This is a genomic window from Plantibacter sp. VKM Ac-2876, from assembly GCF_015350715.1.
Taxonomy (GTDB): domain Bacteria; phylum Actinomycetota; class Actinomycetes; order Actinomycetales; family Microbacteriaceae; genus Plantibacter; species Plantibacter auratus.
The window spans coordinates 456742-513053 of sequence record NZ_JADKSI010000002.1; the positions used below are offsets into that span (position 1 = coordinate 456742).

General features: G+C 69.2%; 51 protein-coding genes, 3 tRNA genes and 2 pseudogenes (1 of these 56 running past the window's edge). 28 read left to right on the top strand and 28 right to left on the bottom strand.

Features of this window, described 5'->3' with window-relative positions; all coding sequences use genetic code 11:
* The 4 genes from ITJ62_RS08500 to ITJ62_RS08515 form a co-directional block, all read right to left on the bottom strand.
* On the bottom strand, positions 1-1171 hold the 5' portion of the coding sequence (locus tag ITJ62_RS08500; protein ID WP_194600960.1) for an alpha/beta fold hydrolase. It extends 230 nt beyond the left edge of the window; 1171 of the gene's 1401 nt are visible here — the first part of the coding sequence; its start codon is at positions 1169-1171; its stop codon lies beyond the left edge, outside the window.
* A complete protein-coding gene (locus ITJ62_RS08505; RefSeq protein WP_194600963.1) occupies positions 1168-2067 on the bottom strand; it encodes an SDR family oxidoreductase in 900 nt (299 codons plus the stop codon). The genes ITJ62_RS08500 and ITJ62_RS08505 overlap by 4 nt, the downstream gene beginning before the upstream one ends.
* 135 nt (positions 2068-2202) lie before the next feature.
* Complete coding sequence (locus ITJ62_RS08510; protein ID WP_194600966.1) at positions 2203-3513, bottom strand: glycosyltransferase; 1311 nt, start codon at positions 3511-3513, stop codon at positions 2203-2205.
* The gene (locus ITJ62_RS08515) at positions 3510-4439 is read right to left on the bottom strand and encodes a WcbI family polysaccharide biosynthesis putative acetyltransferase (RefSeq protein ID WP_194600969.1); all 930 of its coding nucleotides are present in this window, start codon (positions 4437-4439) and stop codon (positions 3510-3512) included. The genes ITJ62_RS08510 and ITJ62_RS08515 overlap by 4 nt, the downstream gene beginning before the upstream one ends.
* Positions 4440-4623: 184 nt before the next feature.
* Here ITJ62_RS08515 and ITJ62_RS08520 point away from each other — a divergent pair, with 184 nt between their 5' ends.
* The 3 genes from ITJ62_RS08520 to ITJ62_RS08530 all read left to right on the top strand — a co-directional run bounded on the left by ITJ62_RS08520 (position 4624) and on the right by ITJ62_RS08530 (position 9003).
* Positions 4624-5241, top strand: coding sequence for a hypothetical protein (locus ITJ62_RS08520; protein WP_194600972.1), 618 nt, complete (start codon positions 4624-4626; stop codon positions 5239-5241).
* Between the two features lie 244 nt (positions 5242-5485).
* A complete protein-coding gene (locus ITJ62_RS08525) occupies positions 5486-7561 on the top strand; it encodes a cytochrome c oxidase assembly protein (RefSeq protein ID WP_370581871.1) in 2076 nt (691 codons plus the stop codon).
* Complete coding sequence (locus ITJ62_RS08530; RefSeq protein WP_194600974.1) at positions 7558-9003, top strand: PepSY-associated TM helix domain-containing protein; 1446 nt, start codon at positions 7558-7560, stop codon at positions 9001-9003. Before ITJ62_RS08525 ends, ITJ62_RS08530 begins: the two co-directional genes overlap by 4 nt.
* A gap of 39 nt (positions 9004-9042) precedes the next feature.
* Here the strand turns inward: ITJ62_RS08530 and ITJ62_RS08535 are convergent, their stop codons facing one another.
* Positions 9043-9369, bottom strand: coding sequence for a hypothetical protein (locus tag ITJ62_RS08535; protein ID WP_194600977.1), 327 nt, complete (start codon positions 9367-9369; stop codon positions 9043-9045).
* Positions 9370-9461: 92 nt separating this feature from the next.
* Positions 9462-10280: an AraC family transcriptional regulator gene (locus ITJ62_RS08540; RefSeq protein WP_194600980.1), complete on the bottom strand. Its 819-nt coding sequence runs from the start codon at positions 10278-10280 to the stop codon at positions 9462-9464.
* 111 nt (positions 10281-10391) lie between these two features.
* Here ITJ62_RS08540 and ITJ62_RS08545 point away from each other — a divergent pair, with 111 nt between their 5' ends.
* The 5 genes from ITJ62_RS08545 (at position 10392) to ITJ62_RS08565 (ending at position 15888) form a co-directional block, all read left to right on the top strand.
* Entirely contained in the window at positions 10392-11459 is a 1068-nt protein-coding gene (locus ITJ62_RS08545; RefSeq protein ID WP_194600984.1) for an ABC transporter substrate-binding protein, read from the top strand.
* A 7-nt stretch (positions 11460-11466) separates the two neighbouring features.
* On the top strand, positions 11467-12474 hold the full coding sequence (locus ITJ62_RS08550; RefSeq protein ID WP_194600987.1) for an iron chelate uptake ABC transporter family permease subunit: 1008 nt from the start codon (positions 11467-11469) through the stop codon (positions 12472-12474).
* Complete coding sequence (locus ITJ62_RS08555; RefSeq protein WP_370581872.1) at positions 12471-13523, top strand: FecCD family ABC transporter permease; 1053 nt, start codon at positions 12471-12473, stop codon at positions 13521-13523. Before ITJ62_RS08550 ends, ITJ62_RS08555 begins: the two co-directional genes overlap by 4 nt.
* Before the next feature lie 109 nt (positions 13524-13632).
* Positions 13633-13857 (top strand): hypothetical protein, encoded by a 225-nt coding sequence (locus ITJ62_RS08560; RefSeq protein WP_079705792.1) that lies wholly within the window; start codon positions 13633-13635, stop codon positions 13855-13857.
* A 129-nt stretch (positions 13858-13986) separates the two neighbouring features.
* On the top strand, positions 13987-15888 hold the full coding sequence (locus tag ITJ62_RS08565) for an ABC transporter ATP-binding protein (RefSeq protein WP_194600990.1): 1902 nt from the start codon (positions 13987-13989) through the stop codon (positions 15886-15888).
* Positions 15889-15923: 35 nt separating this feature from the next.
* On the opposite strand, the gene ITJ62_RS08570 is transcribed toward ITJ62_RS08565, so the two are convergent.
* Positions 15924-16655 carry a hypothetical protein gene (locus ITJ62_RS08570; protein WP_194600993.1) on the bottom strand — a complete coding sequence of 244 codons (732 nt, stop codon included), beginning with the start codon at positions 16653-16655 and terminating at the stop codon, positions 15924-15926.
* A gap of 178 nt (positions 16656-16833) precedes the next feature.
* Between ITJ62_RS08570 and ITJ62_RS08575 the strand changes: the two genes are divergently transcribed.
* Entirely contained in the window at positions 16834-18573 is a 1740-nt protein-coding gene (locus tag ITJ62_RS08575) for a PHP domain-containing protein (RefSeq protein WP_194600996.1), read from the top strand.
* Between the two features lie 80 nt (positions 18574-18653).
* Here the strand turns inward: ITJ62_RS08575 and ITJ62_RS08580 are convergent, their stop codons facing one another.
* Complete coding sequence (locus ITJ62_RS08580; protein ID WP_228498127.1) at positions 18654-19484, bottom strand: SDR family NAD(P)-dependent oxidoreductase; 831 nt, start codon at positions 19482-19484, stop codon at positions 18654-18656.
* 59 nt (positions 19485-19543) lie between these two features.
* Here ITJ62_RS08580 and ITJ62_RS08585 point away from each other — a divergent pair, with 59 nt between their 5' ends.
* The 4 genes and pseudogenes from ITJ62_RS08585 to ITJ62_RS08600 all read left to right on the top strand — a co-directional run bounded on the left by ITJ62_RS08585 (position 19544) and on the right by ITJ62_RS08600 (position 24310).
* Positions 19544-20092 carry a TetR/AcrR family transcriptional regulator gene (locus ITJ62_RS08585; RefSeq protein WP_194600999.1) on the top strand — a complete coding sequence of 183 codons (549 nt, stop codon included), beginning with the start codon at positions 19544-19546 and terminating at the stop codon, positions 20090-20092.
* A 216-nt stretch (positions 20093-20308) separates the two neighbouring features.
* Positions 20309-21964 (top strand): ABC-F family ATP-binding cassette domain-containing protein, encoded by a 1656-nt coding sequence (locus ITJ62_RS08590; protein WP_194601002.1) that lies wholly within the window; start codon positions 20309-20311, stop codon positions 21962-21964.
* Positions 21961-23215, top strand: a pseudogene (locus ITJ62_RS19305) (MFS transporter). The gene ITJ62_RS08590 and the pseudogene ITJ62_RS19305 overlap by 4 nt, the downstream one beginning before the upstream one ends.
* Before the next feature lie 849 nt (positions 23216-24064).
* A complete protein-coding gene (locus tag ITJ62_RS08600) occupies positions 24065-24310 on the top strand; it encodes a hypothetical protein (RefSeq protein ID WP_194601005.1) in 246 nt (81 codons plus the stop codon).
* A gap of 368 nt (positions 24311-24678) precedes the next feature.
* Here ITJ62_RS08600 and ITJ62_RS08605 read toward each other — a convergent pair whose 3' ends face one another.
* On the bottom strand, positions 24679-25092 hold the full coding sequence (locus ITJ62_RS08605) for a MerR family transcriptional regulator (RefSeq protein WP_194601008.1): 414 nt from the start codon (positions 25090-25092) through the stop codon (positions 24679-24681).
* A gap of 88 nt (positions 25093-25180) precedes the next feature.
* On the opposite strand from ITJ62_RS08605, the gene ITJ62_RS08610 reads away from it, so the two are divergent.
* The 3 genes and pseudogenes from ITJ62_RS08610 to ITJ62_RS08620 all read left to right on the top strand — a co-directional run bounded on the left by ITJ62_RS08610 (position 25181) and on the right by ITJ62_RS08620 (position 27519).
* Entirely contained in the window at positions 25181-26164 is a 984-nt protein-coding gene (locus tag ITJ62_RS08610; RefSeq protein WP_194601011.1) for an aldo/keto reductase, read from the top strand.
* A gap of 237 nt (positions 26165-26401) precedes the next feature.
* A complete protein-coding gene (locus tag ITJ62_RS08615; protein WP_194601014.1) occupies positions 26402-26548 on the top strand; it encodes a hypothetical protein in 147 nt (48 codons plus the stop codon).
* 4 nt (positions 26549-26552) lie between these two features.
* A pseudogene (locus ITJ62_RS08620) lies at positions 26553-27519 on the top strand (formylglycine-generating enzyme family protein).
* 64 nt (positions 27520-27583) lie between these two features.
* On the opposite strand, the gene ITJ62_RS08625 reads toward ITJ62_RS08620, so the two are convergent.
* Positions 27584-27656, bottom strand: a tRNA-Val gene (locus ITJ62_RS08625).
* 154 nt (positions 27657-27810) lie between these two features.
* Between ITJ62_RS08625 and ITJ62_RS08630 the strand changes: the two genes are divergently transcribed.
* Both ITJ62_RS08630 and ITJ62_RS08635 read left to right on the top strand, forming a co-directional pair.
* A complete protein-coding gene (locus tag ITJ62_RS08630) occupies positions 27811-28620 on the top strand; it encodes a thymidylate synthase (protein ID WP_194601017.1) in 810 nt (269 codons plus the stop codon).
* The gene (locus tag ITJ62_RS08635) at positions 28617-29141 is read left to right on the top strand and encodes a dihydrofolate reductase (protein WP_194601020.1); all 525 of its coding nucleotides are present in this window, start codon (positions 28617-28619) and stop codon (positions 29139-29141) included. The genes ITJ62_RS08630 and ITJ62_RS08635 overlap by 4 nt, the downstream gene beginning before the upstream one ends.
* Before the next feature lie 41 nt (positions 29142-29182).
* Here the strand turns inward: ITJ62_RS08635 and ITJ62_RS08640 are convergent, their stop codons facing one another.
* Positions 29183-29653 carry a peroxiredoxin gene (locus ITJ62_RS08640; RefSeq protein ID WP_194601023.1) on the bottom strand — a complete coding sequence of 157 codons (471 nt, stop codon included), beginning with the start codon at positions 29651-29653 and terminating at the stop codon, positions 29183-29185.
* 241 nt (positions 29654-29894) lie between these two features.
* Here ITJ62_RS08640 and aceE point away from each other — a divergent pair, with 241 nt between their 5' ends.
* The 6 genes from aceE to ITJ62_RS08670 all read left to right on the top strand — a co-directional run bounded on the left by aceE (position 29895) and on the right by ITJ62_RS08670 (position 37629).
* Positions 29895-32621: a pyruvate dehydrogenase (acetyl-transferring), homodimeric type gene (aceE, locus tag ITJ62_RS08645; protein ID WP_085510736.1), complete on the top strand. Its 2727-nt coding sequence runs from the start codon at positions 29895-29897 to the stop codon at positions 32619-32621.
* Positions 32622-32637: 16 nt separating this feature from the next.
* Positions 32638-33882 (top strand): CdaR family transcriptional regulator, encoded by a 1245-nt coding sequence (locus tag ITJ62_RS08650; protein WP_175484370.1) that lies wholly within the window; start codon positions 32638-32640, stop codon positions 33880-33882.
* Between the two features lie 112 nt (positions 33883-33994).
* The gene (locus tag ITJ62_RS08655) at positions 33995-34918 is read left to right on the top strand and encodes an ACP S-malonyltransferase (RefSeq protein ID WP_194601026.1); all 924 of its coding nucleotides are present in this window, start codon (positions 33995-33997) and stop codon (positions 34916-34918) included.
* 20 nt (positions 34919-34938) lie between these two features.
* Complete coding sequence (locus ITJ62_RS08660; protein WP_079705772.1) at positions 34939-35943, top strand: beta-ketoacyl-ACP synthase III; 1005 nt, start codon at positions 34939-34941, stop codon at positions 35941-35943.
* A 59-nt stretch (positions 35944-36002) separates the two neighbouring features.
* Positions 36003-36251, top strand: coding sequence for an acyl carrier protein (locus ITJ62_RS08665; RefSeq protein ID WP_056006457.1), 249 nt, complete (start codon positions 36003-36005; stop codon positions 36249-36251).
* 139 nt (positions 36252-36390) lie between these two features.
* Positions 36391-37629, top strand: a complete 1239-nt coding sequence (locus ITJ62_RS08670) for a beta-ketoacyl synthase (RefSeq protein ID WP_071260783.1) — start codon at positions 36391-36393, stop codon at positions 37627-37629.
* A gap of 199 nt (positions 37630-37828) precedes the next feature.
* On the opposite strand, the gene ITJ62_RS08675 is transcribed toward ITJ62_RS08670, so the two are convergent.
* Complete coding sequence (locus ITJ62_RS08675; RefSeq protein WP_194601029.1) at positions 37829-38332, bottom strand: DUF3145 domain-containing protein; 504 nt, start codon at positions 38330-38332, stop codon at positions 37829-37831.
* 216 nt (positions 38333-38548) lie between these two features.
* On the opposite strand from ITJ62_RS08675, the gene ITJ62_RS08680 reads away from it, so the two are divergent.
* Positions 38549-39451, top strand: a complete 903-nt coding sequence (locus ITJ62_RS08680; protein WP_194602443.1) for an ROK family protein — start codon at positions 38549-38551, stop codon at positions 39449-39451.
* Positions 39452-39519: 68 nt separating this feature from the next.
* Here ITJ62_RS08680 and ITJ62_RS08685 read toward each other — a convergent pair.
* From ITJ62_RS08685 to ITJ62_RS08695, 3 genes are all read right to left on the bottom strand, one after another.
* A tRNA-Ile gene (locus tag ITJ62_RS08685) sits at positions 39520-39594 on the bottom strand.
* A gap of 40 nt (positions 39595-39634) precedes the next feature.
* The gene (locus ITJ62_RS08690; protein WP_370581873.1) at positions 39635-40915 is read right to left on the bottom strand and encodes a glycosyltransferase; all 1281 of its coding nucleotides are present in this window, start codon (positions 40913-40915) and stop codon (positions 39635-39637) included.
* Between the two features lie 123 nt (positions 40916-41038).
* A complete protein-coding gene (locus tag ITJ62_RS08695) occupies positions 41039-42019 on the bottom strand; it encodes a DMT family transporter (RefSeq protein WP_370581874.1) in 981 nt (326 codons plus the stop codon).
* 70 nt (positions 42020-42089) lie between these two features.
* On the opposite strand from ITJ62_RS08695, the gene def reads away from it, so the two are divergent.
* Positions 42090-42656, top strand: coding sequence for a peptide deformylase (gene def / locus ITJ62_RS08700; RefSeq protein ID WP_194601040.1), 567 nt, complete (start codon positions 42090-42092; stop codon positions 42654-42656).
* A 159-nt stretch (positions 42657-42815) separates the two neighbouring features.
* Here the strand turns inward: def and ITJ62_RS08705 are convergent.
* The 5 genes from ITJ62_RS08705 to dusB form a co-directional block, all read right to left on the bottom strand.
* A tRNA-Asn gene (locus ITJ62_RS08705) sits at positions 42816-42888 on the bottom strand.
* Positions 42889-42982: 94 nt separating this feature from the next.
* Positions 42983-43831 (bottom strand): ATP-binding cassette domain-containing protein, encoded by an 849-nt coding sequence (locus ITJ62_RS08710; protein WP_194601043.1) that lies wholly within the window; start codon positions 43829-43831, stop codon positions 42983-42985.
* Positions 43832-43933: 102 nt separating this feature from the next.
* Complete coding sequence (gene dnaG / locus ITJ62_RS08715) at positions 43934-45808, bottom strand: DNA primase (RefSeq protein WP_194601046.1); 1875 nt, start codon at positions 45806-45808, stop codon at positions 43934-43936.
* A gap of 88 nt (positions 45809-45896) precedes the next feature.
* A complete protein-coding gene (locus ITJ62_RS08720; protein WP_194602446.1) occupies positions 45897-47144 on the bottom strand; it encodes a deoxyguanosinetriphosphate triphosphohydrolase in 1248 nt (415 codons plus the stop codon).
* 25 nt (positions 47145-47169) lie between these two features.
* On the bottom strand, positions 47170-48330 hold the full coding sequence (gene dusB, locus ITJ62_RS08725) for a tRNA dihydrouridine synthase DusB (protein ID WP_194601049.1): 1161 nt from the start codon (positions 48328-48330) through the stop codon (positions 47170-47172).
* A 51-nt stretch (positions 48331-48381) separates the two neighbouring features.
* On the opposite strand from dusB, the gene ITJ62_RS08730 reads away from it, so the two are divergent.
* Positions 48382-48900, top strand: a complete 519-nt coding sequence (locus ITJ62_RS08730; protein ID WP_121291132.1) for an aminoacyl-tRNA deacylase — start codon at positions 48382-48384, stop codon at positions 48898-48900.
* Here ITJ62_RS08730 and ITJ62_RS08735 read toward each other — a convergent pair.
* The 4 genes from ITJ62_RS08735 to recO are packed head-to-tail and all read right to left on the bottom strand — an operon-like array spanning position 48891 to position 51301.
* Complete coding sequence (locus ITJ62_RS08735; RefSeq protein ID WP_194601051.1) at positions 48891-49040, bottom strand: hypothetical protein; 150 nt, start codon at positions 49038-49040, stop codon at positions 48891-48893. The two genes, ITJ62_RS08730 and ITJ62_RS08735, sit on opposite strands and share 10 nt — an antisense overlap.
* Positions 49037-49717 carry a DsbA family protein gene (locus ITJ62_RS08740; RefSeq protein ID WP_194601053.1) on the bottom strand — a complete coding sequence of 227 codons (681 nt, stop codon included), beginning with the start codon at positions 49715-49717 and terminating at the stop codon, positions 49037-49039. The genes ITJ62_RS08735 and ITJ62_RS08740 overlap by 4 nt, the downstream gene beginning before the upstream one ends.
* Positions 49718-49745: 28 nt before the next feature.
* Positions 49746-50567, bottom strand: a complete 822-nt coding sequence (locus ITJ62_RS08745; protein WP_124769218.1) for an isoprenyl transferase — start codon at positions 50565-50567, stop codon at positions 49746-49748.
* On the bottom strand, positions 50564-51301 hold the full coding sequence (gene recO / locus ITJ62_RS08750) for a DNA repair protein RecO (RefSeq protein WP_064293640.1): 738 nt from the start codon (positions 51299-51301) through the stop codon (positions 50564-50566). The genes ITJ62_RS08745 and recO overlap by 4 nt, the downstream gene beginning before the upstream one ends.
* 83 nt (positions 51302-51384) lie before the next feature.
* On the opposite strand from recO, the gene ITJ62_RS08755 reads away from it, so the two are divergent.
* Entirely contained in the window at positions 51385-52053 is a 669-nt protein-coding gene (locus tag ITJ62_RS08755; RefSeq protein ID WP_079705760.1) for a trimeric intracellular cation channel family protein, read from the top strand.
* 6 nt (positions 52054-52059) lie between these two features.
* On the opposite strand, the gene ITJ62_RS08760 is transcribed toward ITJ62_RS08755, so the two are convergent.
* The 4 genes from ITJ62_RS08760 to ITJ62_RS08775 form a co-directional block, all read right to left on the bottom strand.
* On the bottom strand, positions 52060-53472 hold the full coding sequence (locus ITJ62_RS08760; protein ID WP_194601055.1) for an FtsX-like permease family protein: 1413 nt from the start codon (positions 53470-53472) through the stop codon (positions 52060-52062).
* Positions 53469-54227, bottom strand: coding sequence for an ABC transporter ATP-binding protein (locus ITJ62_RS08765; protein WP_079705758.1), 759 nt, complete (start codon positions 54225-54227; stop codon positions 53469-53471). The genes ITJ62_RS08760 and ITJ62_RS08765 overlap by 4 nt, the downstream gene beginning before the upstream one ends.
* Before the next feature lie 109 nt (positions 54228-54336).
* The gene (locus ITJ62_RS08770; protein WP_194601057.1) at positions 54337-55026 is read right to left on the bottom strand and encodes a response regulator transcription factor; all 690 of its coding nucleotides are present in this window, start codon (positions 55024-55026) and stop codon (positions 54337-54339) included.
* On the bottom strand, positions 55023-56207 hold the full coding sequence (locus ITJ62_RS08775) for a sensor histidine kinase (RefSeq protein ID WP_194601059.1): 1185 nt from the start codon (positions 56205-56207) through the stop codon (positions 55023-55025). The genes ITJ62_RS08770 and ITJ62_RS08775 overlap by 4 nt, the downstream gene beginning before the upstream one ends.
* Positions 56208-56312: the final 105 nt, after the last annotated feature.

Consider the following 56312-nt stretch of genomic DNA (forward strand, 5'->3'; position numbering starts at 1 on the left):
CGTCTCCGTCGATGGTGCCCCCTGGAACGCCCTGGCCGTCGATCACGGCGCGGATCAACGCCTCCTGACCGTCGGTCGAATCCGGCCAGGCGACTCGGAGGTCGTCCAGCCCACCGCGGTACGCCTCGTCGTCCGTGAGTCCTCCGACCGGCCGCCATCCGTCGCCACCGCCGGCTGCGAGGTCGGCGTCGACCCGCGCGGCGAGATCGATCCGTCCGCCCGGCGGCTGCGGAACCAGGCGAGCGGCGACGGCGCGGAGCAGGTCAAGCTGTTCCAAGCTCAGCGCGCGGGGCCGATACCGGGGGTCGTCCGGCAAGGCGCGTCGTGCCAGCGCACTCCGCACCCGCGGCGTGGTCCGCGGGGACGCGATGACGAGCCCCCACTCCGCGGGGACGATCGCACTGTGGGCGACGATCTCGTCCCACAGCTCGGTGATCGCGCGCGCCACCTCGACCGGACGTTCGGAGGAGAGCAGATGTCCGGCTCCGGCGAGCGACACGAATCGTGCGCGGGGGTAGACGTCCGAGAGCAGCTCTGGCTGCACTGCAGCACCGAGAGCGTCGTCCTGGTCCCCGGCGAGCACGGTGCACGGGAGGTCGAGGGTGCCGACGGAGGACGTGATGTCCTCCAGGCTGCCCTGCTCGAGCCAGCGGCGCCACGCGACGGGCGACATGGCCTGCACGGACGCCACGGCCGCGGTCTGCAGCTGGGCCGGCAGGGGTGCACCCACGTTGTCGTCGACGAAGGTCTGTGCGTCCGCCTCGGCGATGGGCCCGTCCTCGACCCAGGTGAGCATCTGGTGGCGCTTGGCGTCCGGCATCGGCTCGGGCGTGGGCGGTGACGGTGCCAGGAGCACGACGCCGAGGAGCCCGAACACGGGGACGTCGCCGTCGCGGACCCGGGCGGCGATCCCGGCGGCGACCTTGCCGCCCATGCTGTGGGCGCACAGCAGCCAGGGTCCGCCGTCGGCCTGCTCCGCGATCACGGCGAGGGCAGCATCGACCTGCGAGTCGACCGAGCCGTCCGGCGCGTCGGCCGTGTCGCCCTGGCCGGGCAGCTCGACGGCGATCACCCGGAACCGAGCGTCGAGCTCGCGAGCCACCGGTGCGACCGCGGCGGCGTCGAGCCCGAGCCCGGGGAGGAAGAAGACCGTGCACACAGCCGCGGTCACGGGGTGACCATGCCGCCGTTGACGTTCAACGTGGCCCCGGAGACGTAGCCGGACTCCGCCGAGGCGAGGTAGACGTACGCCGGCGCGAGCTCAGCCGGCTGTCCGGCACGTTGGTACGTGTTCTCGTCGTCGAAGGACTGCATCTGCTCGTCGGAGACGCCGTCGGAGACCTGCAATGCGGTCCACACGGGGCCGGGAGCGACCACGTTCACACGGATCCCGCGCGAGGCGAGCTGCAGTGCGAGCCCCTTCGAGAGGTTGTTGATCGCGGCCTTCGTCGCCGCGTAGTCGAGCCGGTCGGGTGACGGCTTGTACGCCTCGAGCGACGCCGTGTTCACGATGCTCGCGCCCTCGCCCAGGTGCTCGAGCGCAGCCTTGGTGATCCAGAAGTTCGCGAACACGTTCGTCCGGAAGGTCTCTTCGAACTGCTCGTCGCTGAGATCTTCCACCCGGTCGACCGCGATCTGCTTGCCCGCGTTGTTGACGAGGACGTCCAGGCCTCCGAGGAAGTCCGCGGCCTCCGCGACGAGCCGGCGGCACTGGTCGGCGTGCGAGATGTCGGCGACGATCGCCTTGCCTCGGCGCCCTGCGTCGGCGATGAGCGACAGCACGTGCTCGGCGTCCTCCTCCTCACCAGGCAGGTGGGCGATGACGACGTCCGCACCTTCACGGGCGAACGCGATCGCCGTGGCGGCACCGATCCCGGAGTCGCCGCCCGTGATGAGCGCCTTCCGACCGGTGAGGCGTCCGCTGCCCCGGTAGCTCGCTTCACCGAGGTCGGGAACGGGGGTCATCCTGGCCTGCACGCCGGGCTCCGGCTGGTGCTGCAGCGGGGGCTCGACCCGGTCGTACTGGGTCACGGGGTTGGTCAGGTCGTACTGGTCGCGCGGAGACATGACGACCACGCTAAACGAGACGCAGGCCGGAACCGGTGGGGTTGCACTCAGCGCGTCCGGTGGTGCAGACGTCCGACGGAGGGCCGGCGTTCGTGCCGCATGATCCATGCGTGGAGCGCGTCGTCGCCGATCGGGTCAGCAGAACGACGAGGGTCCGCCCCAGCCGCCGACCCAGGCCGCCACCCGGGGATCAGGCCGAAGCTGGTGGACGCCGTCGGCGACGAGCTGCTGCGTCTCGAAGGCATCGGGACAGCCCCAGCGTTCCTCACGCCGCCTGGCCCGCCGGGATCGCAGGCGGCCGAGCGACGCGCCGTCCGGGTCGACGAGCTCGACGGTGCCCACGTCTCCGGTGCCGAGGCGCGCGACGAGATCGACGATCCACGTCGGGTCGAGGATCACGACCGGACGGTCCAGCTCCCACGTCACTCGGGCGTCGACTCCGGCTGCTTCACCCAGGACGCGCGGGTCTGCCCCGAGCTCCTCAGCTCCGCCGTCCTCGAGGACGAACCGAGCCTGCGGGAAGGCGGCGAACAGCGAGTCCGCCGCGACGAACCGAGCGGCAGCCGTGTGGGCGCCCCGCAACCGCACCATGAGATCGGCCGCGTCCGACCACAACGCCCGCGGCGCGGACCCCGCCACCGGGATCGACGAGAGGAGCCGCATGGTCTGGGCGTTTGCGCGTTCGATACCTGAACCGTCGCGCTCGGCCCACTCGGGGCCGTCGTGCCAGGCCACCGCGGTCGGGACATGGGAGAAGACCGCTCCCGCCTGCCACATGCGGTGCGCCCACTCCCAGTCCTCACCGCCGTACGAGGTGAAGGACTCGTCGAATCCGCCGACCTCGTCGAACAGGCTCCGCGAGCATGCGATGACCGCGCCGATCATGAATCGATAGGAACGGTCGTCCGCGTCGCGCAGGTCCCGACTGCGCGCGTACTCCTCGGCGAGCCACGCCGGTTCGGCGAGCTCACGGCCGGTGGCCGCCTCGACGACCGGTGTATCCGGGGCGATCCCGCTGAAGTCGGCGTGACGCCGCCGCCCCACCGTGACCGCCTCGGGCAGCAGGGCGGGGAGCCGCGTGAGCGCGCGCACGTACCCCGGCTCGGGGACGGTGTCGGCATCGAGGAAGCACAACACCTCGCCGCTGCTCGCCCGCACGCCCAGGTTGCGGACGGCGGCAAGCCGGAACCCCTGGTCCTCCTGCCGGACGAGGATCACGTCGTCCGGCACCATCACGTCACCCGGGGAACCGTCGTCGGCGACGATGACCTCCAGGAGGTGACGCGGATAGTCCTGCGCGGCGAGGGCGTGCAGGGTCCGGAGCAGCTCACCGGGCTGGTCGTAGTGCGCGACGATCACCGAGACGCGTGGCAGCGGATCAGGACGGACGTCGTCGAGCGTGTCCCACCGGTTGCCGACGACCCACGGCTGGGCACCCGCGGTCACGCGTTACGCCACACGGAGAGCTGGGCCGCGAGCCGGTCGACGGCAGCGACGACGAACTCGGGGTGGGACGCATACCAATCGATGTGGGCGGCGCGCACCTCTGCATCATCGACCTCGACGCCATCGATGATCCAGTGGTCGCGGGGCTCGTCCGTCAGGGACCAGGCGTCGACGACCTCGGGTGCGATGGGCGCGCGCACCGCGTTGAGCAAAGGGCGCCCGGGGTCGGTGACGCCGCCAGGGGCCCCCAGGACGTCGAGGACGCGGGCGCCGAGCGGCAACCAGATCGCATTCCCCGGGTGGTTGACGGTGCGCGCGTGGTCGGCGGTGACCGAGTCGAAGAGGTCGGACACCGGCACGTCGGTCGCGGCCTCGCGTCTCCGCAGTTCCTCGACGGAGGCTCGGCCGATCGCGCGCACGGCGTCCGGCTCGAGCGCAGACACGACGGGGATGCCTGCGGCGGCCGCGAGCGTCCGGACGTCGTGGTACGCCACGATCGGCGGGTTCTCCTCGACGCCGGGGACCCGGACGGCGGCCTGGAACGGATGCAAGCCCCCGAACCGCACCGGAGTCACCGTCAGCACACGGCCGCTCGTGGAGGCTGCCACCTGACGCGTGCCGAGCGGCAGATCGTGGTAGTCGTTCCGAATGGGTTGCGACACCACGGTGTGCGCAGCGCCGACCACCTCGTGCAGCCGCTCCGCATCCTCGGGGGTCATCTCGTGCACGGCCGGCACGCGCACGAACCGGCGGTCCGGTGCATCCATGACGGTGCGCAGGGATTCCGCCTGGCAGTTGCCGAGCACCACCCCGAAGTCCGTCGGCAACGGAGCGAGGCCGTAGAACTCCGCGTAGTGCCTGCGGCGTGCCTCGATCGGCGACCCGGCGGGTGCAGCGGTCGTACCCGGTTCCAGGGTGTGGCTCATGCCTCGACGGTATACCGTCGCCGAGCGTAGCGCGGTCCTGCCACATCGGGGTTGCGCCGGGACGCCGAGGTCTGCGATCAGCGCCGGACACGCGCGTCAGCATCGCACTCGATCGGGCTGGCGCGGCACGCTGGCGGCACGGCGCGGCCTCATGACGGTGATGACGGTCTGCAAGAATGGGCACATGTCGTCCGCCCGCTCGACCCGCACCCTTCGTGGTGTGGTCGCCGCGGCGTTCTCGACCTTCGTCGCACTCCTCTCGCACGTCGCCGGCGGCGGCACCATGCCCGGAGCACTCGGCCTCGTCGTGCCACTCGTGTTCTCGACCGTCGTCTGCGTCCTGCTCGCGGGCAGACGGCTGTCGATCGTCCGTCTGTCCGTCTCCGTCGCGGTGAGTCAGGTCCTGTTCCACACGCTCTTCGTCCTCGGCACCGCGCAGGGAACCACCTCGACGGCGACGCCGAGCGGACATCTCTCCCACGGATCACCGGTGATCCTCGACACGTCGTCGATGCCGATGATGCACGACGTGCACGGCGGTGCCGGCATGTGGTTCGCACACCTCGTCGCCGGCCTCGTGACCATCGCCGCGCTCCATCGAGCCGAGACACTGCTGTCGACGGCCGGAGCCATCAGGGAGTTCGTCCTCGCACGGCTGGTGCCCGCGGTCCTCGCGGCCCTGGCGTCGCCGGTGCTGCCCGCGCGGGTGTTGCCGCAGCATTGCGTGCCGATCCGGCGCCCGCTCGGTGTGTATCCGGAGACGACCGCCTTGCGCGGGCCTCCGGCGCTGTCCTTCCTCTGAGATCACGGCACGACCTCACTGAGCTGCGCGCTCGGTCGATGGTCACCGCTGCGTGCGCGTAGGACGCTTCCTCGACGACGACGCTCCAACCTTGGTCGTCCCGATGCGCCGCGCACCGGCGGAGTGCCACCATTTCCGCCGCTCGGTCCTGCCCGGCGCCCCTTCGGGCGCGATCGCGGGCTCGCCGGGTGAGCTGTGCCGCAGGGTTCGTCCACTCGAGCCCGCGGGGAAGGAGCCACCTCCCGTGGCAGAAACAACCATTCCGTCGAACGCGCCCGAAGCCGATCCGAGTAGTCAGCGAGGCCCGTCGCCCGTCCTCGTGCCGATCCGTGCACCTGAAGCCGTCATGCTGGCCGCGTTGCCGGTGGCGGTCGGCGTGGCGCTCTCCGCGCTGCAGTTCACCGGTGCGTTCACGACCGGCACGCTGCTGTCGGATCCGGGGGTGATCGTCACTCGCGGTCTGCCGGTCGCGAGGGTCGTCCACGATGCGGCCGCGTCGGTCACGATCGGCCTGCTCATCGCTGCGACCTTCCTGCTGCCAGGGCAGCGGATCCTCCCGGGTGTCGTCTCGTTCTCGCAGTCGAAGGCGATCCGCTGGGCGGCCTGGGCGGCCTCCGTCTGGCTCGCGGCGGGAATCGCGGTGCTGGTGTTCACCGCGGCGAACTCCATCGGCGTGCCGGTGTCCTCACCGACGTTCGCGAAGACCTTCCTGTTCTACGCGACGGAGCTGGAGCTGGGGCAGACCCTGGTGCTCTCGCTCGCGTGCGTGCTGGTGGTGTTCTGCATCGTGCTCCTCGCCAGACGTCTGGCGTGGATCGCGGCCGCGAACGCGATCGCCGTCTTCGCGCTGCTTCCGCTGTCCCTGTCGGGTCACGCGGCAGGCTCCGACGAGCACGGCAACGCGGTCAATTCGCTCGCGATCCACCTCATCGGCGTCACCGCCTGGGTCGGCGGTCTCGTGGCCGTGATCCTGCTCCGTCGGAAGGTCGGCGATCAGATCGGCGCGGTCGTCGCACGCTACTCGGTGCTCGCCGGTTGGGCGTTCGGTGCGGTGGCCTTCTCGGGCGTCGTGAACGCCTCACTGCGACTCGCGGGCCTGATGGACCTCCTCACCCCCTACGGGCTGCTCCTGGTCGCGAAGACCGTCGCCCTCGTGCTGCTCGGACTCGCCGGCGTGTGGCACCGGCTCCGGCTCATCCCCCGCCTGCAGGCCGAACCAGGGAAGCGGTCGACGTTCATCCGGCTCGCGGTCGTCGAGGTCGTCGTCATGGCGGTCACGATGGGCGTCTCGGTCGCGTTGTCGCGCAGCCAACCGCCGGTGTCGCAGGAACCGGTCGCCGACGACGTCCGCCGCCGGCTCCTCGGGTTCGCCTACCCGCCGGAGGTGACGCCACTGCGGATGTTCACCGAGTGGCACGTCGACTGGATGTGGGCCGGCCTCGCCGTGGTCGGTGCGGCCTGGTACCTGTGGGCGTTCCGTACGCTCCGGCGCCGCGGCGACGCCTGGCCCGTGGTCCGCCTGATCGCTTGGCTGGCCGGCTGCGCGGCGCTGTTGTACGCGACCAACGGTGGCCTCGCCGTCTACGGGCAGATCCACTTCAGCACGCACATGCTGCAGCACATGGCGCTCATGATGATCGTGCCGCCGCTGCTCGTCCTGGGCGGCCCGATCCTCCTCGTACTGAGAACCCTGCCCAGTCGCACCGACGGAGGCCGAGGCCTCCGGGAGTGGATCCTCGCCGTCGTGCACTCGCGGTACCTGCGGCTGCTGTCGAAGCCGGCCGTCGCAGGAGTGCTCTTCGCCGGGAGTCTGGTGGTGTTCTACTACACCGGTTGGTTCGAATGGGCGATGCTCGCCCACCAGGGTCACATCCTGATGACGGTGCACTTCCTCGCCACCGGATACCTGTTCTTCTGGGTCCTCATCGGCATCGACCCGGGTCCGAACCGCCCGGCCTACCCGTTCCGGATCATCCTGCTGCTCGCGACCCTCGCCTTCCACGCCTTCTTCGGACTCGCGATCATGTCCAGCGCCACCGTGCTCGCGGAGGGGTGGTGGACCGCGCTCGGCTACACGAACACCGCATCGCTCCTCGCCGATCAAGCGGTCGGCGGCGGTATCGCTTGGAGCGTCGGCGAGATCCCGGCCGTCCTCGTCGCCCTGATCGTCGTCTCGCAGTGGGTACGGAGCGACGAACGTGCCGCGAAACGCTACGACCGCCGAGCAGAGCGCGACGGGGACGCGGAACTCACCGACTACAACGCCCGCCTCGCACGCATCAACGACCACGACCAGGCCCCTCGAAAGGACCACCCGTGACCACACACGCACCGGCCCATCTCCACGCCGATGGACCTCCCCAGAAACCGGACCGCAGCCGCGGCTGGTTCCCGCAGTTGCTGCTCCGCCTCCACTTCATCACCGCGATCTTCGTCGGACCGTTCATCCTCGTCGCGGCGACCAGCGGCGCGCTCTACGCCCTGACCCCGCAACTCGAGCAGCTCGTGTACGCCGAGCAGCTCCACGCGCCGGTAGCCGACGAGTATCTGCCGCTCGCAGACCAGATCGAAGCTGCGAACGCGTACACGAAGGACCAGGACACCGTCGTCGCCGTGCGCCCCGCACCGAACCCCGGCGACACCACGCGCGTCATGTACACCGGTGACGGGCTCGGCGAGAGCGAGACCCGCGCCGTGTTCGTCGACCCCGCCACGGCGCAGATCCGCGGCGACCTCACCGCCTACGGCACCAGCGGAGCCCTACCGCTGCGCACCTGGATCGACCAGCTGCACCGCAACCTGCACCTCGGCGAGGTCGGACGCCTCTACAGCGAACTCGCCGCCTCCTGGCTCGGTGTCGTCGCCCTCGTCGGCCTCGGCCTCTGGATCGCCCGCATCCGCACGGCCCACACCAAGCGGGACTTCGTTCGCCCGAACAACCGAACCAAGGGGTACCGGCGCATCCTCTCCTGGCACACCTCCACCGGCATCTGGCTCCTCGTCGGCGCACTGTTCCTCTCCGCCACCGGCATCACCTGGTCCCAATACGGGGGCGGCAACGTCGGAACCATCCGCGCCGCCTTCGACTGGTCCACCCCATCCGTCACCACCGACCTCAGCGGTGAGTCCACGCCGGCCGATGAGCACGCCGGCCATGGAGGCGCCGCGGCTCCCACATCCGATCCCGAGACGGTGACGGCGAACCCTGCGACATTCGACGCCGTGCTCTCCGTCGCCCGAGAGGTCAACATCAACACGGGCCTCGTCGAGATCACGCCACCGGCCACCGCGGGAACGGCGTGGGTGGTGCAGGAGATCCAGCGCAGTTTCCCGACCGAAGTCGACGCGGTCGCGATCGACGGACGGACGATGCAGGTCACCGATCGGGTCGACTTCGCGGACTTCCCCCTCGCCGCGAAGCTCACCCGATGGGGCGTCGACACCCACATGGGCTCCATGTTCGGCCTCCCGAACCAGCTGCTCCTCTTCGCCCTCGCGTCCGGGATCGTCGCCATGGTCGTCTGGGGCTACGTCATGTGGTGGCAGCGACGACCGACCCGCGAGCCTGGACGGATCGTCGGCCGGGCCCCGGCACGCGGAGCGCTCGGCCGTGCACCCTGGTGGGGCGTCGCCGCGGTCCTCGTCGTCGCGGCCGGTATCGGCACACTCCTGCCGCTCCTCGGCCTGAGCCTCGCCGCCTTCGTCGTGGTCGACGTCCTGCTCGGACTCCGAGCCCGCCTACGATCGGCCGAGACCGGTTGATCGCTGAGGAGCGATGAGGAGAGGTCGCGCTGGGCGGATTCAGGCGGTGACGACCGCGATGACGAGCAGCACGACGGTCGCCGCAAGCACTCCGAGGGACACGGCCCGCGTACGGCTCCGGTGCGCCGGCGGCACCGCCAGCGGTAAGGAGACTGCCATGACCAGCCCGGCGAAGAGTGCAATCGGGGTTCCGAAAAGCAGGCTGTAGCCGTGGACGTCGCGATCGTCCCAGCCGAACCGGCTCGACACCACCATCCAGATCGCCAGCAGGAAGACGATCGCGGCCGCGGCGCCGACGATACCGGCGATCACCCGGAGGATCACGCTCCACCGGGTGGTCGCCTGTCGTTCTTGCGGGAGGGCCATACGGCCACCCTAGAGCGGAAGCCGAGGCGCCGGCCAGACCGACGGAGACGGTCGGTCTGCTCAGAGCGCCTGAAGCCGCACCCGTCTTCGGATCAGATGACCTCCGCCGACCGGCTCCTCGCGGCGTAGACGGCGGGGGTCACGGAGAACCGGGTGCGGAACGCCCCGATGAAGCTGCTCACCGACTCGTAGCCGACCGCTGGTGCGACGTCCTGTACGGCGGCACCCCGTGCGAGCATGCCCGCGGCAGCATGCAGGCGCACGCGGACCCGCCACTCACGGAAGGTGCACCCCGTGCCTTCCACGAACGCCCGGCCGATCGTCTTCGAGCTGACACCCGCCGCCGAGGCCCAGTCGTCGAGCCCGCGCGGGTCGGCGGGGTCGGCCATCAGGGCCGACGCGATGGCACGCGCGCGCGGTTCACGGGGCATGGCCAACGCCTCATCGTCGCGAGCCGCGGCCGAGAGCAGATCGATCAGCAGCGACCAGCATCGCCATCGCCGGCGCCCGGTCGGGTCGGCGTCGAGCAGGTGCGCCAGCAGAGCTCCCGACAGCTCGTCGACCCGGACGGTCCGTGCGCCGTTCCAGCGTCCGCCGTGAGGGCGGAGCACCGGGTCGGCGTAGACGCTGATGAGCTCTCCGGGCTCGCCGAAGCTCATCTCGTGCACCATCCCCGCGGGGATCCAGGCGAGATGCTCTCGCCGCAGTCGGCGGCGATCGCCGAGGACCGACACCTCCATCGCGCCGGAGTTCATCCACGCGAGTTGGTCCTCGCGGTGCGAGTGCTCGTCGAACCGTGTCGTCGCGTCGACCCGCGATCGGGAAACCCGGAACTCCCCCGATGTCGCTTCGGGGTCATCCAGTGGGCCGAGGAGCCTGATCCCGCCGTCCGAGTGATCACGACCAGACATCCAGCTGTCTCCATTCGACAAGTTCTGTCCACTCAGCGCGATAGCGCGAAGCGATTAGGCAAGGCTAACCTGACTGTCGTCATCCCGCCAGCCGAACCGATGAAGGACCCCATGATCGTCCCGAAGCACCACCGCGCCCCGAGCGCGAGGACCGCTCGCCTGCTTGCCGCGGTGAGCGCGCTCGCCCTCGTCGGCGTCGCGCTCTCCGCATGCTCGAGCGCCGCGTCGACCACCGCCGAGAACCCGAACTACACGACCGAGCCGAGCGACTCGTTCCCGGTGACGATCGAGCACGAGTACGGCGAGACGGTCATCCCCTCGGAGCCGCAGCGGATCGTCGTGGTCGGCCTGACCGAGCAGGACATCCTCCTCGAGCTCGGTGTCACACCGATCGCGACGACGGAATGGTACGGCGAGCAGCCGTATGCGGTGTGGCCGTGGGCGACGGATCTCCTGGGCGATGCCGAGCCGACCGTCCTCCGCACGACCGACGGGTTCGAGTACGAGAAGATCGCGTCGCTGCGGCCGGACCTGATCATCGGGACGAACGCCGGCATGACCGAGGAGAACTACGGGAAGCTCGCGGAGATCGCGCCGACCGTGACCAACGAGGAGGGCGCGGGACTCTACTTCGCGGATTGGCGGGACCAGACCAGGATGGTCGCCCAGGCCGTGGGGCGCTCGGCGGAGGGCGAAGCGCTGATCACGGGCGTCGACGAGGCCTACGCCGCGGCGGCGGCAGCGCACCCGGAGTTCGCGGGCCTCACGGCGACCTTCTCGCAGGGTGGGCCGTGGGATGGCAACCTGTGGGTCTACCCCGACGGCCTCAACACCGACTTCTTGACGGATCTCGGGTTCACGATCACGCCCGGGTTGCAGCAGTACGTCCCGAGCGAGGGCGGACAGGCGCAGATAGCCGCCGAGAACATCGGCGTCATCGACGCGGACGTCATCGTCTTCGCGACGGAGTCCACGGATGCCGTCCAGGAGGTGCTGGGCTTCGGCACCACCTCGAGTCTCGACGCCGTGACCGGCGGACACGCGGTCTTCACCGACGGCGAGCTCGCCGGTGCGATCTACTTCCTCACCCCACTCAGCCAGAAGTACGTCCTCGAGCAGCTGGTGCCGCGCCTGGTGGACGCCGTCGCCGGCACAGCTCCGCAGAGCGTCGACGGCTGACCCGTCGGTGACCTCGCGCACCCCTCGCGGGCGCCGTTCGCTGGGGCTCGGGATCGCGGTCGCGGCACTCGCGACCGCGATCCTGCTCAGCGTCCTCGTGGGGTCCCACCCCGTGGGCCCGACCGACGTCTGGCGGGCACTCACGAGGCCCGATGGCTCCGTCACCGATCTGGTCGTCCTCGATCTGCGGATCCCCCGCACCGTGGCCGGACTCGTCGTCGGTGTCGGGCTCGGCGTCTCGGGAGCACTCATCCAGGGCCTCACCCGAAATCCCCTCGGTGATCCGGGCATCCTCGGTGTCGACGCGGGCGCGGCGCTCTTCGTCGCGATCGGTGTCCTGCTCGGCGCTCGCACGCCCGTGCAGTATCTGCCGTTCGCGTTCCTGGGAGCCCTGGTCGTGACGGCACTCGTCTACGTGATCGGCTCGGCAGGACGCGGTGGCGCGGATCCCGTCCGGCTGACCCTCGCCGGCGTCGCCCTCGCTGCGGTGCTCAGCGGCATCACGACCGCGATGATGCTCCTCGATCCGGTCACCTTCAGGCAGCTCCGCGGGTGGAACGCCGGAACCTTCGTGGAGCGCGGCTTCGACGTCATCCTCCCCGCACTCCCCTTCGTCGTCGCGGGCGTTGTCATCGCACTGTTCAGTGCTCGATCGCTGAACGCCCTCGCGCTGGGCGACGATCTCGCCTCCTCGCTCGGCACGCGCCTCGTGAGCACCCGCGTGCTCGCCATCGTCGCGATCACCCTGCTGGCGGGTGCGGCGACCGCGATCGCCGGGCCGGTCGGCTTCGTGGGTCTCATGGTGCCGCACATCGCGCGCTGGATCGTCGGTCCCGACCAGCGGTGGATCGTTGCGTACTCGATCCTGATCGCGCCAGCCGTGCTGCTCACCTCCGACGTGATCGGTCGCGTGATCCTCTGGCCGAGTGACGTCCCGGTCGGAATCGTCACCGCGTTCATCGGTGCGCCCGTGTTGATTCACCTCGTGCGGCGCGCGAAGGCGAGCGCACTGTGACCGGGGTCGAGACGGGACCGCGCATGGTCGTGTGGCGTCGGCGATCCCTCTCCGTCCGCGTCCGGCTGCGCACGATCGTCGTGTGCGGCGTGTTCTGCGCGGTCCTCTTCACCCTGGCGCTGCTCGCGTTGTGTCTCGGCGACCTGCCACTGTCGGTCGACGAGGTGGCGTCGGCGTTCCTCGGAGGGCCAGGCGGTCTGGTGCAGACGGTGGTGCTCGAGTGGCGCCTGCCACGGGTCCTCGCCGCGCTGCTCTTCGGAGGGGCCCTCGGACTCTCCGGCGCGATCTTCCAGTCCCTCACCCGCAACCCACTCGCGAGCCCCGACATCATCGGGCTCACCGCGGGATCGTACGCGGGCGGTCTCATCGTGATCATCGTGATCGGTGCGGGGGCCGGGTCGGCCGCCGTCGCGGGTGGTGCCATCGGCGGCGGGCTGATCGCCACAGCGCTGGTCTACCTCCTCAGCTACCGTCGAGGCGTCCAGGGCTTCCGTCTCATCGTCGTGGGCATCGGTGTCTCCGCCATGCTCGAAGCGCTCAGCTCCTACCTCGTGCTGCGGGCGAGACTCGAAGTCGCGATGCTCGCCACGGTCTGGGGTGCCGGCTCGCTGAACAGCGTCGGTTGGGCGCAGCTCCTCCCCGCCGCTGTCGTGATCATCGCCATCGCCATCGCCCTCGGTCCGCTCGGCGGATCACTCCGACAGCTCGAGCTCGGCGACGACGCGGCGAAGGCCCTCGGATCGCGGGTCGAACGTTCGCGGCTCGGTCTCGTGGCGTGCGCCGTCGCGCTCACGGCTGTCGTCACGGGCGCTGCCGGACCCATCGCGTTCGTCGCCCTCGCCGCCCCGCAGATCGCGCAGCGGATCGCCCGCACCGCCGGCATCGCACTGGTGCCGTCCGCCCTGCTCGGGGCCCTCGTGCTGCTGGCATCCGACATCGTCGCGCAGCACCTGTTGCCGACGTCGCTGCCGGTGGGGGTCGTCACCGTGATCGTGGGTGGCGGCTACCTCGTCTGGCTCCTCGTTCACGAGATCCGCAGACGCTCGTGACCGTTCTGTCGTGAGGACCGGGGATACCCCCTCACCACATCGATCGGCGGCCCTCTAGCCTGATGCCGAAGAGCCGACGCAGCCCACGCGACGGCGGAAACGAGGCACGATGTCGCTCCCTCCCGCCCCCGATCCCACTCGAACCACGAAGCGCTTCATCCTCGCCGCCTTCAGCTTCGTCGCGCTGATGGCGTCCGGCGTCGGAGTGGTCGCCTGCTCGATCGGCCTCGCCGACACCGGCCATCCCGCCATGATCGTCGGGCTCGCCGGAAGCGTGCTCGGCATCGCCGCCGCCTTCGTCGTGATGTGGACGGCCCTGCGCGCCGAACGCTGACGCCTCCAGAGCGTTCAGGTCGGGAACGGCGAGGCTGATACGCTCTCGCAGGTCTGCGTTCGCGTCGCCACCCGGGTCGTGACCGGGGTCAGGGACGTGCTCATACGCAGCGGGGCGTGAGGAATCGCAATGAGCATGGAAAGCGCGGCCTGGAGCTCGCTGTACAAGATCTCGACCGCCAAGGACGGCAAGCACGGCATCTCCCGTGAGTCCGTGCGGCGCATCATGACGTTCGCGGTGCCCTACCGGGCCAAGCTGTTGGTCTTCATCGCCCTCTCCGTCGTGGGAGCATTCCTCGCGGTCGCGACGCCGGTGCTCGCCGGCCAAGTGGTCGACGTGATTGTCGCCCGGGGCGAGGTGTCCACGATCGTCCGTCTCGCCGTCGTCATCGCCCTCGTGGCCGTGGCGGACGCCGCCGTGTCGCTCGTGACGCGCTGGTATTCGGCGCGGATCGGCGAAGGCGTGATCCTGGACCTCCGCACCGCCGTCTTCAACCACGTGCAGCAGATGCCGATCGCGTTCTTCACCCGCACCCGGACGGGCGCGCTCGTCAGCCGCCTCAACAACGACGTGATCGGCGCGCAGCAGGCCTTCAGCGGCACGCTGTCCGGCGTGATCACGAACCTCGTGGCCTTGATCCTCACGCTGATCGTCATGCTCAGCACGTCCTGGCTCGTGACGGTCCTCGCCGTGGTGATGCTGCCCATCTTCCTGGTACCCGCGCGCCGCATGGGTAGCCGCCTCGCCGCGCTGCGTCGCGAAGCCGCCGACCACAACTCGGCCATGAGCACGCAGATGACCGAGCGCTTCTCAGCGCCCGGTGCCACGCTCGTCAAGCTGTTCGGTCGACCGGATCAGGAGGCCGAGGAGTTCCGCGTCCGTGCCGCCCGCGTCCGCGACATCGGCGTCCGGACGGCGATGCTGCAGTTCGTCTTCTTCACCGCACTGATGCTCGTCTCCGCCCTTGCGCTCGCCCTCGTGTACGGCCTCGGCGGTTCCCTCGCACTCGCCGGGCAACTGGACACCGGTGAGGTGGTCACCCTGGCGCTCCTGCTCACCCGCCTCTACGCGCCGCTGACCGGCCTCGCGAACGCTCGGGTGGAGATCATGAGCGCGGTGGTCAGCTTCGAGCGCGTCTTCGAGGTGCTCGACCTCGAACCGCTCATCCAGGAGAAGCCCGACGCCGTCACCGTCGCCGATGGTCCGGTGTCCGTCGAGTTCGACGACGTCCACTTCGCTTACCCGTCCGCGGACAAGGTGTCCCTCGCCTCTCTGGAAGAGGTCTCGACGCTGGACACCCGCGGCGGCGAGGAGGTGCTGCACGGCGTCTCCTTCCGGATCGAACCGGGGCAGACCGTCGCCCTCGTCGGCTCGTCAGGAGCGGGTAAGTCCACGATCGCGCAGCTGCTGTCGCGGCTGTACGACGTCGACGAGGGCGCCGTGCGTCTCGCGGGGACGGACGTCCGCGATGTCGCCTTCGCCTCCATGCGACACACCCTGGGCATGGTGACCCAGGATGGCCACCTGTTCCATGAGACCATCCGCTCCAATCTGCGTCTCGCACGGCCGGAGGCGTCGGAGGACGAGGTGTGGGACGCCGTCCGCCGCGCGCGGCTCGAGCCGCTCATCCGGTCCCTGCCGGACCAGCTGGACACCATGGTGGGCGAGCGTGGCTACCGACTCTCCGGTGGTGAACGCCAACGGATGACGATCGCGCGACTGCTCCTCGCTCAGCCGCGCGTCGTCATCCTCGATGAGGCGACAGCGGCACTGGACTCGACCTCGGAGGCCGCCGTGCAGGCGGCGCTCAGTGAGGCGCTCGAGGGCCGGACGGCGATGGTCATCGCGCACCGGCTTTCGACCATCCGCAGCGCGGACCTCATCCTCGTGGTCGAGGAGGGCTCGATCGTGGAGCGGGGCACGCACGAGGAGCTGCTGGCTGCCGGCGGGCGGTACGAAGAGTTGCACCGGACACAGTTCGCCGTCCAGAAGAACCTGGCAGCGGATGAGGAGACACCGAGCGGGACCTGACCGCGGTCGCCCCGTCACGCCCCCGGGCCGATGGGTTACCGGAGACGCCTGCGCAGGAGCAGGGCGGCGCCGCCCGCGAGCAGGCCGGCAGCGACGACGCCGGCTCCGCCGAGCTGCCAGCCCGTCAGCGCCAGGTCTCCGTCAGCGGAGGGTCGTGCTGCGGCCGACGGGCTCGGCGACGCGATCGCCCCTGCTCCAGGACCTCCCGAGGGCGGGCCAGCGGTCGGAGTCGCCGTCGGAGGGACCGGCTCGACTTGGGCGCCGGGCACCGACCAGGTTCCCGCAGCGAACGTGACGGGCAGGGTCGCCGCCGTGACCACCGACGACGGGATGCCCGACTCGAGGACGAGGCACTCGAGCGCGAGGGTCGCGTCGCCCTGTTCGACGCCGCCGTCCACGACCTCCTGGAACGAGATGGCCATCGGCACCTCGACCGGCTGCCCGGCGGCCACCGTGACGGTCGGAGACGTGACGACGGTGATCCCTCCCGCCGTCACGGAGAGTCGGGCGGCGTCGTCCGCATCGGCTGGGCAGCCCGCGGCGAGCACCGCGGAGCCGAACGACGGGACGGCGCGCGCGTCACCTGACGTGACCGCGGCGCCGGCGGTGTCGCGCAGCGTGAGCGGTGCCGGGGCCGAGGCGGCGACGGCAGCACCGGCGCCGGCGAGGCAGAGGACCGCGCTGGCGCTGAGCGCTGCCGTGACGAGCAGGGCGCGCCCTGCGGCACGGAACGGAGAACGGCGGATGACGGGGACAGTGGCAGACATCGGGACCTTTGGTGGGTGCGGTGGGCCTCCGGGACGGGGATACCCGGCGACGCCAGGACTCTCGCCGATGCAGATGAATGGGTCGTGAACGCCGGGCGTCACCCACGGCACCGGCCGTTGGGCCGAGGTTCACCTCCGCTGCCTACGATCGGCGCGTCCGTCCGATGAAAGTGATGCCATGCCCTTCGATCCTCGCCCCGAGCAGCCCGCGCCAACCGGTGGCGCATCCTCCGTGCCCGAGGAGGAGCGGGGCGCATCGGGCCGTCCCGGCCTCTCCCGCCGGTCCTTCCTGGGGGCTTCCGTCGCGGCAACGGTCGCCGTGGGAGCGACCGCTCAGGGGCTCGGGAGCGCGGCGCCCGCCCAGGCCGCGTTGCTGCCGTCAGCGTCGGCAGTCGTCGACCCGGACGCGCTCTCCTGGCTGGTGTTCGACCACCACGTGCACTCGGTCTACTCGCACGACGCCAAGTACCCGATGACGACGATCCTCGACCAGGCGCAGCGCTTCGCGGTCGACGCGATCGCCTTCACCGAGCACAGCAACAAGGGTCATGCCAACGTCGGCGGGGTGTTCAACGCGGCACGCGAGATCGACACCGCGCGGGCGGCGCGGCCCGACATGCTCGTGCTGCAGGGGCTCGAGTGGTATATCCCGGGAGCCGAGCACGCGACCGTTCTGATCGCGCCCGGGCCCCAGACGACCCTCGTGCTGCGCCGCTTCGAGCTCGACCACGACGGCAAGCTCAACGGATGGGAAAAACCGCGCCCTGGCACCGAAGACGCCGCCGAGTGGCTCGTGCACGCGACCGACGGGATCGCCTGGCTCGGCGCCCAGAAGCGTGCAGGCGTCATCGACGACGTGATCGTCCTGGCGAACCACCCGAGCCGCCTCGGCATCGACTCGCCCAGTGAGCTCCGTGCCTGGCAGGACGCCGACCCCGAGGTGTTCGTCGGCATGGAGGGCGCTCCCGGCGCCCAGGCCGGAGCGATCGCCGCGAACGCGACCGAACGCTCACGGCGTGGCGAGTACGAGAACGCCCCCAGCGAGTTCTCGTTCCCCGGCTACCCTGCTGAGGCCTATCTGACGCACGGCGGCTTCGACTGGACGACGGCCGTCGTCGGCGGCGTGTGGGACTCGCTGCTGAGCGAGGGACGGCGCTGGTGGATCACCACGAACAGCGATCTGCACCTCAAGGAGTCCGACGCGACCCGCGTGGGCGATTTCCCGACCGGGCCGGGCTGGGAGGCCGGGGCGACGCTCGCGAACTTCAACCGCGCCGGCCGTCGGCCCGACCCGATCGCCACGGACACGCCCCAGAACGGCGCCGACTTCTGGCCGGGCGAGTTCAGTCGGACGCACGTCGGGGCCGTCGACCGGTCGTCCGCCTCCCTGCTCGACGCGATCCGCGCCGGCCGAGTCTGGGTCGACCACGGGCACCTCGTCGCCGGACTCTCCGTCGTGCTCCGCGCCACCGACCAGCCGGAGACCGTCGCCACCTTGGGCGGGACCCTCACCGTCGCAAGCGGCACCGCCCTCGAGCTCGTGGTCGACGTCACGCCCACGACGACGCCCACCTCGCGGGGCACGACGCCGAGACTCGCGCACCTCGACCTGATCCGAGGGCGCGTCACCGGGCCCGTCGCCGACCGTGACGAACAGCGCGCACCCGGCACACGAGTCGTCGAGATGCTCGACGTCGCCGACCGCAGCGACTCCCCGTTCCGTGTCGTGGTGCCGCTCGAGCCTGCCACTGAGGACGGCTACGTCCGCCTTCGCGGCAGCGATGGCCAGGTGCACGGGGTCGGTCCGCTCGGCGCCGAGGTCGACCCGCGGGCACCCCAGCCGTACCCGGTCTCCCCAGCCGACCCCTGGGCCGACACCTGGCTGTACACGAATCCGATCTTCATCAGCGTGACCTGAGCCCCACGCTGATCCTTCGTGCAGACACGAACCACCAGATCGATCCTGGGCGGCGCGTTGACCAGTTGAGACCGCCTTCCCTATCGGGCGGCGGCTTCGTAGCGCGGATCGCGGGCGTAATCCTCCAGGCGCAGATCGAGCGCCTGCCGAACCTGCAGAGGTGCGTCGTCACCGATGAGCACCCGAAGGCGGCGATCGTCGGCTGCGGCTACCCGCTCAAGAATCACTGCCGCGGCATCGCGTGGCGCTGTTCCGCCTGCTGGTTCGTCCTGAGATGGCCAGGGGACCATGGCTGTCCCGAACAACTCGCTCCGCTGCGCGTCGTAGTCGTCTAGCGGCGAGCTGAATCGCATGCTGCCACCCGCCCAATCCGTTGCGAGGGCTCCCGGCTCGATCAGAGATACGCGGATGCCGAACCGCTCGACCTCAGCGGCCATCGCCTCGCTGAACGCTTCCAGACCCCACTTGGTGGAGTTGTAGAGCCCGAGCATCGGCATCGTTCCGACCGCGCCCACGCTGGAGATCTGGACGATATGGCCGGTTCCTTGGCGACGCATGATGGGGATGACGGCCTGGCTCAGCCAGACGGGGCCCAGCAGATTGGTGTCGATGATCGCGCGCGCGTCCTCCTCGGTCGCCTCTTCGATCGCGCCGACGAGTCCGTAGCCGGCGTTGTTCACGAGCACATCGATGCTTCCGAGCTCGTCGACCGCACGCAGCACTGTGGCCTGTGCCGCCGAGCGATCCCGCACGTCGAGGTTCAGCACCGTCAGGCGATCGCGTTCGGGTAGCGCACGCTCTCCTCTGACGGTTGCAACGACGACGTGTCCGGCTTCCAGGGCGGCGTCGACGAGGGCGCGACCCAGGCCGCGATTGGCTCCGGTGATCATCCAGGTCTGCGGTGAACTCATATCCCCAGCGTACCGCCAAACTGGACGTTCCGTCTCGTTTGCTCGGGTATCGTATGGACATGGCTCGCGATCGAACCCGTGTGAAGGTACATGCTGCCACGTTGTCGCTGGCGCTCGACGAGAGCGCGACCGGGGCGCTCACGATGGAGGGAATTGCTGCGCGGGCGGGCGTCAGCAAGCAGACCGTCTATCGGTCGTGGCCGTCGACCGGGGCAGTCCTGTTCGATGCGCTCCTGGCGCGCAGCGCCGACGAGACCGGTCGCGTCTTGGTGCCGAACTCTGGCGATCTGGCGCGCGACCTCCTCACGATGGCTACGGGGATGATCGCGGAGCTGACCGACCCGGTCGAGGAGGCTTTGCTGCGCACCGTCACGGCCGACCTGCAATCGGATGCAGCTCTCGCCGCGCAGTACCGAGAGCTGCTGCTGGAGCCTCAATTGAGCGCGATCTCCGCTCGGCTCGATGAGGCCGGGGTGCCTGCGCCAGGCGACGTTGCGGAGCTGTTCGTCGGACCGATCTTCTACCGCTGGTTGCTTCGCACTCGGCCGTTCGATTCGGAATGGGTCAGCGCCCACGTGGGGCGCATCATACGGAGCTGTGAGCCGTAGCGAGCGTCCGGCCTTCGTTTGCGGGACGCTGCGGCGGCCCGTACGATCGAAGGGTGCATTTGTACTTCCTCTGACGGTTGAGTGAGGCCCACCGCGCTCGTTGAGTCATCCGAGCCTGCGGCGGCCGCTCGTTCCCGACCCCTCGCGGGTCGCCGTCATCTGCGCACCCTCCCCGCCGCTTGCGGCGACATCGGTGCGTCGTCTCGAAGGATTCGAATGCTCATCCCGACCAACCGACTACCGGCGCGCCAGCGCGCCCAACTCATCGCTTCTGACGTCTCCGTGATGCGCGGCACGACACGTGTCCTGAACCACGTCGACCTCACCGTCACCGCTTCCTCCCGCATCGCTGTCGTCGGGGAGAACGGGCGCGGGAAGTCCACACTGCTCCATGTGCTCGACGGCACACTGATTCCTGACGCCGGCACGGTGTACCGCACCGGAACGCTCGCGGTCGCAGTACAGGACATGTCCGCAGAGGATGACCGCACCGTGGGCCAGACCATCGCGGAAGCGATCTCCGAACCTCTTGCAGCTCTGGCGTCCCTCGACGAGGCCGCCCGTGCGCTCTCGGCCGGCGGGGCCGGCACTGATGAGCGTTACGCGGCCGCGTTGAAGCATGCCGAAGGGCTCGATGCCTGGGACGCCGAACGGCGGGTGCGAAGAGCACTGGACGCCCTCGACGCTGAAACCGATCCGGCCAAGCTGCTCGGTGACCTCTCTGTGGGGCAGCGGTATCGGGTGCGCCTGGCGTGCCTGCTCGGCGCAGATGATGACCTCCTGCTGCTCGACGAGCCGACGAACCACCTCGACCGATCCGGCCTCGAGTTTCTGAGCTCGCAGCTCCGAGCCCGTGCCGGCGGGGTTGTCGTCGTCACGCACGATCGCGCGCTGCTCTCAGACGTGGCAGAGACCATCGTCGACCTCGACCCCACGCCTGACGGTCGAGCACGGGTGTACGGCAACGGGTACGCCGGGTATCGCGAGGGTCGGACGGCCGAGCGGGAACGGTGGGAACAGGAGTACGACCGGCAACGAGCCGAGCAGGCTCGCCTGCAGAACAGCCTCACCTCCGCGCAGAACCGCCTTGTCTCCGGGTGGCGACCGGAGAAGGGCACGAACAAGCACGGTCGCGCGACCCGTGCGGGCGGGCTCGTGCAGAGCGTCCACCGCCGACAGGAACAGCTCGAAGCGCACGCCGTGACCGTGCCGGAACCGCCCCTGCACTTCCGGTTCCCCGATCTGCCGACCAGGACCGGCGCGGCCCTGCTGAGTGCGGAGCGCGTCAGCGTCGCCGGCCGATTCGCGCAAGAGGTGTCGTTCTCACTCTCGCACCGCGGCCGCCTCGTTGTGACCGGCCTGAACGGGGCCGGCAAGTCGACCCTGCTCGCCGTGCTCGCCGGCGAGCTGCGCCCCGACACCGGTTCAGCGCGGATGCCACAGAGCGTCCGTCTCGGCTTCCTTCGACAGGAGACGGCTCTGCCGCTGCATCGGCGGGCGAGCGAGGTCTTCGCCGAGCACGCCGATGCACTGGAGGTTGCTGGGATCCTCAACGCCTCCGAAGCGATCGGGCTCTCGCAGCTCGGACTCCTCCGCGGCCGGGAGTCGAGCAAACGCATCGGCGAACTGTCGATGGGACAGCAACGCCGACTCGACCTGGCGTTGGTGCTCGCGGCGAAACCCCACGTCCTGTTGCTGGATGAGCCCACCAACCACCTGTCGATCGCGCTCGTCGACGAACTCACCGACGCCCTCAGAGCGACGCAAGCAGCCGTGGTGATCTCCACCCATGACCGGCAGCTCCTCCGCGACGTCGACGACTGGCCGCCGCTGCGCCTTCACGCGATGACCGAGGGTGAGGCACAGGCATGAGCAAGAAGAATCCTGCCGCCCATCGCGCGCTGCGCCCCCTCGCCAACCGCGACTACCGACTGTTGTTCGCAGCCGTCGGTATCGAGGTCTTCGGCACCGGCATGTGGACCATCGTCATGGTGTTCCAGGTGATTTCCCTCGACGACAGTCCACTGGCGTTGTCCGCTGTCGCCATGGGGATGAGCCTCGGCCTGTTCTCGTTCTCCATCCTCGGCGGGGTCGTCGCCGACCGGTTCTCGAAACGGCGCATCATCATCACCGTGCAGGGATGCACTGCCGTGGTCATGGCCGCGGTGGCAGCCCTGTCCCTCGCCGGGACGATCGAGCTGTGGCACGTCGGGGTCGCCTCGTTCGCGATGGGCGCCGGCAGTGCGTTCTTCTACCCCGCGTACAGCGCCTATCTCCCCCAAGTGCTCCCTCCCCGAGCAGCTCCTCGCCGCGAACGGCCTCGAAGGAGCGCTGCGCCCCTCGCTGGGGCAAGGCCTCGGGCCTGCGCTCGGCGGGATCATCGTCGGCGCGTTCTTCCCCGCGATCGGCGCGGTGATCGTGACTGCGTCCTACACGGTCGCATTCGTCATCGTGCTCTTCCTCAGCCGACGCCACGAGACAGCCGACCCCGCGACGCCTGCCGAGAAGACGAACGCGTGGGACGACCTGCGCGCGGGCGTCCGCTACGTCTCCCGTACTCGGTGGCTGCGCTGGACGCTCTTCTTCGGATCATCGCTCGCGCTCATCATCCAGGGGCCGATCGAAGTGCTCCTGCCATTCCTCACCCGCGACCGATTCGACGACGCGGGAGCGACGTTCGGGATGCTCCTGGCAGCGTTCGGAATCGGCGGGGCGGTCGGCTCGCTTGTTGTCTCCTCGTTGAGACTGCTGCGCCGCTACCTGACGTTCATGATCCTCTGCTGGGGCGGCGGAACACTCCCCCTCGTCCTGCTGGGCTTGACCGACAACCTGGCGCTGATGTTGGCAGCACTGTTCGTCGTCGGCGGAGCAACCGGGTCGGGCGTCGTCATCTGGGGCATCTTGCTGCAACGCCTCGTCCCGCGGAACATGGTCGGTCGAGTCGCAAGCGTTTCGATCGCATTCATGCCCGTCTCGATTGCGATCGCAGGTCCGCTGTCGCTGATCGTCCCCGCGGAAACGATCTTCGTCGTCGCGGGAGTCGTACCGCCCGCACTGGCCCTCGTGGCACCCACCGCGGGACGGATGCGCAGCACCGAACGACAGCTACCGCTCGACGCCTGACGGTGGGCGGATGGTTCTGCTGCTGCCGGAGCTTCCTCTGGTGGGCCCTGCCGGGATCGAACCGACGACATCCAGGGTGTAAATACTCCCGTGTCGGACGGTTCCCCGTGTTTCCGGGCTTCAGTGCTCGCCCAGAGGCCCCGTTAGGCACTCGCATTGCAGAGTGAGGCGACGCCTCGGTGACGAGCCGTGATCGCGTGAGGCGCCCACTGTCACCTTCAGCGACTTCTCACGGCAGCACTCGGCCGATGCGCGCACTTTCGATGTCCCCTTCGCCGCTGGTCAGGCGATGCGGCTTCCCACCCAGCGCCATTCTGGACAGAACACCGGCCACATCCCGACCCACACGATCCTCATCAAGCTCACGAGCGGACGGTGCCGACCAGACTGCACCCGGAGCACTCGAACCAGACCAGACGAACCGCACACAAGCTGACCGCACCGCCCGATAGCAACTACCAAGTGCCCGCCCCGAGGTACCGATGCATCCATTGCCTAGCTCGTGCACGACTGCGATGTCCTCGGATTTCCACCGGCACGCATCTCGTCGACGTTCAGCGGAGCGAGCCACGGCAAGCTCCATATGACGGCAGAATCTCCGCACTGTCTCCGCATGCGCCTTCGGGACTTCTGTGGACGCTCGCAAATCTGATCGGACGGCGCGTGTTCGCTGGGTCTAGGCTCCGAACAGGTCATCACCCGACGAGAGCCTGCATCGGATGGCTAGGGTCCGGAGAGACAGCGGGGCAAGAGTCTCCGCGCCTGAACCAAGTGGCCCGCCCTTCAGCGTTGAGCGGCGGGTCATCTGTTTCACCAGCGCCGGTGATTCTGGGCAACACGAGCGGAGCAATGATGCACATCGAACGGTGGTGGCCGAAACTCAAACCCACCACCCGGCAGTACCTGATCGAGCACAACGGGCTCCTCGTGCCCGCGGACGCACGAGCAGAAATCCTCAGCGTCGGCGGGCACCTCACCTCCGGTTCCTCCTGGGTGACGAGCTGGCCAGACGGCTACTACTTCCCGGCCGCGACCACACAGTGGATCGCTTCCCTGACCCGAGAAGCGACCGTCGACCCCGGCACGCTCGCATAACGCTGGAGCGGACAGGCGGCGGGGCGGCACGCCCGAACGTGCCGCCCCGAAAACCAGAGCAGCGGCACACGCGGAACCCGAATCCGTACTGGCAACACTGCCCCGGTCGGGAGCGATAGTAGGCCTGCCACACACGGGGCGCAAGGAGCTGTTGCTACCGCGCACCAATACCGGGGACCAAGCCACCGAAGGCTACCCAGCGGGTGTCCGTAGCGCTGAGAACGGCTCCTGGCCAACACGCGGGGGCGTGTGACCAGGAACCTGCGACAGGCGGGGGGGCCTGTCGCGCCCAGCGTAGCTCTCAGCACATCCCGGGCCGTCTCTAGACCCGTTGTGCATGGGGCCAGATACGTGTGCCGTCAGCGTCGTCAGACCTCGAGCTGCGCGCCGGAACTCGTCGTGGCAATGGCCTGGCGGTACGCGGCGATCTTGCGTTCCAGCGCGGCCAGGTGCCGCTGAACCTCGGCCTGTCGCTCGAGGACGGCCGCGTGGTGCTCTTCGAGGAGGGCCAGTCGTTCGGCATCGTCAGCGCCGGCCCGGTACGCGGCCGCGTACTCGCGCATCTCCTGGACGCTCATCCCCGTACCGCGGAGCATCACCGTTCCGGCGAGCCAACTCAGCGCAGCCGTGTCGTACCGACGCCACCCGTCCGGACCACGGCCGGGCGCGGGTGCGATGCCTTCCTTCTCGTAGTAGCGGATCGTGTCGACCGTGATGCCGAGTAGCTCAGCGGCGACGCTGATCGTGACAGGCTCGTCGACGTGGACCTCGGGAAGCAGCATGCCCTGAGTCTGCCACTTGACATGGTGTGCGCACCAGGGTCGAGAGTTAGGTCGTCCGGGTCGACCCGGCGGTGAACGGAGAACGCACATGCAGCAGATTCCTCTCGGCTCCCACGGCCTCGTCACATCAGCGCTCGGACTCGGGTGCATGGGGATGAGCGCCTTCTACGGCGGCGCCACCGAAGCCGGCTCCGTCGAGACCATCCGCCGCGCACTCGACCTCGGGATCACTTTGTTCGACACGGCAGAGGCGTACGGGCCGTTCGAGAACGAGCAGCTGCTCGGGCGAGCTCTCGGTGCCGACCGGGACCGGGTCGTCGTCGCGTCGAAGTTCGCCACAGACTTCACCGACGACGGCACCCCGATCGGCCTTGACGGGTCCCCGGAGCACGCCCGCCGCGCGATCGACCGGTCGCTCGGCCACCTCGGTACCGACCACGTCGACCTATGGTACCTGCACCGCGCCGACCCGAACGTGCCGATCGAGGACACCATCGGAGCGATGAGCGAAGCCGTCACCGCAGGCAAGGCTCGATACATCGGCGTCTCAGAAACCTCAGCAGAAACCCTTCGACGAGCGCACACGACGTTCCCGATCACCGCGATCCAGTCCGAGTACAGCCTCTTCGAACGTGACGCCGAGCACAATGGCGTCCTCGAAACCGCCTCGGAGCTCGGCATCGGGTTCGTACCGTTTTCCCCGCTCGGCCGCGGCTTCCTCTCCGGCACCCTCACCCGGAAAGACGACCTGCCCGAGGGTGACGCCCGCCGGAACCTTCCCCGGTTCTCAGACGAGGCCATCGACGCGAACCTGCGCGTCGTCGACGCGCTCGGGGTCATCGCCGACGAGAAGGGCGTCACCACCGCGCAGCTCGCACTCGCGTGGCTCATCCAAGCTGGCGTCGTCCCGATTCCCGGAACCACGAAGGCGTCCCGGGTCGAGGAGAACGTCGCCGCCGCGGACGTTGTGCTCACCGCCAGCGACCTCGAACGGATCGAGACGGCCTCACCGCACGGTGTTGCCGTCGGCACCCGCAATACCGAGGCGGGGATGGCGCGAGACCGCGGCTGACCCATACGCACATCCCTGCGGCACCGACCAGGTGTCGCGGGTTGTTTCGGTGACCGATAGCCGGTCCTCGTACGGAGATCCGACTGCGGATCTCGACGCCACTCTTCCGCCGGCGCCGAGCGTCCCGCTTGCCCCGCCCGGTGAACCTGCCCGATGAGGTGACCCATCTGACTCACTCTGTGGGTCTCGGAAAGGTGCAGAGTTGCGAGACATGGTCCGTCGTCGGGCCTGGCGACCATGGGCGCGGAATCCTGGGGTGACCGTGCTCTATGCGGCGGTACGTACGCCGCGGCAGGAGGCACGCCCGTCGTCCGAGACTACGACGTGCCATTCCGCTTCACCGGCCTGCTCCACAAGGTCGTCGTCGACATCGTGGCCGACTAGCCAGATGGAGACGATGCTCCGGATCCCGGCGGGATCGTTCTCAATGGGATCGACCGAGTTCTACGGCGACGAGTCACCCGTCTGTGTGCGGAACGTCGGTGAGTTCGACCTCGACAGAGCTCCGGTCACGAACGACCAGTTCGCGGCGTTCGTCGACGCCACCGGATACGTGACCGTGGCGGAGCGAACGCTCGACCCGCTCGACTTTCCCGGCGTGGATCCTCAGGGCCTGCTTCCGGGCGCCATGGTGTTCCGAAGCACGCCTGCCGGTCGATCTGACCGACTGGTCTCAATGGTGGACGTGGGTTCCGGGAGCATCGTGGCGCCGTCCCGAGGGCCCGTCGTCGGAGATCAGCGGCCGGGAAGCACACCCCGTCGTGCAAGTCGCGTTCGAGGACGCCTCCCGGTATGCGGCCTGGGCAGGAAAGCGTCTGCCCACAGAGACGGAATGAGAGTACGCCTCCCGGGGCGGACTCGTCGGTGCACCGTACGCCTGGGGCGATGATCCGGATGTCGAGAGCCTCCTGGCGAATCACTGGAACGGGAGATTCCCGTCTCTCAACGCAGGTGCGCGTGGTTGGGTCGGTACGTCTCCCGTCGGCACCTTTCCCCCGAACGATCACGGCCTCCTCGACATGATCGGCAACGTCTGGGAGTTGACCACCGACTTCTACACGGCACGCCACCTTCCTCCGGAATCGGAAGACTTCGTCTCGGGAGAAGGACGGAAGACACTGGTCGCCACCAGCAGCGTTGAGATCGGATCGAACAGTTCGCGGCGGGTACTCAAAGGCGGCTCGCACCTGTGTGCACCCGAATACTGTCGACGGTATAGGCCAGCTGCCCGCTCCCCTCAGACCGAGGACACTGCAAAAACGCACATTGGCTTCCGATGCGCACGAACGGTCGAAGGGGCGCGTACGTCGGACAACTTCGGACAAGAGCTCGGTGATCCTGTAGGGCACCCATGAAACGCTTGCTGACCAGGACACCCGCCTGGAGGTTCACCCTCATGGTGAGGGGCTTCGTGATCGGTGGGCCCTGCCGGGATCGAACCGACGACATCCACGGTGTAAACGTGGCGCTCTACCAGCTGAGCTAAAGGCCCGCGATCGGATGGAACCATCCGATGCGACTCGTCGAGTCTAGCCGGAGTCGCCGTCGGTACCGGCACGCTCCACAACCCGGGTCCGCGCGCATCCGCCGCGACACCGGACGATCGGTCGGGCGCGGTGACGGTCGCTGGCCGTACGATCGAGGGGATGGATACGACGATCCCCACCCCGTACGAAGACCTCCTGCGCGACACGCTCGAGCACGGCGCCACCAAAGGCGACCGCACCGGAACCGGCACCCGCAGCGTGTTCGGCCGCCAGCTCCGCTTCGACCTCTCCCAGGGCTTCCCGCTCATCACCACCAAGCGGGTGCACTGGAAGTCCATCGCCTACGAACTCCTCTGGTTCCTCCGCGGCGACGGCAACGTCCGCTGGCTGCAGGAACACGGCGTCTCCATCTGGGACGAATGGGCCGACGACCAGGGCGAACTCGGCCCCGTCTACGGTGTGCAATGGCGCTCCTGGCCGACCCCCGACGGCTCGCACATCGACCAGATCTCGCAGGTCATCGAACAGCTGCGCACCGACCCGAACTCGCGCCGCATCATCGTCTCCGCCTGGAACGTCGCCGACATCCCCAACATGGCGCTCGCCCCGTGCCACGCCTTCTTCCAGTTCTACGTCGCCGATGGCAAACTCTCCTGCCAGCTCTACCAGCGCAGCGCAGACCTCTTCCTCGGCGTCCCCTTCAACATCGCCAGCTACGCGCTCCTCACCCACCTCGTCGCCGAGCAGGTCGGCCTCGAGGTCGGTGACTTCGTGTGGACCGGCGGCGACTGCCACATCTACGACAACCACGTCGAGCAGGTGACGGAGCAGCTCGCGCGCGCACCGTTCCCTTACCCGAAGCTGCGCGTCAACACGAAGCGCGACAGCATCTTCGACGTGGAGTACGACGACCTCGAGATCGTCGACTACCAGCACCACCCCGCCATCCGAGCGGCCGTCGCCGTATGAGCCTGGCGCTCATCTGGGCCCAGGCCCACGACGGCGTCATCGGCGCCGACGGCGACATGCCGTGGCACGTCCCCGAAGACCTCGCGCACTTCAAGGCGCTCACCGGGTCGGACGCGGTGATCATGGGACGCCGCACCTGGGATTCACTCCCCGCACGGTTCCGTCCGCTCCCAGGACGCCCGAACATCGTCGTCACCCGCGATCACGCGTGGTCCGCCGACGGCGCGATCGTCGCGCACTCCCTGGAGGACGCGTTCGAAGCGGCACAGCTCGCCGGCAACGGCCAGGCCTGGGTCACCGGCGGTGCCGGCCTCTTCGCGGAGGCACTCCCCCTGGCCGACCGCCTGGAGGTCACCGAACTCGACCTCGACGTCGCGGGCGACACCTTCGCACCGACCATCGGCGAGGAGTGGGTGCCGGTCACGATCGATCCGGCGCACGGCTGGTCGGAATCCCGCACGGGTGTCCCCTACCGGTTCATCCGCTACGAGCGCGCACCCGAGGTCACGATCACCGGCTGAGACGCCCGGCGATCCGGATCGACCACCGCGCGAGCCGCAGCTCAGGCCGGCTGACGCAGCTCTTCGAGCGCGGCGCGGTAGGCCGCGAGCGAGCGGGCTTCGCCCGGTGCCGTGATGAAGCTCTCACGGATGATGCCCTGCTGGTCGATGAGGAAGGTCGCACGGTTCGCGAACCCCTTCTCCTGCAGGAACACGCCGTACTCCTTGGCGACCTGACCGTGCGGCCAGAAGTCGGCGAGCAGTTGGAAGCCGTACTGCTCCTGCTCCGCCCACGCGCGCAGCGTGTGCTTGGAGTCGACGGAGATGCCGACGAGCGTGACCTGGTCGTCCGTGAACAGGCTGAGGTTGTCGCGCAGCTCGCACAGCTCCCCTGTGCAGGTACCGGAGAACGCCAGCGGGAAGAAGACGAGGGCGACAGCCGAATTGCCGCGGAACTGACTCAACCTGACGAGTTCACCGAACTGGTTCGCCAGTTCGAAGTCGGGTGCCAGGGTGTCGTTCTCGAGTGCCATGAGGGTCCTTTCAGGCGGGTTCGCCTGCTCCGGATCGCCCGAGCGGTGGACGGGTCCGATCCGGTCACACATCCTAACCCCGCACCGCAGCTGCACAAACCCGGAGGGGTGCGCCGCTCGGTCACCGTTCCCTGGGGTGACCGGATAGGGTGAAAGGTGGCGCCCGCGTCCATACCCATCAGGACGCATGGAGTTCACCATCACAACCCAGGCACGATCTGCCACGAGAGAAAGGTCGACGGTGACTGTTCACGACCAGGATCCATACTCGTCCAACCACGTAGACGCCGATCCTGAGGAGACGTCCGAGTGGAATGAGTCCCTCGACGCCCTCGTCGACGAACGTGGCCGCGGTCGCGGCCGCGACATCATGCTGAGCCTCCTCAAGCGCTCGAAGGAGCTGCACCTCGGCGTGCCGATGGTGCCGACCACCGACTACATCAACACCATCGCCTCGGAGAACGAGCCCGACTTCCCGGGCGACGAGGACATCGAACGCCGGTACCGCGCCTGGATCCGCTGGAACGCGGCCATGACCGTGCACCGCGCGCAGCGCCCCGGCATCGGTGTCGGCGGACACATCTCCACCTACGCGTCGTCGGCCGCACTTTACGAGGTCGGCTTCAACCACTTCTTCCGCGGCCAGGACGCCCCGGGCGGTGGCGACCAGATCTACATCCAGGGCCACGCCTCCCCCGGCACCTACGCCCGCGCCTTCCTCGAGGGCCGCCTCAGCACCGACCAGCTCGACGGCTTCCGTCAGGAGAAGTCGCACGCGCCGCACGGGCTCTCCTCGTATCCGCACCCGCGCCTCATGCCGGACTTCTGGCAGTTCCCGACGGTGTCGATGGGTCTCGGCCCGATCAACGCGATCTACCAGGCGCACCTCGCCAAGTACGTCACCAACCGTGGCATCAAGGATGCCAGCGACCAGCAGGTCTGGGCGTTCCTCGGCGACGGCGAGATGGACGAGGTCGAGAGCCGCGGTCAGCTCCAGGTCGCCGCGAACGAGGGCCTCGACAACCTCAACTTCGTGATCAACTGCAACCTGCAGCGCCTCGACGGCCCCGTCCGCGGGAACGGCAAGATCATCCAGGAGCTCGAGAGTTTCTTCCGCGGCGCCGGCTGGAACGTCATCAAGGTCATCTGGGGCCGCGAGTGGGACGACCTCCTCAACCGCGACACCGACGGCGCGCTCCTCAACCTCATGAACGTCACGCCCGACGGCGACTTCCAGACGTACAAGACGGAAGACGGCGCCTACGTCCGCGAGAACTTCTTCGGCCGCGACGAGCGTGCCCTGAAGCTCGTCGAGGGCTACACCGACGACGAGGTCTGGAACCTCAAGCGCGGCGGCCACGACTACCGCAAGGTCTACGCGGCGTTCAAGGCGGCCAGCGAGCACAAGGGCCAGCCGACGGTCATCCTCGCGCACACCATCAAGGGTTACGGCCTCGGCCCGAGCTTCGAGGGCCGCAATGCGACCCACCAGATGAAGAAGATGACGCTCGACAACCTGAAGACCTTCAGGGACACGATGCGCATCCCGATCACCGACTCGCAGCTCGAAGAGAACCCCTACCTCCCGCCGTATTACCACCCGGGCGAGGACGACGAGGCGATCCAGTACCTGCACGAGCGTCGCCGCGCGCTCGGCGGCTACGTCCCCGAGCGTCGCAGCAAGTACACGCAGCTGAACCTGCCCGACGACTCCGCGTACGCGGCAGCGAAGAAGGGCTCCGGCACGCAGGAGATCGCCACCACGATGGCGTTCGTCCGACTGCTGAAGGACCTCCTCCGCGCCAAGGACTTCGGCAACCGCATCGTCCCGATCATCCCCGACGAGGCACGCACCTTCGGTATGGACGCGTTCTTCCCGAGCGCGAAGATCTACAACCCGAACGGTCAGCACTACACCTCGGTCGACCGCGAGCTGCTGCTCGCCTACAAGGAGAGCCCGCAGGGTCAGATCGTGCACGTGGGCATCAACGAGGCGGGCGCCGTCGCGGCCTTCTCCGCGATCGGAACCTCGTACTCGGTGCAGGGCGAGCCGCTCATCCCGGTCTACGTCTTCTACTCGATGTTCGGCTTCCAGCGCACCGCCGACGCCATCTGGGCGGCCGGCGACCAGATGACCCGTGGCTTCATGATCGGCGCGACCGCCGGTCGCACGACGCTCACGGGTGAGGGCCTCCAGCACGCCGACGGCCACTCGCTGCTGCTCTCGTCGTCGAACCCCGCGGTCGTCAGCTACGACCCGGCCTACGGCTACGAGATCGCGCACATCGTGCGCAGCGGTATCCAGCGCATGTACGGCGGCGAGCACGAGGACCCGAACGTCATGTACTACCTCACGGTGTACAACGAGCCGATGGTCATGCCCGTCGAGCCCGAGGGAGTCGACGTCGACGGCATCGTGCGCGGTATCCACCGCATCAGCACGAGCGACAAGCAGGGCCCGAAGGCTCAGCTCATGGCCTCCGGTGTCGCGGTCCCGTGGGCGATCGAGGCGCAGCAGCTGCTCGCCGACGACTGGGGCGTCTCCGCCGACGTCTGGAGCGTCACGAGCTGGACCGAGCTCCGTCGCGACGGTCTCGCCGCCGACCAGCACAACTTCCTGCACCCGCAGGAGGAGCGTCGTGTGCCCTACGTCACGGAGAAGCTGAGCGGTGCCGCAGGCCCGTTCGTCGCCGTGACCGACCACATGCACGCCGTGCCGGACCAGATCCGTCAGTTCGTGCCTGGCGACTTCGCGACGCTCGGGGCCGACGACTTCGGCTTCTCCGACACGCGCGCCGCTGCCCGTCGCTTCTTCAAGATCGACGGCCCGTCGCTCGTCGTCCGCACCCTCCAGCAGCTCGCTGCTCGGGGTGAGGTCGATGCGAGCCTCCCGCAGCAGGCGATCGACCGCTACCGCCTCCACGACGTGAACGCCGGCAACACCGGTAACGCGGGTGGCGAGAGCTGATTCCATCCCTACCACGGTGACGAAGACGAAGACGAAGGCCGAGACACTCGACTGGCTCCGCCGGATCTCGGGCGAGCTCGCGACCGCGACGCTCAAACGCCTCGAGGACACCCTTCCCTGGTACGCCGAGATGCCACCAGGCCGCCGCTCAGCGGTCGGCCTGGTGGCTCAGGCGGGCATCAGTTCGTTCATCTCGTGGTTCGACGATCCCCGGTCGACGCCGTGGATCGCCGCCGACGTGTTCGGGGCGGCTCCTCGCGAGCTGCTCCGTTCCGTCAGCCTGCAGCAGACCCTGCAACTCATCAAGGTCACCGTCGAGGTGGTCGAGGAACGCGTCGCGTCCGGAAGCGTCGACCTCCGCGAGGCGATCCTCCTCTACTCACGCGACATCGCATTCGCCTCGGCCGACGTGTACGCCCGTGCGGCCGAAGCCCGCGGACTCTGGGACGCCCGCCTCGAGGCCCTCGTCGTCGACTCGATCCTCAGTGGCGAGGCCGACGACGAGCTACCGAGCCGGATCGCCGCCCTCGGGTGGCACGGTCACGGCGAGGCCTGCGTCCTGGTCGGGACGACCCCACGGGTGCTCGATGTCGACATGCTCCGCCGGACCGCCCGACACCTCGACGCCGACGTCCTCATCGGCGTCCAAGGCAACCGGCTCGTGCTCGTCTTGGGTCGCGCCGAGCTGCCCAGCACCGAGCCCGGAGACGGCGAACCCGTCGACGAGGCCGAACAGGCCGCCGCGGACGCCCGCACCAGCTCACAACTCACCTTCCTCGACATCGCCGCCAAGCTCGAGCACGGCTTCGGGCCGGGGCACCTGGTGCTCGGTCACGCCGTGCCCTCCCTCATCGAGGCGTCGCGCAGCGCGAAGGCCGCACTGGCCGGCTTCGCCGTGGCGAAGTCCTGGCGACACGCGCCACGTCCGGTCGCAGCAGACGATCTCCTTCCGGAGCGCGCCCTCGCCGGCGACAACCTCGCGAAGACCACGCTCATCGAGCGGGTCTACCGCCCACTCAAGGACTACTCCGGCGAGCTCGTGACGACGCTCTGGTGCTACCTCGACAACGGCCGCTCGCTCGAAGCGACGGCGCGCGAGCTGTTCGTGCACCCCAACACGGTCCGGTACCGCCTCAAGCGGGTCTCCGAGGTCATCGGCTGGGACGCGACCGGTGCCCGCGAGTCGCTCATCCTGCAAGCGGCCCTCATCCTCGGTGCCATCGCTGAGCCCGAGCCGTCCCGACGTCGGCTGACCTCCTGACGCTGGCAGGGCCGTTCGACCGGTCGGTTTTGTCGAGTCCACACAACACATTTTCCAAAGGTTCGTGGTGTTGCTCCACTGCTGGGCGTCCTCTGGTTGGCAGACTAGAGCGGTGATCGTCATCGCCTGCCCTGGACAGGGCTCCCAAACCCCCGGCTTCCTCGACCCCTGGTTGCAGGACGCCTCCGCGAAGGACGCGCTCGCGCGCTTCTCCGACGAAGCCGGACTCGACCTCGTCAAGCACGGCACCGTCTCCGACGCCGACACCATCCGCGACACCGCGGTGGCCCAGCCGCTCATCGTCGCGGCCGGCATCGTCGCCTTGGACGCCCTGCGGAAGACCCTCCCCGCCGACGCCGCGCCGTTCGGCGGCATCGCCGGACACTCCGTCGGCGAGATCACCGCGGCCTACGGCGCCGGCATCCTCTCGGACAGCGACGCCATGAGCTTCGTGAGCGAACGCGCCGTGGCCATGGCCGAAGCCGCAGCCACCACCCCGACGGGCATGAGTGCGGTCCTCGGTGGCGACCAGGACGCCGTCGTCGCGCACGTCCGCTCCTTCGGGCTGGAGCCCGCCAATTACAACGGCGGCGGCCAGATCGTCGTCGCCGGCGCGCACGACGCCCTCGCCCGCCTCGCCGACGAGCCGCTCAAGGGCACGCGGGTGATCCCGCTGCAGGTCGCAGGCGCCTTCCACACGAGCTACATGCAGTCGGCCCGCGACTGGCTGGCCGGGGCGAGCCGCACGGTCGAGCCCCAGGACCCGACGCTCCGCATCTGGACGAACCACGACGGCACCGAGGTCACCTCGGGTACGGCGTTCTTCGACCTCCTCATCGGCCAGGTCGCCTCCCCGGTACGCTGGGACCTGTGCATGGACGCGTTCAGCGCCGCAGGGATCACCGGACTCATCGAGCTCGCCCCCGCCGGGGCGCTCACCGGACTCGCACGTCGCGGCCTGAAGGGCGTGCCGACGGTCGCCATCAAGACCCCCGACGACCTGCCGGCAGCCCTCGACCTCATCGCCCAGCAGTAGCGCAGACGGAGAACCAGTCAATGACCACCCCCACCCTCAAGCAGTCGCGCGGTCCCGAGTTCACCCGCATCCTCGGCCTCGGCGCAGCTCGCGGAGACCTCAGCGTCCCGAACGACGACCTCGTCGGTCCGATCAACTCGTCCGACGAGTGGATCCAGCAGCGCACCGGCATCGTCACCCGCACGCGGGCGTCGGCCGACGTCAGTGCCGTCGACCTCGCAGCCGAAGCCGGCGCCGAGGCCATCGCGGCCGCGGGCATCTCCCCCGAGCAGGTCGACCTCGTCCTCATCGCGACGATCAGCAACGTCCAGCAGTCCCCGTCGATGGCGGCCGTCGTGGCCGACCGCGTCGGCGCGAACCCCGCTGCCGCGTACGACCTCAACGCCGCATGTGCCGGATACGCCTACGCGATCGCACAGGCCGATGCCCTCATCCGATCGGGCGCGGCTCACTACGCGCTCGTCATCGGCGCCGAGAAGCTGTCCGACATCGTCGACCCGACCGACCGGTCGATCTCGTTCCTCCTCGGCGACGGTGCAGGTGCGGCCGTCGTCGGTCCGAGCGACTTCCCCGGCATCTCCCCCACCGTGTGGGGGTCCGACGGGTCGAAGGCCGACGCCGTCGGCATGAGCGGCACGCTCACCGAGTTCCGCGACGGCACGGCCGCCTGGCCGACCCTGCGCCAGGAGGGCCAGACGGTCTTCCGGTGGGCGGTCTGGGAGATGGCCAAGGTCGCCAAGCAGGCCCTGGAGGAAGCGGGCGTCGAAGCCTCCGACCTCGCTGCCTTCATCCCCCACCAGGCGAACATGCGCATCGTCGACGAGTTCGCCAAGCAGCTCAAGCTGCCGGAGACCGTCGTCATCGCACGCGACATCGAGACCACCGGCAACACCTCGGCGGCATCCATCCCGCTCGCCACCCACCGGCTCCTCCAGGGGCACCCCGAGCTCAGCGGCGGCCTCGCCCTGCAGATCGGATTCGGTGCCGGACTGGTCTTCGGCGCTCAGGTCGTCGTCCTGCCGTAGCAGGACGCCCGACGCGACTACACTCGACTACGGTCAAACCTCACCCAAGGAGTAGAACAATGGCACTGTCCACCGAAGAAGTCCTCGCCGGCCTGGCCGAGCTGATCAACGACGAGACCGGCATCGCGACCGACACCGTCGAGCTGGACAAGTCGTTCACCGACGACCTCGACATCGACTCGATCTCCATGATGACCATCGTCGTCAACGCGGAGGAGAAGTTCGACGTGAAGATCCCGGACGAAGAAGTCAAGAACCTGAAGACCGTCGGCGACGCCGTCGACTTCATCGTCAAGGCTCAGGGCTAGTCCCAGCGCAGTGCTGAAGGGTCGGCCGGCAGTTGGCCGACCGGCCCTTCAGCGTTCGAGGCGGCTCGTCCGTCCGGACACGGGCTCGACCGCCGCAGGGCTCGGACCCCCTCGTCGTCTCCACAGAAGGTTTGACTGAATGACCACCAAACGCATCGTCATCACCGGCATCGGTGCCACCACTCCCCTCGGCGGCAACGCCACCGACTCCTGGGACAACCTCCTCGCCGGCAAGAGCGGTGCGAGCCGTCTCGAGCAGCCATGGGCCGAGGAGCTCGAGTTGCCCGTACGCTTCGCCGCGCAGGCCGCCGTCCCCACCGCGGACATCCTCGACCGTCGTGAGGTCAAGCGCCTCGACCCGTCGAGCCAGTTCGCCCTGATCGCCGCGCGCGAGGCCTGGCAGGACGCCGGCGCCCCCGAGGTCGACCCGGAGCGACTCCTCGTCGACTGGGCCACCGGCATCGGCGGCGTGTGGACGCTCCTCGACGCCTGGGACACCCTGCGCGAGAAGGGCCCCCGCCGCGTCCTCCCCATGACCGTCCCGATGCTCATGCCGAACGGCCCGGCAGCGGCGATCGGCATGGACCTCGGCGCCCGCGGTGGAGAGCGCACCGTCGTCTCCGCTTGTGCGTCCAGCACCGAGTCGCTCGCCAACGCCTACGACCACCTCCAGGCCGGCCTCGCCGACATCGTCGTGGCCGGTGGCTCCGAAGCCGCCATCCACCCGCTCCCGCTCGCGTCCTTCGCGGCGATGCAGGCGTTGTCCAAGCGCAACGACGATCCCGCCATCGCCTCGCGTCCCTACGACGTCGACCGCGACGGATTCGTCCTCGGTGAGGGTGCGGCAGCGCTCATCGTCGAGACCGAGGAGCACGCCAAGGCCCGTGGCGCCCGCATCTACGCCGAGCTCCTCGGTGGTGCGGTGACGAGCGACGCGTACCACATCACGGCTCCCGACCCCGAGGGTTCGGCTGCTGCCCGCGCCATGCGTGCGGCCGTGGAGAACGGCGGCGCGTCGCTCGACGACGTCGTGCACGTCAACGCACACGCCACGAGCACGCCCGTCGGCGACATCGCGGAGTACAACGCGCTGCGTCGGGTCTTCGGTGCCCACCTCGACGACATCGCCGTGACGGCCACCAAGGCCTCGACCGGCCACCTCCTCGGTGGCGCGGGCGCCATCGAAGCGGCCTACACGGCGCTCGCCCTGCACCACCGGGTCATCCCGCCGACCATCAACCTCGACAACCAGGACCCGGAGATCCCGCTCGACGTCGTCACGACGCCGCGTGAGCTCGGGTCCGGCGACCTGCTCGCCATCAGCAACTCGTTCGGGTTCGGCGGCCACAACGCGGTCGTCGCGTTCCGGAGCTACTGAGCCGTCCGCGACTGAGACGACGACGGGTCGTGGTGCATGCACCACGAGCCGTCGTCGTCTACTGACCAGGGTGCCGCCGTTTCGTCACCTCGTGTCTGCCGGGAGTGTCACCGACCTCGCACGGTCCACGCCACGTGGGCACCCTGTCGTCTGTGAAGTTGTCTCGCGTGCGCGGTGCCGCCGCGCCGGCGGGGCCGGATCAGCCCACGTTGTGCAGCCAGATGACGGAGGACCCGTCGCCGGCGTGACGGAACGGCTCGAGTTCGTCGTCCCACGGCTGTCCGAGCGCGACGCGGAGTTCGCGCTGGAGTTCGACGGCGTTCCCGGCGCCGACCTCCATGGCGTACCGGATGCGATCCTCCGGGACGACCACGTTGCCGATGCTGTCGGTCTGCGCGTAGAAGATCCCGAGGTCGGGCGTGTGCATCCACCGGGCACCGTCGACGCCCTGGGCCGGGTCTTCGCTCACCTCGTAGCGGAGGTGCTCCCAGCCGCGCAGGGCTGAGGCGAGTGCGGCTCCGGTGCCGTGCGGGCCTTCCCAGAAGACCTCGGCACGCTGCGCACCGCGGAGGATCGGCTGGTCTTCCCAGTCAAAACTGATGGCACGACCAAGAGCGCGACCTGCCGCCCATTCGAGGTGCGGGCAGAGCGCGCGAGGCGACGAGTGCACGAACAGCACACCCTTCGTCATCGGTGTCGACATGATTCCTCCACTGCGTCCGGGTGCGTCTTCCCCAACGACCCATGCAGTGTGATCCATGTCGGTGTCCGGCTGACCGGACCTCCGTGTATGCAGTTGTTCGGCTCGCGCCGATACGAGCATTATGCCCCATGACCTGGAGGAATGACAACCGTGTCGTTCCCAGTACGCTGGATCGGGAGCCGACCCGGACTGACGGCCTTCCAGGATGGAGCGGTGATGCACGAGGCCCTCGCGATCGACATCGGCGGCACGAAGGTCGAAGCGGCCGTCGTCGACGCCGAGGGACGGATCCTGCCCGGCACCCGGTTCCGCGGTCCGACGGGCGCCGCGGCCACCCGCGAGGAGCTCGTGGCGTCGATCCTCCAGACCGCCGAACGGAGCATCGCGGCCCATGGCGGGCCGGTGTCCGGTGTCGGGATCGGTTCGGCGGGCCCCATCGGCAGGACCGACGGTACCGTCTCGCCGATCAACCTCCCCCGACTCGCCGACTTCCCCGTCGTGGCGGAGCTCCGGCGCTTCACGTCCGGTCCGGTGGAACTCCGACTCGACGGCACCTGCATCGCCCTGGCCGAGCACTGGCAGGGCGCACTCCGCGGAACCGAGAACAGTATGGGCATCGTCGTCTCCACCGGGATCGGTGGCGGGATCATCCTCGGATCCCGACTCGTCCCCGGCACCTCGGGCAACGCCGGCCACCTCGGACAGATGCAACTCCGCCGACGCGAACCGGATGCTGTCGGCACACCCTGGACGTTGGAGGGCATCGCGTCAGGGACCGCGACGGTCGCCTGGGCGCGCGCCCAGGGATGGACCGGCATGACGGGCGAACAGCTCGGGGCCGACTACGCAGCTGGAACGGAGATCGCGATCCGCGCCGTCCGACGTTCCGCCGAGGCCGTCGGCGAAGCCCTCTGCAGCATCACGACCCTGCTCGACCTGGAACGCGTCGCGATCGGAGGCGGCTTCTCGCGGGTCTCCCCCGACTACCTCGACCTCGTCCAGGAGGCTGCGACCTCCGCCGCACTGCACGCCTACGCCCGTGAGCTGCGCGTGGTCCCGGCCGGGCTCGACGCCGGCGGGCCGCTCATCGGTGCTGCCGCCCTCGTCCTCGCGGACTGAACGCGCACGTCCCGGTCCCTGAGCCTGTCGAAGGGCGCCCTTCGACAAGCTCAGGGGTCGGATCTCGGTAGGGCGGGTGGGACTTGAACCCACGCATCGTTCGGTTATGAGCCGAATGCCTTCACCAGCTTGGCTACCGCCCCGTGCGGAACCCAGTGTACCGAGTGGCCCGCCGGGCGGGAGTCAGTCGCGCGATTCCTGGCGGTCTGCGGTCGCCGTGTGACGCTCGGTCGTCGGGTCGACGACCTGCTCGCCGCGGTAGAGCGCTTCGAAGGTGTCGAGCGTGCGCTCGATGTCGTGTGCGGAGACGAGCTCCAACGAGGCGTCCTGCATCCGGCGGTACTCCTCGGGCGAGGCGCTCAGCACCGTCGCGAGTCGCTCGGCCAGGGCGTCGACGTTGCCCGGCTCGAACAGGTACCCGTTGACCTGATCGTGCACGAGGTGGGGCAGCGCCATGGCGTCGGCCGCGACCACCGGGAGACCAGAGGCCATGGCCTCCATCGTCGCGATGCTCTGCAGCTCCGCGATGGACGGCATCGCGAAGACGGTGGCGTTCGTGTAGGCCTGCTTCACCTCATCGTCGGACACCTTGCCGAGGAATCGGACGCGGTCGCCGATGCCGAGCTGCTGGGTCAGCTGCTCGAGGTTCTTCGCCTGGTCGCCGCCACCGATGACGTCGACGTGGGCGTCGAGTTCCTTCGGGAGTTTCGTGAGCGCGCGCAGGAGCACGTCGATCTGCTTCTCGCTCGTGATGCGACCCACGAAGAGGATGGTGTTGCGCTTCCGCGGTTCGAACGACGGCGTGTACTGTCCGGCCTCGATCCCGCAGGAGATCGCGTGCACACCGGTCAGGCCCGTGAACTGCTCCAGGAAGTCGGCGGCCTTGCGCGTCGGGGTCGTCACGGCGAAGGCGCGATCGAAGACGCGACGGGCGGCAGCCCACTGCGTCCGGACGAGCCACTCCTGGGTGCGCTTGGGGATGACGGTGAAGTCGAGGATGTTGTCGGGCATGATGTGGTTCGTCGCCACCATGCGGATGCCGCGTTGCTCGGCCTCGATCGAGAGACCACGGCCCACCACGATGTGCGACTGCAGGTGCACGACGTCGGGCTTCACGCGGTCGAGGATCTTCCGGGCGTTCCGTCGCATCGACCACGGCATCGCGAAGCGCAGCCAGTCGTGCGGGTACCACCGGAGGCTGAAGAGGCGGTGCGCCGTCATCGTCTGACCCTCGTGGGTCTCCTTCCACGTGCCGAACTTGCGCGAGCCGGCGGGCGCCACGATGTGGACGTCGTGGCCTCGGCGGACGAGTCCGGCCGCGAGGCGCTCGGCGAAGCGTGCGGCGCCGTTCACGTCGGGCGAGAAGGTGTCGGCACCGATGACCACCCGCAGCGGCTTGTGGGTGTCGGGGGTCGGCGTCGTGCTGGACGCCTTCGCGAGGTGCTGGTCGTCGGGAGAAGTCAAGGTATCGGTGATTCCTCTGTGCTTGGCCAGTGATGTGAGGGGGTGCGGGCGGTCGCTCACGACCCTGATGCGGCGCGGAACGCCATGCTCAAGCATACCTGCAGCCCGTTCGGGCTCCGGGGCTCAGGCGGGCGCGTCGCCGGTCGCGAGGGCCTTCGCGGCAGCTGCGGCCGCCGGCGTCTGGCTCACCTGTGGGTGATGGCGAGCGAGCTGGAAGACTCCCCACACGGCGATCGCGCCGGCCACGACGAAGCCGAAGCCGGCCCAGAACGGTGCGTTGCTCGCCTCCCCCAGCACGATGATGCCGATGCCGACCGCGATCATCGGATCGATGACGGTGAGGCCCGCGATGACCAGGTCGGGCGGCCCCGAGGAGTAGGCGGTCTGCACGAAGTAGCCGCCGAGCGCACTCGCGGCCACGAGGCCGAGCCCGCAGAGGACCGTGAGCCAGTCGAACTCGCCCTGCTGCAGCCGCCCGATGATGACCTTGGCGAGCGTCGCGACGAAGCCGTAGAGCACGCCGGTCCCGACGATGTAGAAGATGGCCGTGAAGCGGGAGCGGAACAGCATGAAGCCGAGTCCGAACACGACGAGCACGACACCGAGCATCACCAGGATCGTGACGAGCTCGGCCTCGGTGATCCGGTGCTCGCCCGTGAAGACCGCCGCGATCGTCACGAACAGGCCGACGCCGCCGACGCAGGCGACGATCGCGACGACCGATCGACGGTTCAACCGGACGCCGCTGATCCTGCTGTTCACCACCGCCGTGATGACGAGCGCGACCGCGCCCAACGGCTGGACGAGGGTGATCGGTGCGAGGGACAGGCTGCCGAGCTGGAGCACGATCGCGAGCCCGAGCATGACCGTTCCGGTCACCCAGGACGGCCGACTGAGCAGCGCCAGGAGCTGAGCGACGTTGAGCCCCGACGTCGCGTCGGTGCCGCTCGACGACTCGACCTTCGCCACGCCCCGGTGCTGCAGTTGCGCGCCGAGCGAGAGGAAGACAGCGCCGAGGAGCGCGAACGGGATACCGAGGAGCTGCGAGGGGTTGCGGGTGAAGTCGTCCGCGAGGTCGGCGATGTCGATGGCGGAGTGGATCACCCGTCGAGGGTACCCCGCGGTCCCGCTGATCCCGGCGCGGCAGGCCGAGCCCAGCGGATAGGCTCGAGCAATGGCAATTCTCGAGATCTGTGTGACCGGTGACCCGGTGCTCCACTCCGTCGCCCGGCCGGTCACCACGGTGGACGACGACCTTCGTCGGCTCGTCGCCGACATGTACGAGACCATGGACCTCGCTCCCGGCGTCGGACTCGCGGCCCCGCAGGTCGGCGTCCCGCTCCGCCTCTTCGTCTACAGCTACGAGGACGACGACGGCCAGCCGTGGCGCGGCGTCGCGATCAACCCGGTGCTGTGGATCAGTCCCCCGCCGGTGGGCGAGCTCGACGAGGAGGCCGAGTCTGAAGGCTGCCTCTCCGTCCCCGTCGAGCGGCACCCGCTCCGTCGCGCGGAAGCGGCCATGCTCATCGGGACCGACCTCGAGGGAGCCCCGGTCGAGCTCCGTGTCGTCGGCTGGCGCGCACGCATCCTGCAGCACGAGTTCGACCACCTCAACGGCGTGCTCTACGTGGACCGCCTGGAACTGCCGTACTCGCGTCGAGCGGCGAAGGCGATCCGCAAGGCTGGCTGGGGCGTCCCCGGGATCTCCTGGCTGCCGGGTCGCGACGACCTCGAGGGCTGAACGACCTCGACGGACACAGGGTGTCCGGACATGCAACGAGGCCCGAAGAGTGGAGTCTTCGGGCCTCGTTGCCTAGTCTACGGCGTCCCGGCCGGTTTCGTGAAACCGGCCGCCAACGACGAATCCCTCGGTCCTGATGGACCGAGGGATTCTGTGCAGCTCCTCGAGTTGGACTCGAACCAACAACCTATCGATTAACAGTCGATTGCTCTGCCAATTGAGCTATCGAGGAATACGTGCTTCGACCAGCCGGACGAATCCGGCCTCTGCGTTGCAGCGCGTATCTACTGTAGCAAAGGATTCGCAGACACCAAATCGACACGCGATCAATCGATGCCGACGGCCTCGGGCGTCTCGTACTGGGTCTCGGTGCCACCCGACTGGGCGAGCGCGGCGAGGAACTCGTGCGGCGGATCGGCGAGCATCGCGTCGATCGGGCCGTAGCCCACGACCCGTGACTGGTGGAGCGCCAGCACGTCGTCGGTCACCTCGCGGAGCATGGCGAGATCGTGTGTCACGACCATGACCGTGCCGCCGTCGCGACGGAACCCGTCGAGCAACTCGGTCACCGTGTGCCGGACCGTGATGTCGATGCCGGCCGTTGGCTCGTCGGCGATGAACACCTTCGGGCCGAGGACGAGCGCGCGCGCGATGGCGATGCGCTGCCGCTGACCACCGCTCAGCTCGTAGGGGTACTTGTCGAGGCTGGAGAGGGGCATCTGGACGGCGTCCAGCAGCGTGGCGACCCGGACGCCGAGCGCCTGCTCGCTGAACTTCTTGTCGCGCGCGAGGACCGGTTCCGAGATGAGCTCCGTGACGGTGAGTTCGGGCTTCAGATGCGCACCGGCCTCCTGCTCGAGCAGCGACACCTCGAACGTGAGTTTCGTGAGTTCTTTACGGCCCACCTTGCGCATGGAGCGACCGAGCGTGCTCGCGTCGCCGCCGGACACGAACGGACGGGAGTCCGCTCCGGTCAGGTGGCGTCCGGACAACACCCGCAGGAGCGTGCTCTTCCCCGACCCCGAGCTGCCGATGACCCCGAGCGAGCCACCGACGGGCAGCTCGAAGCTGATGCCGTCCAGCGCTCGATTGCTCGGACTCACGCCGTGCGCGGCGTAGTCGACGCTCAGATCACTCGCCCGGACCGCCGGTCCGTCCTGCTCTGGGTGCTTCATGAGACCTCTCCTTCCGGTGCACGGGGAGCCACCGGATCGCCATCGAGTGTATCCGGCGATCCCGGCGGGGCCACGTGCCACGCTCGGAGGAGGCCGACCGCGTCAGGCCTCGGCGCGGAGCGCACGCCGTTCCGCCTCGACGTCCGCGAGCTGCCGGGTGATCTCCCGGTGGGACTCGTCGCGGGGGTCGGTGCGGCGCAACGAACCGAGCAGCGCCGCCTTGCGACCGAGGAGGTCGCGGTCGATCAGCGCTCGCGCGATGTCCCGGACGTAGCTCGGCAGCTTCTCCTCGTTCGTCTCGGGCAGTGGTGACACCCCGAGCTCGCGGACCAGTCCGTCGAAGCCGGGTGGGACCTGCGCGATGACGGTCTCGAGCCAGGCGTTCGTCCCGAGGTGGTCGAGGCTCACACTCATGGCGTCGCGCACCACGGCGAGGGAACTGTTGGCGACCGAGCTCTGGACCGCGCGCTCCAGCATGGGGCGTTCGAGGTGCTGGGGCAGCTGCAGGATCGCACGGAGGGCGTCTTGCTCGAGGCGCGTCGACGGATCCTTGGGCAGGTCGTTGAGCGAGGCCTGTCGCTCTCGCGGCGGCTCGGCAGCGGGTGAGCCAGGGCCCTGCTGGCGGGCGTCTCGGGCCGAGTTCTGCGAGCCTCCTGCGGCGGCACCGCCGGCAGCCCGCACGGCGCGGGCCACCTCGTCGAGTTCCATGCCGAGCTGCTTCGCGAGCACCCGGGTGTACCCGGGACGGAGCGATGGGTCGCGGATCTCGGCGACGACCGGCGCGGCCGCGCGGAGTGCGCCGACGCGGCCCTCGACCGTCTCGAGGTCGAAGCCCGCCAGCGTCCGCCGGATGATGAACTCGAACATCGGCTCCCGGCCGTCGACGAGCTTCCGGATGGCGCCGTCGCCGCGGTTGAGCCGGAGGTCGCAGGGGTCGAGGCCGTCGGAGGACACGGCGACGTACGTCTGGGCCGAGAACCGCTTCTCCTCGCCGAACGCACGCGTCGCGGCCTTCTGCCCGGCCTCATCAGGGTCGAACGTGAAGATGACCTCGCCGGTGGCGGAGTCGTCGCCCATGACGCGGCGGATCATCTTGATGTGGTCGACCCCGAACGAGGTCCCGCATGTCGCCACCGCGGTGGTCTCCCCCGCCAGATGGCAGGCCATGACGTCGGTGTACCCCTCGACGACGACGACGCGCTTGCCGCGCGAGATGTCGCGTTTGGCGAGGTCGAGGCCGTAGAGGACCTGCGCCTTGTGGTAGATCGCCGTCTCCGGGGTGTTGAGGTACTTCGGCCCCTTGTCGTCGTCCCGGAGGCGCCGGGCGCCGAAGCCGAGCACCTGCCCAGTGGTGTCGCGGATGGGCCAGATGAGGCGTCCGCGGAACCGGTCGTAGACCCCGCGGTCGCCGCTCGACACGAGCCCGGCCGCGAGCATCTCCTCGTCGGAGAATCCGCGCGATCGCAGTGCCTTCATGAGGTGGTCCCAGCCGGCAGGCGCGAACCCGATCCCGAAGTGATCGGCAGCGGCGGCGTCGAAGCCGCGTTCGCCGAGGAAGCGCCGCCCGAGGTCGGCGTCGCCGTCGTGGAGCTGCTGCTGGAAGTACTCGGCGGCAGCCTGGTTGGCGGCGAAGAGACGGGCCCGGTTGCCGTGATCGACCTTGCCGCCGCCCTCCTCGTAGCTGAGCGGGTACCCGATGCGCTGCGCGAGACGTTCCACCGACTCCGCGAACGTCACGTGGTCCATCTTCTGCAGGAAACTGTAGACGTCGCCGCTCTCGCCACAGCCGAAGCAGTGGTACAGCCCGACCGTGGGGCGCACGTGGAAGCTCGGGCTGCGTTCGTCGTGGAAGGGGCACAAGCCCTTCAGCGAGCCGACGCCGGCGGACTTCAGCGAGACGTAGTCGCCGACGACGTCGCCGATGTTGGTGCGTGCCTTGACCTCTTCAACATCGCTCTGTCGAATCCGTCCGGCCATGCTTCGATCCTAGTCTCGTGCGTCCATCGTCCATCCCTGAGGGCCTCCGCGCAGCGGAGTCGGAGACCCGCTCCCGTGTGGAGGAGCGTCAGGCGCCGACGTGCCGTTCGTGCCAGGAGAGGGCGCTCTGATCGGTCAGGCTCGCGATCTGGTCGACGACGACGCGACGGCGTTCCGCATCGGAACCAGCTGCCCGCCAGTCCGCCGCGAAGCCGACGTCGAGGGCCGACTCGCCGAGCGCGAACACCGCGTCCGACAGTTCGATGAGGATCTCCCGCTGGCGCACGTAGAGCGGCTGGCGGGAGTCGCTGTACATCACGAACGCGGCCACGATCCCCTTGAGAAGCGCGATCTCGGCCTGGATGCCGTGGGGCACCACGACGTCAGCCCCGAACCGCACGAGGCTGGCCTGCGGGAACGCCTCCCGGGTCGCCGCGGTCGCCGCACCGGCGAAACGACCGATCATCTGGCTCGTGAAGTTCTTGAGCCGACCGAGGTCGCGCCGGGAGCCGTCCCAGGCGGTGATCCAGGTGTGTGAGGACTGCAGCCGGTCGAAGGCGCCGGCGAGGTCGTCGTGGGTGAAGTCGTCGCCGGCCCAAGACAGCGCCGTGTCGATCAGGCGGTCGTGTCCTGCCCGCGCGTTCAGGAACGCCGGGTCGATGTACTCCCCGACGACGGCGTCCTCGAAGTCGTGCACGGAGTAGGCGATGTCGTCCGCGAGGTCCATGACCTGCGCCTCGACGCAGCGGACGCGCTCGGGAGCGCCGGCTCGCAACCAGCGGAAGGCCGCAGAGTCCTCGTCGAAGAACCCGAACTTGGCGCGACCACCGGGATCCGGCACCGACTGGGCGGCCGGCCACGGGTACTTGCAGCTGGCGTCGAGGCTCGCGCGCGTGAGGTTCAGACCGTACGGCTCGCCGTCGGGACCGAAGACCTTGGATTCGAGGCGCGTCAGGATCCGGAGGGTCTGGGCGTTGCCCTCGAACCCGCCGATCGCGGCGGACCAGTCGTTGAGCGCTCGTTCGCCGTTGTGCCCGAACGGCGGGTGACCGAGGTCGTGTGCGAGGCATGCCGTGTCGACGACGTCCGGAGCGAGGTCGAGGCTGGCTGCCAGCTCGCGACCGACCTGAGCAACCTCGAGCGAGTGCGTCAGCCGGTTCCGGGCGAAGTCGACACCGCTCGTCGGGCTGAGCACCTGGGTCTTGGCGGCGAGTCGCCGGAGGGCACTGGAGTGCAACAGCCGTGCACGATCGCGCGCGAAGTCGGAGCGTCGCGTCGAGTGGTGCTCGGGCATCCAGCGTTCTTCGTCGTGCAGGGTGTAGCCGTCCCGGTCCATGGAGACGCTCCCCTGCTCGATGATGCTATCCGCCACTGTGGTCCAGTTCCGCTCCCGCGATCTCGGTCTGCTCGTCGGCACCCAGCGACTGCGAGTCGAGCCAGCCGTAGGGCAGTGCCGGTCGTTTCGGGGTGCCGGCGCGTCCGCGCTGGCCTTCGGCTGCGGCGCCCGGGTAGGGGGCCGTCCAGTCGAGGGTCGCGAGCAGGTCGTCGAGCTGGTCGAGCGACTCCACGGTCGCAAGGCTCGCGCGGAGGTCACCACCGACGGGGTACCCCTTGAAGTACCACGCGACGTGCTTCCGGATGTCGCGGCAGCCGCGCTCCTCACTCTCGAAGAACTCGGCCAGGAGCTCGGCGTGACGCCGGAACGCGGCCGCGACGTCGCCCAGGTACGGCTCCGCCTTGCCGCCCTCACCGGCGAACGCCGAGCTGAGGTCGCCGAAGAGCCAGGGGCGACCGAGGCAACCGCGGCCCACGACGACGCCGTCGCAGCCGGTCTCGTCGACCATCCTGAGGGCGTCCTCGCCCGACCAGATGTCGCCGTTCCCGAGGACCGGCACCGAGGTGACCGTCTCCTTGAGCTTGGTGATCGCCGACCAGTCCGCGTGGCCGGAGTAGAACTCGGCGGCGGTCCTGGCGTGCAGCGCGATCGACGCCACGCCGGCGCCCTCGGCGATCCGGCCGGCCTCGAGGTAGGTGAGGTGATCGGAGTCGATGCCCTTGCGCATCTTGATCGTGAGCGGGACGTCGCCGGCTGCACGGACCGCGCCCTCGACGATGTCGCGGAAGAGCCCGGTCTTCCAGGGCAGCGCCGCTCCCCCGCCCTTGCGGGTGACCTTGGGCACCGGGCAGCCGAAGTTGAGGTCGATGTGGTCGGCGCGATCCTCGGCGACGAGCATGGTGACGGCCTCGGCGACCGTCTTCGGGTCGACGCCGTAGAGCTGGATGGAGCGGAGCGTCTCGCTCTCGTGGTGCTGGATGAGCCGCATGGTCTCCGGTGTGCGTTCGACGAGCGCGCGGGAGGTGATCATCTCGCTGACGTACAGTCCGGCACCGTATTCGCGGCACAGTCGACGGAACGCCGTATTGGTGATCCCGGCCATGGGGGCGAGCACGACCGGCGAGTCGAGCACGATGGGCCCGATCGCGAGGCTCGGGCGCTGCGAGAGCGTGGTAGGAAGAGACATCACCCTCGATTCTCCCAGATGATCGGCGCTCCCGCGCCCAGTGAGGACCACATGTCAGACGCCGTCCCGCCCGCCGACCTCCAGCCGTCCGGCCGCGAGCGCGTCCGAGCAGCGGCCGCCGCACTCGGTCTCGACGTGGAGCTGGTCGAGCGACCGCCCGCGCGCAGTCTCCACGAGGCGGCGGAGCTGCTCGGCATCGAGCCCGCGGACATCGTCAAGACGATCGTCGTGAAGCGCCGCAGCGGCGACTACCTCTTCGCCCTCGTGCCGGGCGGCCGGAAGATCTCCTGGCCGCCGTTCCGCACGCTGCTCGGTGTGAACAAGCTCGCGATGCCGGACGCGGCGACCGCGTTCCAGGCGACCGGCTACGAGCGCGGCACCATCACCGTCCTCGGTGCGAGCGCTCCACTCCCCGTCTACGCGGACGAGCGCATCCTCGAGCGCGGTGGGCGCATCTCGATCGGCGCCGGCGAGCACGGGTGGAGCGCCTTCGTCGACGCGGCGGAGTACCTCACCGCCATCGGCGCCGTCACCGCGGACCTCACCGAGCCGGAGGACCCTCAGTCCTGAGCCGGCTCCGGCGGGAGCACGAGGCAACTGTCGCCCTCGCAGACGACGGCGTCGCCCCCGAGGAGTCGGAGCGTCGGCCGGACCGTCGCGGGCTGCTGATCGTCGACGCTGCGCTCAGGGGACGTCGTCTCCGTGCTCACGCCTGCACCGGCTCGGTGCTCGCGCGTTCCGTCCAGACCTGCTCGAGGACCTGCGTGAACGCGGCCGCCTCCTGCGCCCCGGACACCCCGTAGGCGCCGTCGATGACGAAGAACGGGACGCCCTGGATGCCGTACCCCTGTGCCGTCGCCTGGTCCTCGCGGACCGCCTGCGTGTACTGGCCGGATTCCAGCGCCGAGACCACGGCGGTCCGGTCGAGCCCCACCTCGACGGCGAGGTCGGCGAGGTCCTCGATGCGACCGACATGACGACCCTCGGTGAAGTAGGCCCGCAGGAGGCGCTCGGTCATCTCGAGCTGCTTCCCCTCCGCCTTGGCGAGGTGCAGCAGTTCGTGCGCCTTCACCGTGTTCGTGTGCTGGAGGATGCCGAAGTCGTACTCGAGACCGGCGTCCGAAGCGATCCCCGTCACCCGATCGAGCATCTGCTGCACCTGGTCGGCCGGCATGCCCTTGTGCTTCACGAGGAAGTCGATCTCGGTGCCGTCGAAGTCGACCGGGGTGTCGGGTGCCAGCTCGAAGGAGTGGTACTCGACCTCGACCTCGCGTCCGTCGCCGAGCTGCGCGAACTCCGCCGCACCCCGCTCGAACTTGCGCTTGCCGATGTAGCACCACGGGCAGGCGATGTCGGACCAGATGTCGATCTTGATGGGTTCACTCATGTCAGGGCCAACCACCGACACCCGTCGGTCATTCCCCCGAGGGCGCCGGGGCGTCTGGCACGTCGCGCGCCCCGCCGAAGCGGCGGTCACGTCCGGCGTACCGCTCGACGGCCTCCCAGAGCTGCCGCCGTCCGAAGTCGGGCCAGAGGGTGTCGAGGAAGACCATCTCCGCGTAGGCCGACTGCCACAGCTGGAAGTTGCTGGTGCGCTGCTCCCCGGAGCTCCGGACGAAGAGGTCGACGTCCGGGAGGTCGGGCAGGTAGAGCCGGCTCTGGACGAGACGCTCCGAAACGGCCGACGGCTTGATGCGGCCGGCGGCGACGTCGTCGGCGATGCTGCGGACCGCGTCGACGATCTCGTTGCGACCGCCGTAGTTGACGCACATGGTGAGCGTCAGGCGGTCGTTGTCGCGCGTCAGCTCCTCCGCCGTCTGGAGCTCCTTGATGACCGAGGTCCACAACCGCGGCCGACGCCCCGACCAGCGCACGCGCACGCCCCACTCGTTCAGTTGGTCGCGCCGTCGATGGAGCACCTCGCGGTTGAACCCCATGAGGAAGCGGACCTCGTCGGGTGAGCGCTTCCAGTTCTCCGTCGAGAACGCGTACACCGACAGGTGCTTGATCCCGAGTTGCAGGGCACCGGCCACGACGTCGAGGAGTGCGGCCTCGCCCGCCTTATGCCCTTCGACGCGCGTGAGTCCGCGTCGGTTCGCCCACCGGCCGTTGCCGTCCATGACGATCGCGACGTGCGACGGCACCTCGCCCTTCGCGAACTCGGGCGGGACCTCCCCCGTCCAGTCGATCGGTTTGAACGGCACCGCGTCGCGGTGGGTGTAGGGCTTCGGGGTCACCCGCGGCTCCGATCCTGTTCGAGGTGCGCGAGCGACCGCAGGCCGCGCTCCAGATGCCATTGCGCGTAGGCGGCGGTGAACCCGCTCGCCCGTGAGGCCGTCTGCTCGGCGGCGGCCTCCGCATACTCCCAGTCGCCGGAGAGCAGTGCTCCGAGGAGCGAGAGCGTGTCGGCGTCGAGGCGAGGGCTGCCCGAGGGCGCGCAGTCGTCGCAGACCACCCCGCCGAGCTGCACGACCACGTGCGAGTACTCGCCCTCCGTGCCGCACCTCGAGCAGGCGCCGAAGCTCGGTGCCCAACCGGCGAGCGAGAACGCCCGGAGCAGGTAGGAGTCGAGGGTGAGCCGCGGACCGTGCTCATGCTTCGAGAGCGACCGCAGGGCGCCGACGAGCAGCAGGTACTGCTGCAGGGAGCCCTCGGACTCCGTCAGGCGATCGGCCGTCTCGACCATCGCACTGGCGGCCGTGTAGCTCCCGTAGTCGGCGCTGATCTCGGCGCCGTACGAACCGAGCGACTCGGCCTGGGTGATGGTGTCGAGGCTGCGGCCCTCGTAGAACTGGACGTCGGCGACCATGAACGGCTCGAGCCGGGACCCGAACTTCGAGCCGGTGCGACGGACACCCTTGGCGACCGCCCTGATCTTGCCCCTGCTGCGTGAGAGCATGGTGACGATGCGATCGGCCTCGCCGAGCTTGTGGGTCCGCAACACCACCACTTCGTCTCGATATACCGGCACGCATCGATTATCCCGCCTCGCACCGACAACGTGACCCGGGAACCGCCGTCGGGGATCGAAGGAGCGCCTGGAGAGATGAAGCCGTGAACGAGGTCCTCTTCGTCGTTCCGCTGTGGGTCGACCTCTCGGCGGTCGCCATCGGCGCCGTCCAGGGCGCGATGTTCGCGGCCAGATTCCAGGATCGTCAGCTCGACTGGCTCGGCGTCGCCATCATCGGCGTCGTCGTCGGACTCGGTGGCGGTCTCATCCGCGACATCCTCCTCGGACAGGTGCCGGCGTCCCTCCAGAACAACTGGTACCTCCCCGTCGCCTCGGGAGCCGCCCTGCTCGGGATGTTCCTCCTGCGCACCATCACGAGGCTCGGGCCGGTCATCATCGGTCTCGACGCCCTGACGATCGGCATGTTCGGAGCGATCGGCTCCACCAAAGCCCTGGCAGCCGGCCTGCCGGTCATCCCGGCGATCTTCGTCGGAACCGTCTCAGCCGTCGGCGGATCGGTGCTCCGCGACGTCATGCTCGGCGTGCCCGTCGCCCTCATGCACGTCGGGTCGCTCTACGCCGTGGCGGCCGCGGTCGGGACCGCCCTCCTCGTCCTCGCCGTGACCTTCGGTGCGCCGCTCGGGATCGCGGCCATCGTCGGTGTCTCCTCGACCGCGGTGATCCGCCTCCTGGCGGTCCGGTTCGGGTGGACGTTGCCGGAGCAGCGCCAGATCGGCGGATGGCGGATCTGGCGCCGCTCGACGCGCGGCTGAGTCGTCTCAGTCGACCGCGAGTGCCGCGACGGGCGCGATCCGGGTCGCCCGACGGGATGGGGCGACCGAGGCCACAGCCGTGAGGAGTGCGGCGAGCACGACGATCACGGCGACGATGGCCCACGGGATGACCGGGAAGATCAGCCCGGGCGAACCGTTGATCGCGCCGAGCATCGACTGGGCACCGGCCCAGCCGTAGAACGTGCCGAGGACCAGGCCGACGACGACGGCCGCGATGGTCAGCTGCGCCGCCTCGATCACGATCATGCGACGGATCTGCGCCGCCGAGAATCCGAGTGCGCGGAGCAGTCCGAGTTCGCGGGTGCGCTGCAGGACGCTGAGTGAGAGGTTGTTGACCATCCCGACCGCGGCGATGAGCGCGCTCAGCCCGATGAGGGCGGAGAAGACGCCGACGGTCGTCGCGACCACGGCCTGCGTGCCCTCGTAGACCTCCGGACTCGCAGCCTGTGCGTTCATCACGAACTCCTGGAAGTTGGCCGCTGCGACCGCGAACATCGTCACGAGGGTCACGCCGATCACCAGTCCGATCGTCGTGCGTGAACTGCGCTCCGGGTAGCGGACGGCGTTCTCGGCGGCGAGTCGAGCCGTTGCGGAGGTGCCGAAGAGCCGACCGACGAGCCGCAGTGCCGGCGGCATCACGAGGTGCGCACCGAGCACGAGGCCGGAGAAGGAGACGATCCCGCCGACGATGCCGATGAGCACGCCGAACGGCGACACGAGCCCGACGCCGACACCGGCGAGCAGGAGCAGGACACCGACCACGAAGAGACCGATCGCGACCGCGTTCCGGGCGGGCCGCGCGGTGGCCTCCTCCCGGCTCAACTCCTGCGATCCTCCGATCGCCTGCATCGGGGTGACCGTCAGGACTCGACGCGCGCCGATCCAGGACGCGAGCCAGGTGGTCAGGACGACTGCGACGACCGGCAGGAGGACGGCCGGTTCGGCGATCGCATACGGCAGCTCGGGCAGCACACCGGTCGCGACCCCGATCCGCACGAGCGCGAGGGTCGCGAGGAGTCCGACGAGCAACCCTGCTCCCCCGCCGAGCAGGCCGACGACGACGCCCTCCTTCGCGACGGCGCGACGCTGCGATCGCGCCGACGACCCGATCAGGCGGAGCAGCGCGATCGTCCTCGTCCGCCCGGCGACGATCGTCGCGAAGGTGTTCGCCGTGACGATCGCGCCGACGTACACCGCCAACGAGACGAACACGGCGGCCGCGAGGATGAGCATGATCACCACGGAGCCGCTGGACCCTGTCACGTCGTCGGCCAGGATGAAGGTGGAGAGCACACTCGTCACCATGAGCAGCAGGACGCCGAACGAGGCGCTGAGCGTCGCGACGAGGAGGCTCGCGCGATGCTCGCGGGCCCGCGGGCCGAGATCGGCCCGGCTCATGCCGCACGCTCCATGCCGAGCATGAGCGCGGAGATCTGCTCGGCGGTCGATCGGGGTCGGTCCTCGACGACCCGCCCGTCCGCGAGGAACACGATCCGGTCCGCGTAGCTCGCGGCGATCGGGTCGTGCGTCACCATCGCGATGCTCTGCCCGTATTCGGTGCTGGCAGCCGCCAGCAGGGCCAGGACGCTCCGCCCGGTGCGCGAGTCGAGGTTGCCGGTCGGTTCGTCCGCGAAGAGGAGCTCGGGTCGCGTCGCGAGGGCACGCGCGATCGCGACGCGCTGCTGCTGTCCGCCCGAGAGTTCGTGCGGGCGGTGCCCGAGTCGGGAGGCGAGTCCGAGCGTGCTCACGAGGACGTCGATCCAGCTCTGCTCCTCACCGGTCGGACGGCGGGCGTCGAGTTCGAAGGGCAGCCGGATGTTGGCCGCGACGTCGAGCGTCGGGACCAGGTTGAAGGCCTGGAACACGAAGCCGACACGACGCCGACGGAGGATCGTGAGCTGCCCGTCGTCGAGGTCCGTGATGTCCTGGTCGCCGAGGCGCACCCGCCCCGCGGTAGCCTGATCGAGGCCGGCCATGATGTGCATGAGCGTCGACTTGCCCGAGCCGCTCGGGCCCATGATGGCGGTGAACCGGCCCCGCTCGATCTCGAGGTCGACGCCGTCGAGGGCGACGACCTGGTTGTCGGCGGGTCCGTAGCTCTTCCGGAGTCCGTGGACGCTGGCGACGACGGACGGCTGTGCTGAAGTGGTCATACTCCGAAGCTACGGAGTGCGGTGCCGGGTGCGCGTCGGGCGCACGAGCGACCCTGGTACATCCCGGGGATGATCCTCGATCACTCCGCGGGTGCGTGCCGGACCGCGGTCAGACCAAGCCGTGTTCGAAGGCGAACACGACGAGCTGGACCCGGTCGCGCACCTCGAGCTTCGCGAAGATCCTGCTGATGTGCGTCTTCACGGTCGCCTCGCTGAGGAACTCGGCGGCGGCGATCTCGGAGTTGCTCAGCCCGCGCGCCGCGAGGAGGAAGATCTCGCGCTCGCGCGCCGTGAGCTCGGCATAGCGCTGCGGCGCGGCCGGAGCGGCCGGAGCCTGCTGGAAGTGTTCGAACAGTTCGCGGGTGGCCGACGCGGCGATGACCGCGTTCCCGGCATGGACCGTGCGGATCGCTGCGAGCAGGAACTCCGGCTCCGCGTCCTTGAGCAGGAACCCGCTCGCCCCGGCTCGGATGGCCGTCGCGGCCGCCTCATCGAGGTCGAAGGTGGTCAGCACGACGATTCGTGGCCGCTCGCCCCCGCGCGCGTCCGCTTCCGCCAGGATCGTCTTCGTCGCCTCGATCCCGTCCATGACCGGCATCCGGACGTCCATGAGGATGACCTGCGGGCGCGTGCGTTCGGCCAGCTCGACCGCTTGACGCCCGTCGGAGGCCTCGCCGACGACACGGAGGTCCGGCTGCGACCCGATGAGCATGCGGATCCCGCCTCGGAACAGCGCCTGGTCGTCGACCAGCGCGATCGTGATCGCCCCCGCTGCCGTCGCGTCACTCGGATCGGTCATCTCGTCACTCCCACCGTCGCGTACGGGATCGATGCGTAGACGGTGAAGAGACCGTCCACCAGGGTCGTCCCGAACCTGCCGCCTGCCAGCGTAGCGCGCTCGTTCATCCCGGCGAGTCCGTGCCCCGTGCCGGCCTTCGGCGGTTCGACCTTCGCCCGGTTGACGACCCAGAGCTGCAGCTCGGGTCCGGTCCAGTCGAGATGGACGTCGATCGGTCCACGATGGTCGCCGTGTCGGAGCGCGTTCGTGAGCGCTTCCTGGATGATCCGGTACACGGCGAGCTGCGAACCGGTCGCCACCGGTCGTTCCTGGCCGTGGCTCTGGACCACCACGTCCAGCCCGGCTCCGCGCAACTGCTCGTAGAGACGATCGAGGTCGGCCATGACCGGCTGCGGGCCCTCGGTCTGTTGAAACCGCAACTGCGCAAGCAACACCCGGACGTCGGCGAGGGCCTCGCGGGAGATGCTCGAGATCGTCCGCAACGCCTGGTCGGCCGAATCCGGGTCCGCGGCCAGCGCATATCGGGCACCGTCGGCTTGGGCGATGACGACGGCGAGGGAGTGCGCGACCACGTCGTGCATGTCGCGCGCGATCCGGTTGCGCTCCTGCTCCACGGCGACGTCGCGCTCGGCCAGGAGCTGCGCCTGGCGGCTCTCGCGTGCGAGCCGCCAGGTCCGCATGAGGACACCTGCGGTCCAAGCGAGGCCGAAGAAGGCGGCGAACGCGAGGAACATGAACAGCCCGACCGTCACCTGCGCGACCGGTGTCATGTCGTTCGCGAGGCCGAAGGTACTGATCTCCGCGCCGATGGCCGTGGTCCAACTCGGGACGACGATCACGTAGAACGCGATGAGCGCGGCACCGACGAACGCGGAAGCGAAGGACACCCATCGCACCACCCGGCCGCCGTAACTCGCCGCGGCGTAGAGCACGACCGGGATCGCGAAGTTCGCGGGATCGGGTGCCAGAAGGAGCAGCATCTGCGCAAGCGCCGTGACCCAGGCGACGGCGAGGGAGATCCCGGGAGCCAGGCGGCGGAGGGCGAGCGCCACGCACATGCCGAGCAGGACGATGATGTACTGGTTCGGCCGAGCGGTGTACGCCACGAACGTGACGAGGAACAGCACCGAGGGCAGCGCGATGTCGAGGGCCAGTTGGCCGGGCCGGAGCGAGCGGAGCATCCCCCAACCGTACGACCTGGCGGCCGGTCACTCCGTCCTCGCGCGGGAAGATCATCCTCCGGGTGTACGCCGGAGGACAGCGCTGCGCCGGGCCGACCCGAAGGC

Bases quoted from the DNA above. Each gene is read 5' to 3' on its own strand.
- ITJ62_RS08505 (WP_194600963.1), bottom strand. From the start codon at position 2,067: ATGTCTCCGCGCGACCAGTACGACCTGACCAACCCCGTGACCCAGTAC.
- ITJ62_RS08515 (WP_194600969.1), bottom strand. From the start codon at position 4,439: ATGAGCCACACCCTGGAACCGGGTACGACCGCTGCACCCGCCGGGTCG.
- ITJ62_RS08520 (WP_194600972.1), top strand. From the start codon at position 4,624: ATGTCGTCCGCCCGCTCGACCCGCACCCTTCGTGGTGTGGTCGCCGCG.
- ITJ62_RS08535 (WP_194600977.1), bottom strand. From the start codon at position 9,369: ATGGCCCTCCCGCAAGAACGACAGGCGACCACCCGGTGGAGCGTGATC.
- ITJ62_RS08540 (WP_194600980.1), bottom strand. From the start codon at position 10,280: ATGTCTGGTCGTGATCACTCGGACGGCGGGATCAGGCTCCTCGGCCCA.
- ITJ62_RS08545 (WP_194600984.1), top strand. From the start codon at position 10,392: ATGATCGTCCCGAAGCACCACCGCGCCCCGAGCGCGAGGACCGCTCGC.
- ITJ62_RS08560 (WP_079705792.1), top strand. From the start codon at position 13,633: ATGTCGCTCCCTCCCGCCCCCGATCCCACTCGAACCACGAAGCGCTTC.
- ITJ62_RS08565 (WP_194600990.1), top strand. From the start codon at position 13,987: ATGAGCATGGAAAGCGCGGCCTGGAGCTCGCTGTACAAGATCTCGACC.
- ITJ62_RS08570 (WP_194600993.1), bottom strand. From the start codon at position 16,655: ATGTCTGCCACTGTCCCCGTCATCCGCCGTTCTCCGTTCCGTGCCGCA.
- ITJ62_RS08575 (WP_194600996.1), top strand. From the start codon at position 16,834: ATGCCCTTCGATCCTCGCCCCGAGCAGCCCGCGCCAACCGGTGGCGCA.
- ITJ62_RS08580 (WP_228498127.1), bottom strand. From the start codon at position 19,484: ATGAGTTCACCGCAGACCTGGATGATCACCGGAGCCAATCGCGGCCTG.
- ITJ62_RS08585 (WP_194600999.1), top strand. From the start codon at position 19,544: ATGGCTCGCGATCGAACCCGTGTGAAGGTACATGCTGCCACGTTGTCG.
- ITJ62_RS08590 (WP_194601002.1), top strand. From the start codon at position 20,309: ATGCTCATCCCGACCAACCGACTACCGGCGCGCCAGCGCGCCCAACTC.
- ITJ62_RS08600 (WP_194601005.1), top strand. From the start codon at position 24,065: ATGATGCACATCGAACGGTGGTGGCCGAAACTCAAACCCACCACCCGG.
- ITJ62_RS08605 (WP_194601008.1), bottom strand. From the start codon at position 25,092: ATGCTGCTTCCCGAGGTCCACGTCGACGAGCCTGTCACGATCAGCGTC.
- ITJ62_RS08610 (WP_194601011.1), top strand. From the start codon at position 25,181: ATGCAGCAGATTCCTCTCGGCTCCCACGGCCTCGTCACATCAGCGCTC.
- ITJ62_RS08615 (WP_194601014.1), top strand. From the start codon at position 26,402: ATGGGCGCGGAATCCTGGGGTGACCGTGCTCTATGCGGCGGTACGTAC.
- ITJ62_RS08630 (WP_194601017.1), top strand. From the start codon at position 27,811: ATGGATACGACGATCCCCACCCCGTACGAAGACCTCCTGCGCGACACG.
- ITJ62_RS08635 (WP_194601020.1), top strand. From the start codon at position 28,617: ATGAGCCTGGCGCTCATCTGGGCCCAGGCCCACGACGGCGTCATCGGC.
- ITJ62_RS08640 (WP_194601023.1), bottom strand. From the start codon at position 29,653: ATGGCACTCGAGAACGACACCCTGGCACCCGACTTCGAACTGGCGAAC.
- ITJ62_RS08660 (WP_079705772.1), top strand. From the start codon at position 34,939: ATGACCACCCCCACCCTCAAGCAGTCGCGCGGTCCCGAGTTCACCCGC.
- ITJ62_RS08665 (WP_056006457.1), top strand. From the start codon at position 36,003: ATGGCACTGTCCACCGAAGAAGTCCTCGCCGGCCTGGCCGAGCTGATC.
- ITJ62_RS08670 (WP_071260783.1), top strand. From the start codon at position 36,391: ATGACCACCAAACGCATCGTCATCACCGGCATCGGTGCCACCACTCCC.
- ITJ62_RS08675 (WP_194601029.1), bottom strand. From the start codon at position 38,332: ATGTCGACACCGATGACGAAGGGTGTGCTGTTCGTGCACTCGTCGCCT.
- ITJ62_RS08680 (WP_194602443.1), top strand. From the start codon at position 38,549: ATGCACGAGGCCCTCGCGATCGACATCGGCGGCACGAAGGTCGAAGCG.
- def (WP_194601040.1), top strand. From the start codon at position 42,090: ATGGCAATTCTCGAGATCTGTGTGACCGGTGACCCGGTGCTCCACTCC.
- ITJ62_RS08710 (WP_194601043.1), bottom strand. From the start codon at position 43,831: ATGAAGCACCCAGAGCAGGACGGACCGGCGGTCCGGGCGAGTGATCTG.
- dnaG (WP_194601046.1), bottom strand. From the start codon at position 45,808: ATGGCCGGACGGATTCGACAGAGCGATGTTGAAGAGGTCAAGGCACGC.
- ITJ62_RS08720 (WP_194602446.1), bottom strand. From the start codon at position 47,144: ATGGACCGGGACGGCTACACCCTGCACGACGAAGAACGCTGGATGCCC.
- dusB (WP_194601049.1), bottom strand. From the start codon at position 48,330: ATGTCTCTTCCTACCACGCTCTCGCAGCGCCCGAGCCTCGCGATCGGG.
- ITJ62_RS08730 (WP_121291132.1), top strand. From the start codon at position 48,382: ATGTCAGACGCCGTCCCGCCCGCCGACCTCCAGCCGTCCGGCCGCGAG.
- ITJ62_RS08740 (WP_194601053.1), bottom strand. From the start codon at position 49,717: ATGAGTGAACCCATCAAGATCGACATCTGGTCCGACATCGCCTGCCCG.
- ITJ62_RS08760 (WP_194601055.1), bottom strand. From the start codon at position 53,472: ATGAGCCGGGCCGATCTCGGCCCGCGGGCCCGCGAGCATCGCGCGAGC.
- ITJ62_RS08765 (WP_079705758.1), bottom strand. From the start codon at position 54,227: ATGACCACTTCAGCACAGCCGTCCGTCGTCGCCAGCGTCCACGGACTC.
- ITJ62_RS08770 (WP_194601057.1), bottom strand. From the start codon at position 55,026: ATGACCGATCCGAGTGACGCGACGGCAGCGGGGGCGATCACGATCGCG.
- ITJ62_RS08775 (WP_194601059.1), bottom strand. From the start codon at position 56,207: ATGCTCCGCTCGCTCCGGCCCGGCCAACTGGCCCTCGACATCGCGCTG.